The organism is Streptomyces sp. Isolate_45, assembly GCF_024721315.2.
GTDB lineage: Bacteria > Actinomycetota > Actinomycetes > Streptomycetales > Streptomycetaceae > Streptomyces.
Genome location: NZ_JANFAK020000001.1, coordinates 110,944 through 166,021, shown reverse-complemented (window position 1 = coordinate 166,021; position 55,078 = coordinate 110,944). Strand labels below are relative to the sequence as shown.

The window sequence follows — 55,078 nt, the reverse complement described above, 5'->3', positions numbered from 1 at the left end:
CGGGCCGAGCTGACCGTGGACCTGGAGTCGAAGCCGGGGCTGACCCCGCTCGGGGCGTTGCGGTCGGGTTTCCTGACGAACGTGCTGAACCCGAAGACGACGCTGTTCGTGGTGTCGACGTTCACGCAGGTCGTGAACCCGGGGACCTCGACGTGGCAGCAGGCCGGGTACGGACTGTTCATGGCGGCGGCGCACCTGGTGTGGTTCGGGGCGGTCGCGCTGTTCTTCTCCGACGTGCGGCTGCGCGAGCGGATGTTGAAGGCGCAGAAGGCCTTGAACCGGGTGATCGGTTCGGTGCTGGTGGGCTTGGGCGTCGGGCTCGGGTTCGCTCGCTGACCGGCCGCCGCGACGGGCTGGTGCCCCGGGTTACCTGTGGGTAGCGTGCGGTGGCATGGATGCTGCCGACGGGTTCTACGAGCGGGTCGACGCGGGACGGTTCCGGGCGGGCGAAGCCACGCGCGGGCCGTGGGACGTGGGGTCGCAGCACGCCGGTCCGCCGGCCGCGCTGCTCGGGCGGGCGGTCGAGGAGCGGCCGGGCGGGCGTACGGACATGCGGATCGCCAGGATCACGTACGAGATCCTGCGGCCGGTGCCGATCGGCGGGCTGGAGATCACCACGAGCGTGCTGCGGTCCGGCCGCGGTACGGAGGTGGTCGAGGCGGCGCTCGTACCGGAGGGCGCGGACGCGCCGGTGATGCTGGCGCGGGCGCTGCGGGTCAGGGTCGCCGCCGAGCCGGTGCCCGCGGTGGCCCCGGCCGCGCTGCTGCCGCCGCCGGGGGAGGTGGCGGTGACGCCGTTCTTCCCGGTGCCGTGGGAGACCGGCTATCACTCGGCGATGGAGACCCGGTTCACCGAGGGCGCCTTCACCGAGCTCGGGCCGGGGACCTGCTGGATGCGGATGAGGGTGCCGCTCGTGGCGGGGGAGGAGGTCCGGCCGCTGGACCGGGTGCTCGTCGCCGCGGATTCCGGGAACGGGATCGGTTCGGCGGTGGACTTCGGCCGGTACGTCTTCGTCAACGGTGACCTCAGCGTCCACCTGCACCGCCACCCGGTCGGCGAATGGGTCTGCGTGGAGGCCCGTACGAGCGTGGACGCGGCGGGCATCGGGCTCGCCGACTCCCGCCTGCACGACGAGAAGGGGCCCATCGGCCGCGGCGCGCAGAGCCTGTTCGTGGCACCGCGCCGCTGAGGGCCGGGCTCCGGGGTGCCGCTCGGTCCCGGACGGAGCGTCAACCCGGCGGTCACGCCCGGAAGTCGATGTGGCAATCTCGGACGGATGGAGGCGCTGAGAGACACCGACCCCACCCACATCGGGGCGCAGACCCTGCTGGCCCGGATCGGGGCCGGGGGCATGGGGCAGGTGTACCTGGGGCGGTCGCCGGGCGGTCGGCTGGTCGCCATCAAGGTGATCAAGGACGAGATCACCGGGCACCCGGAGGCGCTCGCGCGGTTCCGCCGGGAGGCCGAGACGGTCCGGGCGGTGCGTTCCGCGTACACGGCGAACCTGATCGACGCGTCGTTGGCGGCGCCGCCGTACTGGCTGGCGACCGAGTACGTCGCCGGGCCCACCCTCGCCGACGCCGTGCGCGACCGCGGGGCGCTGCCGGCCGATACCTGCCGCAAGTTGTTCGCCGCGCTGGCGGAGGGCCTCGCGAGCGTCCACGCGTACGGGGTGACGCACCGGGACCTCAAGCCGCAGAACGTCATCCTGGGGGTGCAGGGGCCGCAGCTCATCGACTTCGGCATCGCCAGGGCGGCGGCGCAGACGGCGCTGACGCAGTTCGGTACGGCCCCGGGCACGCCCGGGTACACGGCGCCCGAGGTGTTGCTGCGGGGTGAGGTGGCGGACGCGGCGGACGTCTTCGCGCTGGGGGCGACGATCGCGTACGCGGCGACGGGCCGGGCGCCCTTCGGTACCGGCGAGCCGACCGCGGTCAACTTCCGCGCGGTGCACGGCGAGATCGACGTGGAGGGTGTGGAGCCCGGCCTGGCCGGGCTGGTCCGGGCCTGCGTGGCGGCGGAGCCGGGTGCGCGCCCGGCGCTCGCGGAGGTCATCCGGCGGTGCGCCGTGGACGCGGCGCTGGTCGACGATCCGGTGTACGCGACGCTCCTGGCGGCGGGAGCCGAGCAGGAGCGGGGGCTGCCGAGCGGGGTGGCCGCCGGGCTGCCGGTCACCGTCGGTCCCGGGCTCTCCCGCGGTCCGGGCGGCTACGTGCCGACGTACGTGCCGCCGCGGCCGGTGGCCGCGCCAGTCGCCGGGGCGTCGGCCGGCCGGCGTCCGTCCCGCCCGGTGCTGGCGGCCGTGGCCGGCCTCGTCGTGGTCGGGCTGGTCGCGGGCGGGTACGTGCTGTCGCGGAACACCGAGGACAAGGCGGCCGCTCAGGGGCCGCGGGGCGGTGGTTCGCCGTCGGGCTCGGCTGCCGCACCGGAGGGCGGCGGGGCGGGCGGTGCGCTGCCCGACCACATCGAGAACAACTCGGTGTCCCGGGACCTGTGGGGAGGTACCGCTCCGGGTGACGGGGGCTGCAACCTGCCCGGGGAGGAGCGGGCGGAGTTCCTGGTGGGTTCGGTGGCCGACGCCGACGTCCCGGACGCGAAGACGGCCACGGGCAAGGTCAAGATCAGCATTTACCTGAAGCCGTACCACACGGAGAAGGCGCCCTACATCGTCTCCGTCGGGGTCAAGCCTCCGCACGACATCGAGCTGAGCACTTCGCGGCCCTACGAGCACGTCCGCGACTACAACAAGACCATCGGCTACACCAGCAAGCCCGTCGATCTCGCGGACAAGGCCTCCGGCGGCAGCGTGGAACTCACCTATCCCGACGACTTCGTCATGAAATTCGACGATTACCAGGGGTCCCCGAGGACCTTCCCGGCCATCCCGCTCGCCAACGACCCCGGTGACTGGACCGTGCTGGTCTACCGCGTCAGGGGCATCAGGGAGTACAGCAGCATCTACTGCACCGGCTTTCCGGTGAAATAATGCGAACACAGGCCGACTAATGCGCTGTCAGGCCTCGTGCCATGAGGCAGTGTTGACGGGTGCGCAAGTTCTGGATGGCAAGCGGGATCGGCATCGGCGTGTGCCTGAGCTTCGTCGCGCTGCTCGTCGTGGGCACCTACTCGGCGGCGGCGGGGATCGTGAACGGCGGTAGGCAGGGCGCCGTCGGGCTGGTCAAGGGGGCGGTCCCGGCGATCTACCAGCCGCTGGTGGAGAAGTGGGGAAACCTTTGCCCCGCGCTGAATCCGGCCATGTTGGCCGCGCAGTTGTACACCGAGAGCGGCTGGAAGCCCGATGTGGTGAGCCACGCCGACGCGCGGGGCATCGCCCAGTTCATCCCGGGCACGTGGGCCATGTACGGGGTCGACGGCGACGGTGACGGCGACAAGGACATCTGGGACCCGAAGGACGCGATCCCGGCGGCGGCGACGTACGACTGTCAACTCGCCAAGGACGTCGCGAAGGTGCCGGGCAACCTGTCGGACAATATGCTCGCCGCCTACAACGCCGGCCCCTACCGCGTGATCAAGGCGGGCGGCGTGCCCCCGATCAGCGAGACGCAGGGGTACGTGAAGGCCATTCGGTCCCTGGAGAAGAGCTTCGCGCGGCCCCTCGGCCGGGTCGCGCCCTCCCAGCAGGCCGCCGGCGCCATCTACTTCGCGCAGAAGCAACTCGGCACCCCCTACCTGTGGGGCGGCAACGGCACTCCCGATCAAGGCGGGCGCTTCGACTGCTCCGGGCTCACCAAGGCGGCGTACGAGACGGTGGGGATCGAGCTGCCGCGCGTCGCGAACGACCAGTACAACGCCGGATCGCACCCTTCGCGCGCGGAGTTGCTCCCCGGTGATCTCGTCTTCTTCTCCGACGATCTGACGAATTCCCGGGAGATCCGGCACGTCGGCATGTACGTGGGCGGCGGCTACATGATCAACGCCCCGTTCACCGGGGCGGTCATCCGCTTCGACAAGATCGACACTCCGGACTACTTCGGTGCGACGCGGGTCACCAAGGACGGCGCCGAAGCGCTTCCGGAGCGGACGCCCGCCGCCCCCGCCCCCAGCAACTCTCCGTGAACCAAAGGCCTTGAGCTGCGACGATGAGTCACTCTTCGATAACGTTGGAGTGATCATTCGGTGGAGAGTGGAACGGACCTGCCAGAACGGGCGTTCCATGGACACGAGAGTTGATCGACGGGGGTTGAAAGGGGTGCGCAGCGCAGCGCGCCCGCAGGGGACCTAGGCAAGGGGCCGCGTCGCATGGCTGGACTCACAAGTGGTGGGCCGAATGTGGATGTCGGCTTGCTGTACGAGGTGAACGGCCTTGCCCGGCGTGCTCCCGACGGCGTCGACCGGGCCGTCGGCCTCCTCGCGGAGTACGGACTTCCGCTCGCCCTGGTCCTGTTGGTGCTGTGGTGCTGGCGCGGCGCCCGGAGGCAGGACGAGGCCACCGCCGTCGAATCGTTCGCCGCGCTCGTATGGGCCCCGCTCGCCGCGGGTCTCGCACTGCTCGTGAACGTGCCGCTGCGCGAGTTCGTCGCCCGACCGCGCCCGTTCGTCCAGCACGAGGGCCTCGACGTGTTCGCCGTCGGCCAGGGACAGGGCGGGGGCTTCTCCTTCGTCAGCGGCCACGCCACCCTGACGATGGCCCTCGCGGTCGGCGTGTTCCTCGTGAACCGCAGGCTCGGGCTGATCGGCCTCGGACTGGCCCTCGCCGAGGGCCTGTGCCGCGTCTACATGGGCGTCCACTACCCGACCGACGTGATCGGCGGCTTCGCCCTGGGCACGGCCGTCGTCCTGCTCCTCGCGCCGCTCGCCATGGCCCTGCTGACCCCGGTGGTCCGTACGCTGGCCCGCACGCCCGGCCTCGGACGGCTCGTCCGCGCCCGGGACCGGGTGGTGGCCACGCCGGTGGAGCTGGCGCAGCGGTCGGCGGAGAGCGACCTCGCCGCCTGAGGTCCCGCAGCCCGAGCCCGAGCCCGAGCCGCCGGTCGGCGCGGCCACGCCGTCAGCCGGCGTACGAGTTCCACACCGCGAGCAGCCCCGCCACCAGCAGGCAGAGCCCCGCCGCGCCGAAGCAGAGCCGCACCGCCGCCGGGCGGGGGCGTGGGGTCACCGGTCGCCGCCGGGGCCCGGACCGTCGTCCCGGGTCGGCTCCTCGCGGCGGTAGCGGGAACGCAGCCACAGCCCGGTGGCCACGGCCGCGGCGGTGGTGACCCCGACGGCCAGCGCCACGTCGGCCGGCCCGTCCGCGGAGCCCACGGGGCGGGCCCAGGCCGCGGCCGGGGTGAGCGCGATGAGCAGGGCCCAGAGGAGGGCCGCGTAGCGGGGTGCGGTTCCTGGCATGAGACCAGGGCATCCGCTCGCGCCCGGCCATGCCACCCGGGCCGTCCGAACGGGCGACACGCGCGGGTGCGGGGGCCGGTGGCGGCGCCGGGGCGGCTACCCGGAGGTGTGCCGGGTGGCGTCCCGTCTCGCCAGGTCACGGGAGCGACGGGCGGGGCCCGTCCAACCGCAGCTGCAGACGGCCAGACAGAACGAGCCGCGTTCCGCGGTGCTCGTGGTGTGGCCGAGAGGTGGCTGTGCGGGCTCCGCGGGGTGACGCGGAAGCGGCACAGCGGTAAACGGAGGGGACAGGGTCGCCTTGGTGTGCGGATCCACGTCCCCACGGTACCCGGGGGCGCCCCCGTCCGGTACGGCCCCCGGCAGTCCACGGCCCGTGACGGGAAACCCCGGACCTCGTTAACCGGAGCGGGTGGGGGCCTCGGGCAAGCAGGTTTCATGCGTTGGGGGTTGGCAGGCGATGGTGGTGCACCAGCACAGGCGGCGGCGCGGACGTGCGGGTGAGGCGGTGGTCGCGGTCGGCATGGCGGTGACCGTGGCCGCGCTGGGCGCGTGCGGTGGCGGTGGATCCGGCGAGGCCTCCGCGAGCGACGACGCCCGGGCGCCCCGCGACACCGCCGCGGCGATCCGCGGGGCCGCCGACGGGCTGGCCGGCGCCGGCAGCGCGCGGGCCCGTACGGCCATGGAGATGGCCACGGGCGGCACCCGGGTCACCATCCGGGGCGAGGGCGGCGTCGACTTCCGCAAGCGCATGGGACAGCTCCTGGTGATGCTCCCGGCCGACGTGACGGGCAAGGCCGAGCACCGGCCCATCACCGAGCTCCTCGTCCCCGGCGCCCTGTACATGAAGAACCGCGGCGCGGGGGTCCCCGACGACAAGTGGGTCCGGGTCGACACGACCGCCCTCGCCGACGGCAACCTCGTCACCGGCGGGGCCACTGACCCGCTGACCGCCGTCGAGCTGCTGCGTGCCGCGCAGGGCGTCACGTACGTCGGCGAGGACGAGGTCGCGGGCACCCGGGTGTGGCACTACCAGGGGACGACGGACATCGGGCGGGCGGCGCGGACCGCCTCGCCGGGGGTGAAGGAGGCCCTGGAAGCGGCGGCGAAAGGGTTCAGCAAGGACAGCGTGCCCTTCGACGTCTACCTCGACGAGGAGGGGCTCCTGCGCAAGGTCCGGCACCGGTTCACGTACGTCAAGAATGGCGTGATCGATGTCTCCTCGACCACGATGCTCTACGGCTTCGGGACCCCGGTCACCGTGGCATTGCCCGCAAGCGGGGACATTTTCGCCGGGAAGATCGCCGACTGACCGGGCGGCCGGGCCGGGCCGGTGCGTCCGGGCCATGGCCCCACTATCCGGAAATGGTCCATCCGTGTCATGCGCGCAACGGGGTCCGATCCCTACGCTGAGAGGCCGGGCGTCGAAGGGCGATGACGGCAGAAAGAGGTGACACGCGTGACTCCCGCGGGCGGTACGACGGTGCAGGACCACGTGGCGCTCGCAGAGATCGAGCTGTGCGGTGAGTTGATCATCGCGGCGTCCGCCGCCGTGGAGGACCGACTGAGCCAGGACCGGATCGACGAGGTCCTGATGGGCATCGGGTTCTGATCGGCCCGACCGGGCCGCGGCCCGGTCACCGGCCTTGTGATCGGCCCTGCGGGCCCTGATCGGGCCCCGGGAGCCCCGCCCGCGCGAATCGGAGGCGGGGGCTCGGAGGCGGGGGTCGGCGGGCGGACGTGCGCGTGAGGGGCGCCTCAGGTGCGCAGGAGGCGGGCGATGGCCTTCGTGGCCTCCTCGACCTTGGCGTCGATCCCCTCCCCACCCTTGACGGCCGCGTCCGCGACGCAGTGCCGCAGGTGTTCCTCCAGCAGTTGGAGGGCGAAGGACTGCAGGGCCTTCGTGCTCGCGGAGACCTGGGTGAGTATGTCGATGCAGTAGACGTCCTCGTCGACGAGCCGCTGGAGGCCCCGGATCTGGCCCTCGATGCGCCGCAGCCGCTTGAGGTGCTCGTCCTTCTGGTGGTGGTACCCGTGCACGGCCTGGACAGGGGCGGTGCCGGCGTCGGCTCCGGAACCTTCCGCCTCGATGGTCGTCATGCGTCCTCCCGTGGTCCGGAACGAGGGGTACATACCCCTCATGGGTATAGGATACTTCGCCCCCGCCGGCGGGGCAGGGGTCCGTGCGGCCCACTGTGCCCGATGGAGGACACTGGGGAACGGCCGGTTAGCCGTGGCCGGGGGATGCGCCTAGCATCAGCCTGACCGAACCCAATGCACCCCGAGGACCTCACGTGCGATTTCGTCTGACCCCCAGGGAGACGAGCTTCTACGACATGTTCGCCGCCTCCGCGGACAACATCGTCACGGGCTCCAAGCTCCTGATGGAACTGCTCGGAGCGGATCCGTCCGCGCGGGCCGAGATCGCGGAACGGATGCGGGCGGCGGAACACGCGGGGGACGACGCGACGCACGCGATCTTCCACCAGCTGAACTCCTCCTTCATCACGCCGTTCGACCGCGAGGACATCTACAACCTCGCGTCGTGCCTCGACGACATCATGGACTTCATGGAAGAGGCGGTCGACCTGGTCGTCCTCTACAACGTGGAGGAGCTCCCCAAGGGCGTCGAGCAGCAGATCGAGGTCCTGGCGCGGGCCGCCGAGCTGACGGCCGAGGCCATGCCGCACCTGCGGACGATGGAGAACCTGACCGAGTACTGGATCGAGGTCAACCGCCTTGAGAACCAGGCCGACCAGATCCACCGCAAGTTGCTCGCCCAGCTCTTCAACGGCAAGTACGACGCCATCGAGGTGCTGAAGCTCAAGCAGATCGTCGACGTGCTCGAAGAGGCGGCCGACGCGTTCGAGCACGTTGCGAACACGGTGGAGACCATCGCGGTCAAGGAGTCCTGAACCACGTGGACACCTTTGCGCTGATCGTGACCATCGGTGTCGCGCTCGGCTTCACCTACACCAACGGCTTCCACGACTCCGCGAACGCCATCGCCACGTCCGTCTCGACGCGGGCCCTGACCCCGCGCGCGGCGCTCGCGATGGCGGCGGTGATGAACCTGGCGGGCGCCTTCCTCGGCAGCGGCGTGGCCAAGACGGTCAGTGAGGGTCTCATCGAGACGCCCCACGGCAACCGGGGCATGTGGATCCTCTTCGCGGCGCTGGTCGGCGCGATCGTCTGGAACCTGATCACCTGGTACTTCGGCCTGCCCTCGTCCTCCTCGCACGCGCTGTTCGGCGGCATGGTGGGCGCGGCGCTGGCGGGCGGCACCGAGGTGATCTGGTCCGGGGTGGTCGACAAGGTCGTCATCCCCATGTTCGTCTCGCCGGTCGTCGGTCTCGTGGTCGGTTACCTGGTGATGGTGGCCATCCTGTGGATGTTCCGCCGGGCCAACCCGCACAAGGCCAAGCGGGGCTTCCGCATCGCGCAGACGGTGTCCGCGGCCGGCATGGCCCTGGGCCACGGTCTCCAGGACGCCCAGAAGACGATGGGCATCGTGATGATGGCCCTGGTCATCGCCGACGTGCAGGGCGCGGGCGACGCGATCCCGATCTGGGTCAAGATCGCGTGCGCGGTGATGCTGTCGCTCGGTACGTACGCGGGCGGCTGGCGCATCATGCGCACCCTCGGCCGCAAGATCATCGAGCTGGACCCGCCGCAGGGCTTCGCGGCGGAGACCACCGGCGCCTCGATCATGTTCGGCTCGGCGTTCCTCTTCCACGCCCCGATCTCCACCACGCACGTGATCACCTCGGCGATCATGGGCGTGGGCGCGACCAAGCGGATCAACGCCGTCCGCTGGGGTGTCGCGAAGAACATCATCCTCGGCTGGTTCATCACCATGCCGGCCGCGGCCCTGGTGGCCGCGGTCAGCTTCTGGATCGTGAACCTCGCCTTCGTCGGCTAGCCGTCGGCGTCCCGGTACGAAAGCGGGCCGGCTCCCCCCACCCAGGGGGAGCCGGCCCTTTTTCTTTCGCCTTGCGGTGGCACCGCCATGCAGCACCGCAGGACGTTTCGTCCATCCCGTGTTTAGCCGAAGCGGCCCGAGATGTAGTCCTCGGTCGCCTGGACGGACGGGTTGGAGAAGATCCGGTCCGTGTCGTCGAGCTCGATGAGCTTGCCCGGCTGACCGACGGCGGAGAGGTTGAAGAAGGCCGTGCGGTCCGAGACGCGGGCCGCCTGCTGCATGTTGTGCGTCACGATGACGATCGTGAAGCGCTCCTTCAGCTCGCCGATCAGGTCCTCGATGGCGAGGGTGGAGATCGGGTCGAGCGCGGAGCAGGGCTCGTCCATCAGCAGGACCTGGGGCTCGACCGCGATGGCGCGGGCGATGCACAGGCGCTGCTGCTGGCCGCCGGAGAGACCGGAGCCGGGCTTGTTCAGGCGGTCCTTGACCTCGTTCCAGAGGTTGGCGCCCTGGAGGGACTTCTCGACGATGTCCGAGAGCTCGGACTTCTTGAACGAGCCGTTGAGGCGCAGGCCGGCCGCCACGTTGTCGAAGATCGACATGGTGGGGAAGGGGTTGGGGCGCTGGAAGACCATGCCGACGGTGCGGCGGACCGCGACCGGGTCGACGCCGGTGCCGTAGAGGTTCTCGTCGTCCAGGAGGACCTTGCCCTCGACGCGGCCGCCGGGGGTGACCTCGTGCATCCGGTTCAGGGTCCGCAGGAAGGTGGACTTGCCGCAGCCGGAGGGGCCGATGAAGGCAGTCACCGAGCGGGGCTCGACGGTCATCGAGATGTCGTCGATGGCCTTGTGGGTTCCGTAGAAGGCGGACAGTCCGCTGACGTCGATTCGCTTCGCCATGAGGGTCACTTCGCTTTCAGGTGGTCACAAGCGGCGGAGCCGCACAATGGGCTCGCTCTTAGCGACCGGTCTTCGGGGCCTTCCAGCGGGCTACGCCGCGGGCCACCAGATTGAGGATCATGACGAAGGCGATCAGGACGAGGGCCGCGGCCCACGCCCGGTCGTAGGAGGCTTCACTGCCGACCTTGTACTGCTCCCAGATGTAGAGGGGGAGCGAGGACTGGGCGCCTTCGAAGGGGTTGCCGTTGATCAGCTGGGAGCCGAAGACCAGCAGCATGATCGGGGCGGTCTCACCGGCGATGCGGGCCACCGCCAGCATGACACCGGTCGAGATGCCGCCGATGGCGGTGGGGAGCACGACCTTGAGGATCATGCGCCACTTCGGTACGCCGAGGGCCAGCGCGGCCTCGCGCAGCTCGTTCGGGACGAGCTTGAGCATCTCCTCGGTGGAGCGGACCACGACCGGCATCATCAGGATCGACAGCGCCATCGCGCCGGCGAAGCCGGAGGGGCCGAAGCCGAGCATCAGGTTCCAGGTCGTCAGGATGAACAGGCCCGCGACGATCGAGGGGATGCCGGTCATCACGTCGACGAAGAAGGTGACGGCTTTGGCGAGCGAGCCCCGGCCGTACTCGACCAGGTAGACGGCGGTCAGCAGACCGACGGGCGCGGCGATCAGGGTGGCCAGGGCGACCTGCTCGATGGTGCCGAGCAGAGCGTGGTAGACGCCGCCGCCCTCCTCGAAGCTGGTCACGCCGTTCATGGAGTGGCTGAGGAAGTCCCCGTCGAGGACGCCGATGCCGCGGCTGATCGTGGTCCACAGCAGCGAGAGCAGCGGGATGACGGCCAGGACGAAGCAGACCCAGACGACGGAGGTCGCGACGCGGTCCTTGGCCTGGCGGCGGTTCTCGACGATCGCGCTGGCCGTGTACGTGATGGCCACGAACAGGAGGGCCGCGAGGAGGCCCCACTGGATCTTGCTGTGGAGGTCGAGGACCAGGCCGATGCCGGAGCCGAGGGCCGCCGACAGGACGGCGATGCCGGCCGGCGCCCAGCGGGGCAGGCCGCCCCGGGTGAGGGAGGCGGGAGCGGCGGACTTGCGGTCCCGTACGGGCCGCGGGTCCTGCAGTGCGTGGCTCATCAGGCGTTCGCCCCCGAGAACTCCTTGCGGCGCGCGATGATGATGCGCGCGGCGCCGTTGACCAGCAGGGTGAGGAGGAAGAGGACCAGACCGGAGGCGATCAGCGCGTCCCGGCCGAACTCGTTGGCCTCGTCGAACTTCGCGGCGATGTTCTGCGCGAAGGTGCCGCCGCCCGGATTCAGGACGTGGAACGAGATCAGGAAGCTCGGGGAGAGGACGGTGGCCACGGCCATGGTCTCGCCCAGGGCGCGGCCGAGGCCGAGCATCGAGGCGGAGATGACGCCGGAGCGGCCGAAGGGCAGCACCGACATGCGGATGACCTCCCAGCGGGTCGCGCCGAGGGCCAGGGCGGCTTCCTCGTTCATGCGCGGGACCTGCAGGAAGACCTCGCGGCTGACGCTGGTCACGATCGGCAGGATCATGATCGCGAGCAGGATGCCGACGGTGAAGAGCGAGCGGGCGACGCCGACCTGGGTCTTCTCGAAGACGTAGGTCCAGCCGAGGTACTCGTCGAGCCAGAGGTTCAGCCCGCCCAGCTGCGGCACCAGGAACAGGGCGCCCCAGATGCCGTAGATGATCGAGGGTACGGCGGCCAGCAGGTCGACCACGTAGGCGAGGGGCGCGGCCAGCTTGCGCGGCGCGTAGTGCGAGATGAACAGGGCGATGCCGACGGCGATCGGAACCGCGATGACCATCGCGATGATCGAGCTGACGACGGTGCCGAAGAGCAGGACGGCGATGCCGAAGACGGGCGGGTTGGCGGACGCGTTCCAGTCGAAGGTGGTGAGGAAGTTGCCCTCGTTCTTCGACAGTGCGATGCCGGCGCGGTAGGTGAGGAAGATGGCGATCGACGCCATGATCACCAGGAGCAGGATGCCGGAGCCCTTGGAGAGCCCGGCGAAGATCTTGTCACCGGCGCGGCCGGTGGACCTTCCGCTCTTGGGGACAGGCGGAGCCGTGTCTATCTGGGTGGGTGTGGTGGAAGCCATGGTCTTTCCGGTCTGAGTGGGGGCAGGCCCCCTGGCGGCGGTGCACCGGATCCCCCCGGGTGGGAGGGGGAGGGTCCCCGGACGCCGGGCGGATCGGACGGGATCCACCCGGCATCGCGGGGGTCAGGGCTAGGCCAGCGACTTGATGACTTCGCGGACCTTGGTGTTGATCTCGGCCGGGATCGGCGCGTAGCCGTTCTCGGTGAGGACCTTCTGGCCCGCGTCCGAGGCGGTGTACTCCAGGAAGGACTTCACGGTGCCGAGCGTCTCGGGCTTGTTGCCCTTGTCGCAGACGACCTCGTACGTGACCAGGACGATCGGGTACGCGCCCTCGGCCTTGGTGGTGTAGTCGAGCTTCAGGGCCAGGTCGGAGCCGGTGCCGGCGATCTTGGCGGCGGCGATGGCCTTGGAGGCGTTCTCGCCGGTGGCCTTGACCGGGGTGCCGGCGCCGGTGTTCACGTCGACCGTCTTGATGCTCTGCGAGCTGGCGTAGGAGAGCTCGAAGTAGCCGATCGCGCCGTCGACGGCCTTGACCTGGGAGGCGACGCCGGCCGAGCCGGACGCGGCCTGGCCACCGGGGGCCGGCCACTTCTTCGAGGCCTCGTAGGACCAGGCGTCGGGGGCGGCGGCCTTGAGGTACTTGCCCAGGTTCTCGGTGGTGCCCGAGTCCTCGGAGCGGTGGAAGGCCTGGATGGCGGTGGAGGGAAGCGTGACGCCGGGGTTCAGCTTCTTGATCGCCTCGTCGTCCCACTTCTTGATCTTGTCGTTGAAGATGTTGGCGATCGTCGCGGCGTCCAGGTTCAGCTTGTCCACGCCGGCGACGTTGAAGCCGAGCGCGACCGGGCCGCCCACCATCGGCAGGTTGATGCCCTGGCCGCCGGTGCAGATCTTCTTCGACTCCTCGACCTGCTCGGGCTTGAGCGCCGAGTCCGAACCGGCGAAGCCGACGGTGCCCTGGTTGAAGGCGACGATGCCCTCGCCGGAGGAGGAGGACTTGTAGTTCACCTCGACGCCGGAACAGGCGGCCATGTAGTTCTTGACCCACAGGTCGACCGCGTTCTTCTGCGCGGAAGAGCCGGACGCCAGGAGCTTGCCCTTGGCACCCTCACACTTGACGTCGCCCGGCGCGGGCGCCGCGGCCTTCGAGGAGCCGTCGGTGCCGGTCTTCGTGTTGTCGTCCGAGCCGCACGCCGTGAGGACCAGGGCGCCGGACACGACAAGCGCGCCGAGGGCGGAGGCACGAAGCATGTTCTTGCGCTGAAGCTTCACTGTTTCGGGTGTTCCTTCCGGGGAGCCGCCGGCCGCTTTCTGTATCGGGGCGGCGTGCGAGGAGGACTACGGGTTCACGCGGTGCGGTTGCCGTGGTTTCCGGTCCGGCTCGCACCTTGCAGTACCGAAATTAGGCAGAACAGGTGAAGCGGTCGACGGCGCTCGGTGAACGGCGAGTGAACCGTGGCGGACGGGCCGGTGCGGATGGGGTGGTTTGTACCCGGACGTAACGGGACGTTATCCGCCCGTTATTCTGTCGTGACTTTCGTCGCGGCGCCAAGGGGACAGGGCTGCGGCGGGTGGCCGGAATGCGACGCTCGCGCTGCCGGCGCCACCGGAAACCCGCCGCCCGCAAGCCCGCCGGCCTCCGGAAACACCGCCGCCCGGCGGGTTTCCGCCGGGCGCGGGCAGGGGGCGGGGGCGCGGAGGCTCAGGCCGGGAGCGGGTGCCAGACGTCGTGGAAGGCGCGGCGTGCCGCCAGGGCCGCGTGCCGCTGGTCCGCGTGCAGCACCCCCAGGGCGTACGCCGTCGCCGGGGCGATCCTCGGGGTGCGGGCGGCCGTCGCCGAGGCGGTGGCCGCCTCGGAGGCGTCGCGGTGCACGTCCAGGGCCGCGCCCGCCGTCACCAGCCGGGTCACATCGTCGCCCAGGGCCTCCCGGGCGTACCGGTGGATCCTCAGCAGCCGGCGCACCTCGTGCCAGGCGCCGTCCTCGTGGGCCGAGTACGGGGTCTCCTGGCTGGCGGGCAGGGCGGTGACGGCCGCGCCGAGCCGGCCCTCCGTGACCGCCGCCAGCGGAACGAGTACCTCCGTCACCGGGCCGCGCGCCGCCACCGGGTCCAGCGGCACCTCCGAGGCGAGGACCGCCACGGCGTCGGCCACCGCGTGGAAGCGGGCCGAACCGAGGGCCTGGAGGGTGGTGGAGTGGGCGCGGGTGCGCGCCAGCGTGAGCTGGCGCTCCAGCAGCGCGCCCGCCCGCGCCGAACCCACCGTGAGCGCCCCGGACGTGGTGACGCCCCCGCGGGGCGCCGGGACCTCGGGCGCCGCCGACAGCCGTTGGAGGGCTTCCATCAGGCGGGACAGCCGGGCGGCGTACGCGTGCTCGTCGGCCAGGGTCGAGGACAGCCACACCAGTTCGGTGCGCAGCCCGTCCGCCCAGCCCGGCTCGGTCACCCCCCGGAACGTGTTCAGGGAGCCGGCGATGCGGCGCGCGGCCCCCCGAAGGCCACGCGCCGCTTGCCCGCTCTCGGCGGCGTCCGGGCCGCTCCCGGTGCTCTCGTCGTGCAGGCGCAGCGCGCGCAGGAACGCGGTGGCCTGGGAGCGCAGGTACGGGGCGAGTACGTCGCCCGCGGTCGGGTCATGGTTTGGCTGAGCCACGCCGGCGCCTCCGGGCGTCTATGAGCATCTCCTGAACGTGTTGCAGCGGCTGGCCCTCGGCGTCGGTGCTGTGCCGGGTCCACTCGCCGTCCGGACCCAGGTGCCAGGAGGAGGTGGCGTCGGACATGCCGGTCTCCAGCATCCGGTCCAGTGCCGCGCGGTGTGCGGGGTCGGTGACCCTCACCAGGGCCTCGATGCGGCGGTCGAGGTTGCGGTGCATCATGTCGGCGCTGCCGATCCACACCTCCGGTTCGCCGCCGTTGGAGAAGGCGAAGACGCGGGAGTGCTCCAGGAAGCGGCCGAGGATCGAGCGGACCCGGATGTTCTCCGACAGTCCCGGGACGCCGGGGCGCACGGCGCAGATGCCGCGGACCCAGATGTCGACGGGGACACCGGCCCGGGCGGCGCGGTAGAGGGAGTCGATGAGGGCCTCGTCGACGATCGAGTTCATCTTCAGCCGGACGTACGCGGGCCGGCCGGCGCGGTGGTGGTCGGCCTCCTTGTCGATGCGCGAGATGAGTCCGTCGCGCAGGGACTTCGGGGCGGTCAGCAGCCGGCGGTAGGTCTCGCGGCGCGAGTAGCCGGACAGCCGGTTGAAGAGGTCGGAGAGGTCGGCGCCGACCTGCGGGTCGGCGGTGAGCAGGCCGAGGTCCTCGTACAGCCGGGCGGTCTTCGGGTGGTAGTTGCCGGTGCCGACGTGGGAGTAGCGGCGCAGGTTGTCGCCCTCCTGCCGGACGACGAGGGAGAGCTTGCAGTGCGTCTTGAGCCCGACGAGGCCGTAGACGACGTGGCAGCCGGATTCCTCCAGCTTGCGCGCCCACTTGATGTTGGCCTGCTCGTCGAAGCGGGCCTTGATCTCGACGAGGACGAGGACCTGCTTGCCGGACTCCGCCGCGTCGATCAGGGCGTCGACGATCGGGGAGTCGCCGGAGGTCCGGTACAGCGTCTGCTTGATCGCGAGGACGTCCGGGTCGGCGGCGGCCTGTTCCAGGAAGGCCTGGACGGACGTGGAGAAGGAGTCGTACGGGTGGTGCAGCAGGACGTCCCGTTCGCGCAGCGCGGCGAAGATGTCCGGAGCGGACGCCGACTCGACCTCGGCCAGGTCGCGGTGCGTGCCCGCGACGAACTTCGGGTACTTCAGCTCCGGCCGGTCCAGGGAGGAGATCCCGAAGAGGGCGGTGAGGTCCAGCGGCCCGGGCAGCGGGTACACCTCGGCGGCGGACACCTTCAGTTCCTGCACGAGGAGGTCCAGGACTCCGGGGTCGATGGACTCCTCGACCTCCAGGCGCACGGGCGGCCCGAAGCGGCGCCGCATGAGCTCCTTCTCCAGGGCCTGGAGGAGGTTCTCGGCGTCGTCCTCCTCGACCTCCAGGTCCTCGTTGCGGGTCACCCGGAACATGTGGTGCGCGAGCACCTCCATGCCGGGGAACAGCTCCTCCAGGTGCGCGGCGATGACGTCCTCCAGCGGGACGTAGCGCTGCGGGGAGGCCTCCAGGAACCGGGAGAGGAGCGGCGGGACCTTGACCCGGGCGAAGTGGCGGTGGCCGCTGACCGGGTTCCGGACGACGACGGCCAGGTTCAGGGAGAGGCCGGAGATGTACGGGAAGGGGTGCGCGGGGTCCACGGCCAGCGGTGTCAGCACCGGGAAGATGTGGTTGCGGAACAGGGTGAAGAGGCGGGCCTGCTCCTTCTCGGTGAGGTCGGGCCACCGGATGAGGTGGATGCCCTCCTCGGCCAGCTGCGGGGCGATGTCCTGCTGGTAGCAGGCGGCGTGCCGGGCCATGAGCTCGCGCGAGCGGGTCCAGATCAGGTCCAGGACCTCGCGGGGCTGCAGGCCCGAGGCCGAACGGGTGGCGACACCCGTCGCGATGCGCCGCTTCAGGCCGGCGACGCGGACCATGAAGAACTCGTCGAGGTTGCTCGCGAAGATCGCCAGGAAGTTCGCGCGCTCCAGGAGCGGGGTGCTCGGGTCCTCCGCGAGCTCCAGGACCCGTTCGTTGAAGGCCAGCCAGCTGCGCTCCCGGTCGAGGAACCGGTTGGCGGGCAGTTCGCCCGTGCCGTCCTTGTCCTCGTACGCGTGGAGGTCGGCGTCCAGGTCGGGATCCAGGCCGCCCGGGCGGTGGGCCGCTATGGACCCCAGGCGCGCCTTCACCGCTGCGGCGCTGTTCGCGGACGGGTGGGACGGGTGCTGTGCGGGGACCTCGCTGGGGACCGCGCCGGGCTTCTGGCTCATGCCTCCATTCTTCCGCGCACGAGGCAGGACCGGCGCGTCGGACGCATCGGCTGTCAGTCGGAGTCGGGGCTGCATGACCGGAGACTGGCAAGCGCGTTTGAATGCCCGGTTAATGGCGTATGGCTTCCAGTCTCTTTCCGGAGCTCCTTGGGCCGTTCGGGGGGCTCACGGCCCGGCGCGCCCGGCCGGTGGCCCACCGGGCCCCCGCCCGGGGGGCCCGGTGGCCCGGTGGTCAGCTCTCGGTGCGGTACATCAGGTCGACCTCGTGGGTGGTGAAGCCGAGGCCCTCGTACACGGCCAGGGCGGCCGGATTGTCGGCGTCGACGTAGAGCATCGCGGTGGGCAGGCCCGATGCCGCCAGGTGGCGCAGGCCGATGGCGGTCAGGGCCTTGCCGAGGCCGCCGCCCTGGGCGCCCGGCCGGACCCCGACGACGTAGACCTCGCCGAGCCGCTCCGCCTCGTGGACCTTCGTCCAGTGGAAGCCGACCAGCTCGCCCCCGCGCTCCGCGAGGAAGAAGCCCTTCGGATCGAACCACGGCTGCGCGATCCGGTCGTTCAGGTCCCGCTGGGTCAGTGACCCCTGCTCGGGGTGGTGGGCGAAGGCCGCCGCGTTCGCGGCGAGCCAGGCGGCGTCGTCCGGGCCCGGTACGAAGGTGCGCACCGTCACGCCGGCCGGCAGGACCGGCTCGGGCAGCGGGTCGCCCGAGGTGAGGGGGCGGCGGAGTTGGCGCAGCTCGCGGAAGAGGGTCAGTCCGAGTACCTGGGCCAGGTGCCGGGCGGCGGACTTGCCGCCGTGGGCCCACACGCGGATCCGCTTGCCGGAGGCGTTCAACAGGGCCGAGCCGAGGGCCCGGCCGTGGCCGCGCCCGCGCAGTGCGGGGTGCACGACGAGCTCGGCGGCGGGGGCCTCCACCGGGTCGGTGTCCTCCAACTGCCCGTACGCGGCGAGCCGGGTGCCGTCGCTCAGGAGGAAGTGCCGGATGCCCTCGCGCGGTCCGCCGCGCAGCTGGAGCCGCCCTTGTTCGGACACCGCGGTGGTGCCGTCGGTGCGGGCCGCCTCCGCGATCAGCTCCAGTACGGATTCGGCCTGTTCCTCCGTCAGCTCGTCGAGGGTCTGAATCTGCCGTCCCGGCTCCAGGGCCGCTGCTGCGTCAGTCATGCGACGAGCCTACGACCGCGGCCCGCGGTTGCGTGTCCCGCAGGCCCGGCCCGAGGTCCCGCGGGCCCGTGACGTCGGCGCGTAACCAGCTCGCAACCCGTTACCCCCTGTCGTGCTACGCGCGTTGACAATAAGCTGCGGCGGACCTCCCAACTTGTCTCGCTGTCCACAAAGGGGACTAAATGTCAGCGACGCCACAACGGCCCCGCACGGCCCGCCGGTTGACCCTCACCGCACTCGCCCTCACGGCCGGTGCCGGAGCCATGGTCGCCGCCGCACTGCCGGCCGGGGCCGCGAGTGGTGGCGGTGCGGCCAAGAGCCGGACCGTCGACGTGCAGATGCTGTCGTTCAACGACTTCCACGGCACGCTGGAGCCCCCGCAGGGCTCCTCGGGCACGGTGAGTGAGCGGCAGGCGGACGGCACCACCAAGGCCATACCGGCAGGCGGCGTGGAGTACCTCGCGACCAGCCTGCGCGAGGCCCGCAAGGGCCACGAGTACTCCGTCACGGCCACGGCCGGTGACATGATCGGCGGCAGCCCGATGCTGTCGGGGCTCTTCCACGACGAGCCGAGCATCGAGGCGCTGAACAAGATCGGCCTGGACGTGTCCAGCGTCGGCAACCACGAGTTCGACGAGGGCCGCACCGAGCTGCGCCGCATGGCGTACGGCGGCTGCCACCCGGTCGAAGGCTGCTTCGAGTACGGCAAGACGTTCACCGGAGCGGAATTCCAGTACCTCGCGGCCAACGTGACGGACGACAAGACCAAGCGTCCGATGATGTCGCCCACCTTCGTCTGGAAGAAGGGGGACGTGAAGATCGGCTTCATCGGCGTCACCCTGGAGGGCACGCCGGACGTCGTCACCGCCGAGGGCGTCAAGGGCCTCACGTTCGGCGACGAGGTCGAGACGATCAACAAGTACGCCGCCGAGCTGAACAAGCAGGGCGTGAAGTCGATCGTCGCGCTGATCCACGAGGGCGGTCTGCCCGCGAACGGCGCGTACAACTACGACTGCGACGCGCCGGGCGCCGGCGCCGGCATCTCGGGTGCCATCGTCGACATCGCCAAGAACGTCGACGCGAAGGTCGACGCGCTGGTGACCGGCCACACGCACCAGGCCTACAGCTGCAACATCCCGGACCCGGCGGGCAACCCGCGTACGGTCACCTCGGCCGCCTCGCTCGGCCGCCTGTACACGGACACCACGCTCACCTACGACCGGCAGACCAAGGACATCGTCCGCACGCCGGCCGCGGCGCCCAAGCCGGTCAACAAGCTCGTCACCCGCGAGCAGCCCAAGGCCGGCGACATGACCGAGCTGATCCGGCGCTGGAACGAGCTGGCGGCCCCGGTCGCCAACCGTCCGCAGGGCTTCATCTCCGCGGACATCCCGGGCCGTGGTTCGCCGGAGTTCGAGAAGCCGCTCGGTGACCTGATCGCCGACGCGCAGCTGGAGGCGCTGGCCCCCGCCGACAAGGGCGGCGCGGAGCTGGCGATCATGAACCCGGGCGGCATTCGCGCCGACCTCGCCCACAAGGCCTCCGGGGCCGAGGGCGACGGCGTGGTGACGTACGGGGAGTCCTTCACGGTCCAGCCGTTCACCAACATGATGAACGTGGTCGACCTGACCGGCGCGCAGCTCGTCACCGCGCTCCAGCAGCAGGTGTCCGGTGCGGTCAACGGCCCGAGCCCGAAGATCCTCCAGGTCTCGAAGGGCTTCACCTACACCCTCGACATGACGAAGGCGGGCGCGGACCGCGTCGTCGTCGACTCGGTGCGGCTGAACGGCGCGCCCATCGACCCGGCCCGCACCTACCGCGTCGCGATGAACGAGTTCCTCGCGGGCGGCGGTGACGGCTTCACCGTCCTGAAGGAGCACAAGAACAAGCTGGTGGGCGCGTCCGACCTGGACTGCTTCAACGCCTACCTGGCGAACAACTCCTCCGAGGCGTCCCCGATCGCCCCGCCGGCGGCGAACCGGATCACCGTCATCAAGTAACTCCCGTACGCAGTGCGCCCGTGAGGGGCGGTGGGCCGGTGGCCCGCCGCCCCTCCGGCGTTACCGCGGGCCGCGCGGCTCAGCGCAGCCCGTCCAAGTAATCCGCGACGGCCCGGTGGAAGCCCTGCGGGTCGCTGAACGGGACGAAGTGGTCCCCGTCCAGCGGGGTGTACGAGGTCCCGGGCCGCCGGGCCACCATGGCGTCGGCCTGCTCCTGGGGCAGGGCCTGGCTCTGCTTGGCGTGGATGAGGAGCGCCGGGCAGCTGCTGCCGAGCCAGGCGTCCCAGTGGTCGCCGCGGCAGCCTTCGATCGAGTCGAGCGCGTCCTGGGGGTGGAACGGCATCCGCCAGCCGCTCCCGTCGGGCAGCTTGCGCAGGGCGGCGCCCACGATCCGGCCGCCCACCGGCCCGGCCGCGGCCAGGAGTTCCCCGGTGGTCGGCGCGGTGTAGGGGAGGCCGTCGAGGAAGGAGAACCACTCCGACTCGCCGGGTTGGACCTCGACGGCGGCGTCGACGTTGATGAGGGCGCCGACCCGGGCGGGGTGGCGGGCGGCCAGGTGGTAGGCGTTGAGCCCGCCGACGGAGTAGCCGAGGAGGGCCACGGGCTCGTCGAGCCCGAGGTGGTCGAGGAGGGCGACGGCGTCGGAGACGTACCCCTCGCGGTCGTAGGCGGGGGCCCGGTCGGAATCGCCGTGGCCGCGCTGGTCGGGGGCGATGACCCGCCACCGGTCGCCCAGTTCCTCGGCGAGGGCCTTGAAGGCGATTCCCTCGGACATGCCCCCGTGCAGGGCGAGCAGCGGACGGCCGGGACCGCCGAAGTCCCGGTAGGAGAGCGTGCGGTCGTCGATCTTCAGCTCGTGGCGCATGGTCCGGTGCCTTCCGTGGCCGGTGGATCTTTCGATGTCCCTCAGCCTGCCAGGAATTGGGCAACCGTGCAATACGCTCGTATAGGGCGCTTGCCCAAATCGGGGCGCGGCTACGATCCCGGCATGGGAAATCGCGAGGACCTGCTGGCCGGAGCCAGGCGCTGCCTGGAGGAGAAGGGGTACATGCGCACGACCGTGCGCGACATCGCCTCGGCGGCGCGGGTGAGCATGGCCGCGATCGGCTACCACTACGGATCCCGCGAGGCCCTCCTCAACCAGGCGCTCTTCGCCGCCATGGACGACTGGGCGGCCGGCTCGGGCCGGCTCGCCGGTGAGGGCGACACCACCGAGGAGCGGTACGCCGACACCTGGGACCGCAAGATCCGGGACTTCGGCGAGCTGCGCTGGCTCTGGATCGCCAACATCGAGGCCTTCGTCCACGCCCAGTCCTCGCCCGAACTGCTCGCGGCGCTCGCCGAGGGCCAGCGCCGCTCCCGGCGGATGGTGGCCGCGGCGCTGGCCGGGGTGACCGAGGAAGCCGTCACGGACGAGGACGTACGCGGCCTCGGCTCGGTGCACCTCGCGCTGCTCAGCGGGGTGATGGTGCAGGCCCTCACCGACCCGGAGCACGCGCCCGACGGGCACGCGCTCGCCCAAGGCCTGCGCAGAATGGCCGAGTTGCTCGACGAACCCGTTTCTACCGACGGGTAGCAAAGGCGCGCCCGGCACGTCATAATCCCGTCCCATCACTGGGTCGGCAAAGGGGCGGACATGGGCGTGGCACTGGACCGGCGGACGTTCCTGACGGGGGCGGGGGCACTGGCGGCAGTGGCCGCCGCGGGACTGGGGACGGCGGCGCCCGCCTCCGCCCGCGCCCTCGGCACCCCGGACTGGATGGCCGGCCTCGCCGACTCCACTCCGCTCCAGCGGATGACCATCCCCGGCACGCACGACTCCGGCGCCCGCAAGGGCGGCCTCTACGTCGCCTGCCAGAACACCTCGATCGCCCAGCAGCTCGACGCCGGCATCCGCTTCCTCGACGTCCGCTGTCGGGTCACGGGCGGGTCGTTCGCCATCCACCACGGATCGTTCTTCCAGGACCTGATGTTCGGTGACGTGCTCGTCGCCTGCTGGAACTTCCTCGCCGCACACCCCTCCGAGACCGTTCTGATGCGGGTCAAGCAGGAGTACTCCGGCGACAGTGACGCCACCTTCCGCGCGATCTTCGACGACTACCTCGACAACCGCGGCTGGCGGCCCCTGTTCCGGATCGCCGACGCGCTGCCCTCCTCGCTCGGCGCCGCCCGCGGCAAGGTGGTCCTCCTCGCCGACAACGGCGGACTGCCCGGCCTGCGGTACGCCGACGGCAACGTCTTCGACGTCCAGGACGACTGGAACGCCGAGCCCTTCGCCAAGCGCGGCAGGATCGAGAACCACTTCCGACGGGCCGTGCAGCAGCCCGGCAAGCTGTTCGTGAACTACGTCAGCACCTCGGCCTACATGCCGCCGCGATGGAACTCCGACCGGCTGAACCCGCAGGTCCACGGCTTCGTCGACGGCGGTGAACTGGCCGGCCGGACCGGCCTGGGCATCGTCCCGATGGACTTCCCCAACACCCGCTCCGGCCTGGTCGAATCACTGATCCGGCACAACTGACGCCTCGGGCGGCGGCACCGGCGCCCCCGGGAGGCGGAGCACCGCCTCCGTACCGGGTCCGCCGTCGGCCGCCGCCCGCAGCTCGGCCGTGCCGCCCGCGCGGTGGACCGTACGCGCCACGATCGACAGGCCCAGGCCGCTGCCGGGCAGGGCACGGGCCGACGGGGAGCGCCAGAACCGTTCGAAGACGTGGGGCAGGTCCTCGGCCGGGATGCCCGGCCCGTGGTCCCGCACCGTCAGCGCGCCCGCGCGCAGCGACACCTCGACCGCGCCGCCCGGCGGGCTGAACTTCACCGCGTTGTCGAGGACGTTGACCACCGCCCGCTCCAGCGCCGCCGCCTCACCCCGGACGTACCAGGGCTCCAGCTCGGAGCCGAACCGCAGCTCCGGACCGCGCAGCCGGGCCCGGGACAGCGCGGTACCGACGATCTCGTGCAGGGCCACCACGCCGAGCGGGGCGTGCGGGGCCGCGTCCGGGCGGGACAGCTCCTGGAGGTCCCCGATCAGCGAGGCGAGCTCCGTCATCTGCGCCTTCACCGAGGCCAGCAGCTCCCGCCGGTCCTCGGGCGGGATGGCCCGGCCGGTGTTCTCGCTGCGGGCCAGCAGCTCGATGTTCGTCCGCAGCGAGGTGAGCGGCGTACGCAGCTCGTGCCCGGCGTCGGCGATCAGCTGGGCCTGTCGCTCCTGGGAGGAGGCCAGCGCCGCCGTCATCGAGTTGAAGGACCGCGACAGCCGGGCGATCTCGTCGTCGCCCTCGTCGGGGATCCGCACCGTGAGGTCTTCGGTCCGGGCGACGTGCTCGACGGCCGCGGTCAGCTCGTCGACCGGCCGCAGCCCCGTACGGGCCACCCACAGGCCAGCCGCGCCCGCACCCACGATGCCGATGCCCGACACCACGAGCAGGATCCAGGCCAGCGTCGACAGCGGATCGTCCACGTCCGCGGCCGGCTTGGCGATGGAGATCCCGAAGTACTGCCCGGCGGGCGTCTGCCTCTTCAGCGTCAGGACGCGCATCTCGACGCCGTCGGTGGTCGTCACGTCGTGCAGGGTCTCCTCCCGCACGCCCGCCGCGATCTCCTTGTCGATGGCGGTGACCGGCAGGCCGGCGCGCCCGCTCACCCAGCAGCGCGTTCCGTCGGCCAGGACGAGCTGCACGGTCGCGCCCAGGTTCTCGGCGACCTGCTGCTCCGGCTGCCGCACCCGGGTCACGCAGCCGTCGCGCAGGGTCCGGCCCACCTCGGCGCTGACGTCCGTCGCCATCAGCGAACGGTCGAGCTGCTCGCTGAGCTGGGACCTCACCATCACCCAGGACACGCCCGCGACGGCCGCGACGGCGACCGCCACCGCGACCGTCACCAGCAGCGCGATCCGCGAGCGCAGCGGCAGGGCTCGAAACCGGGCGGCCGGCGTCACTCGGGACCGCCGTCGCCCTGGCGCAGCACGTAGCCCACCCCGCGCACGGTGTGCACGAGGCGGGGCTCGCCGGCCGCCTCGGTCTTGCGGCGCAGGTACATCACGTACACGTCCAGGGAGTTGGAGCTGGGCTCGAAGTCGAAGCCCCAGACCGTCTTGAGGATCTGCTCGCGGGTCAGGACCTGGCGCGGGTGCGCGAGGAACATCTCCAGCAGGGTGAATTCCGTACGGGTCAGCTCCACCGGGCGCCCGCCCCGGACGACCTCGCGGGTCGCGAGGTCCATGCGCAGGTCGCCGAAGGCCAGTGTGTCCTCGTGGCCGCCGTCCCCGCCCGTCCGCGGCGCGGCGTACGCGCTTCGGCGCAGCAGGGCGCGGACGCGGGCGAAGAGCTCGTCCAGCTCGAACGGCTTGACGAGGTAGTCGTCGGCGCCCGCGTCCAGGCCGGTGACGCGGTCGCCGACGGTGTCGCGGGCGGTGAGCATCAGGATCGGTGTGACCGCGCCGGCGGCGCGCAGCCTGCGGGCCGCCGTCAGCCCGTCCATGCGGGGCATCTGGATGTCGAGGACGATCAGGTCCGGGGCGTAGGAGTCGACCCGCTCCAGCGCGTCGAGGCCGTCCACCGCGGTCCGGACGTCGTACCCCTCGAAGGCGAGGCTGCGGCGCAGGGCCTCCCGTACGGCCGGCTCGTCGTCGACGACGAGGATGCGCTGCTGGTCGCCTTCGGCGGCGTTCATCTCGGGTCCCCCAGGGGTGGTGGTCGGCCATGGAATGCGGTGCGTGACGGCGCTTCCCAGCGTCGCACGGGCCGGCCGGTGGAGGTCTCAGGAGACCGGTGGACGTCTCAGAAGGAGGTGCCGAAGCCGTCGTTGCCGGAACCGGAGTCGGAGCCGGAGCCGGAGCTGTTGCCGGTGCTGTTGTCGCCCGAGCCGGTGCCGCTCCCGCCGCCGCGCAGCGAGTCGAGGTCGGCCTTGATGGTGTTCACCGGGATCGCGAAGCCCAGGCCGACGCTGCCGGCGCTCGAACTGTCGGAGGAGGGGGAGTAGATCGCGGAGGGCATGCCGACGATCTCGCCGTTCATGTTGACCAGGGCGCCGCCGGAGTTGCCCGGGTTCAGCGAGGCGTCCGTCTGGATGGCCTTGTACGAGGTGGTGTTCGAGCCGGTGTCCCCGTTGAACTGCTGACCGTCGTACGAGAACGGCCAGCCGCCCTGCCCGCGCTGGGGGGACTGCTGCCGCTCGGACTTCGGGACGTTCACCTCGCGGCCCAGCGCGGAAACGATCCCGCTGGTGACGGTGCCGGTCAGGCGGTCGGGGGAACCGATGGCGACGACCTCGTCGCCGACCTTCAGCCGGTCGGAGTTGCCGAGCGACGCCGGCTTGAGGCCGCTCGCGCCCTGGAGTTTGATCAGGGCGAGGTCCTTGTCGGGATCCGTGCCGACGGTCCGGGCGGTGTACTTCTTCCCGTCGCTCATCGTCACCTGGATCTCGGAGGCGCCGTCGATGACGTGGTTGTTCGTGACGATCTCGCCGTCCGCGGTGATCACGATGCCGGAACCGGTGCCCTGACCCGACCCGGTGCGGGTGTCGATCCGTACGACGGACGGGCTGACCTGCTCGGCGACCCCGGTGACGGTGCCGGTGTTCGACTGCGACACGTTGGAGGCGATTACCCCGCCGGGGCCGACGCCGCCGCCGACCAGGAACTGCTGCACGACCGTGGCCGTCCCGCCGCCGATCACGGCCGCCGCCAGGGCGACGGCGACCAGCAGCGCGACCGGCCGCTTGGCGCGGGCCGCGTGCGCGGGACCGCTCTCCGGGGCGGCCTCCGGGGCGGCCTCCCGGAGGGCCCAGCCGGCGGTGGGCGGCACCGTCTCGCCCTGGATGACCGGCGGCTGGTGCGCCTCGTGCCAACCGGGCGCGCCGGGCGGCGGGTAGGCGGGCGGCGGCGGGTAGCCGCCCGCCCCGGCGTCCTGCGCCAGACGGTCGCGACCCCGCCGCCAGTCCTCGCCGAACGGCGGGTACTGGCCCGGGCTGTTCTCCTGCGGGTACTCGCCTTCGCGGCGGAAGCTGTCGGTCATGTCTCCGACTGTCCCCGGGGATCATGAGAGCTTCCTGAGTCCCGGCTGAGAAGCCCGACAGAACCGCGTATGCCCGATATGAAGCCCGGCCGCGCCGGAGCGCCGGTCGGTGTTCTTCGGCCGTGCGGCCGCTCAGCGGCAGCCGCAGGAGCGGCGGACCACCAGTGCCGAGGGGAATTGCTTCAGCCGCTCGCGGCGCGAGCCGGTGACCCGCAGCGCGTCGTCCAGGACGAGGTCCACCGCCGCGCGGGCCATCGCCGGACGGTCCGAGGCGATCGTGGTCAGCGGCGGGTCCGTCAGCGCCGCCTCCTTCACGTCGTCGAAGCCGGCGACCGCCAGCTCCCCGGGCACGTCGATGCGCAGCTCGCGGGCGGCCCGCAGGACGCCGATGGCCTGGTCGTCGGTGGCGCAGAAGATCGCCGGCGGGCGTTGCGGCCCCGACAGGACCTCCAGGGCGACCCGGTACGCGTCGTAGCGGTTGTACGGGGCCTGGAACAGCCGGCCCTCCACGGAGCGGCCGGATTCGAGCATGGCCCGGCGCCAGCCCTCGACGTGGTCGGCCACCGGGTCACCGACCTCGGGGGTGTTCTCCACCCCGCCCAGGCAGGCGACGTACGGGTGCCCGTGCTCCAGCAGGTGACGGGTGGCGAGCTGCGCGCCGCCGATGTCGTCGGTGACGACGGCGACGTCGTCGATGGCCTCGGGGCGCTCGTGCAGCAGCACGATCCGCGCGTCCCACGCCTCGATCTCGGAGGCCGCGCGCTCGCTCATGCCCTGGCTGACCAGGATCAGTCCGGAGACCCGCATCCCGAGGAAGGCCCGCAGGTAGTGGACCTCGCGCTCGTCGCGGTAGTCGGAGTTCCCGACCAGCACCATCTTCCCGCGCTCGGCGGCGGCCTGCTCGACCGCGTGCGCCATCTCCGCGAAGAACGGCTGCCGCGCGTCCGGGACGATCATGCCTATGAGGTCGGTGCGCCGGGACGCCATCGCCTGCGCGACCCGGTCCGGGCGGTAGCCCAGGTCCTTGATCGCGGCGAGTACACGCTCGCGCGTGGCCGGGGCAACCGGCCGGGGTCCGTTGTTGATGACGTAGCTCACGACGGCGGTAGAGGTACCCGCAAGTCGCGCCACGTCATCCCGCGTCACCTTGGCCACGCGCGGCAGTCTACGCGGGGTGACCTACCTCTGGGCAGGGCGTCCTGCCGAGTGGATGCTCACAGGCGGTTCCTCCGTCCGGGGGAGGTCCGGCCGCTCGGCGGGCTCCGCCGCGCCGCCCGGCCCGGCGGCGGCGGCCTTCGCGGCCTCCGCCGCCGCCCGCTCGACCTTCTCCGGGGTGACGAAGCGGTAGCCGACGTTGCGGACCGTCCCGATCAGCGACTCGTGCTCGGGCCCGAGCTTGGCGCGCAGCCGCCGTACGTGGACGTCCACGGTGCGGGTGCCGCCGAAGTAGTCGTAGCCCCACACCTCCTGGAGGAGCTGCGCGCGGGTGAAGACCCGGCCCGGATGCTGGGCGAGGTACTTCAACAGCTCGAACTCCTTGAAGGTCAGGTCCAGGACCCGCCCCTTCAGCTTCGCGCTGTACGTCGCCTCGTCGACCGACAGGTCGCCGTTGCGGATCTCCATCGGGGAGTCGTCGGAGCCCAGCTGCCGGCGGCCCGTGGCCAGCCGCAACCGCGCCTCGACCTCGGCCGGACCGGCGGTGTCGAGGAGGACGTCGTCGATGCCCCAGTCGGCGGTGACGGCCGCGAGGCCGCCCTCCGTGACGACGAGGATCAGCGGACAGCCCGGTCCCGTGGAGCGGAGCAGCTGGCACAGGGACCGCACCTGGGGGAGGTCACGGCGGCCGTCGACGAGGATCACGTCCGCCCCGGGGGTGTCCACCAGGGCGGGGCCCTCGGCCGGTGCGACCCGGACGTTGTGCAGCAGCAGGCCGAGTGCGGGCAGCACCTCGGTCGACGGCTGCAGGGCGTTGGTCAGCAGCAGGAGGGAACTCATGCCCGATCACCTGCCCAGCTCCGGTGGCCGTGCACGTGCACGGTTCGCTGGTCCATCACGTCGGTTCCTCCTCGGTCCCGTCCCGGGGGTACCTCCCAGCGGTGGCTGGGGGAGTGAGCGGTACTGCTTCGTACGTCTGCCAGGCATCCGTCCGGCCCCCGCGCCCTGGGGTCCGGATGGATACCACTGTTCTCGGTCCGTTCAACGTGCTGAAAGCACAAAAGGACCCGGGGGCTACGTTGCCCGGATCCTCTACCCCGCCAGAGTAGCCCACCGGTCCTTTCGGGGCCGAGGCCTCCCGCACACCGCATTCTGTGGTTCCCACCACGCCTTCCTCCGGCGTATGCCCCGGTTTCACCGGATCGGTGGACCCCCGCACGGGAACCGGGGCGCACACGGGGCGCGTCGGGGTACGCCGGGGGTCGTGGCCGGAGGGGTCATCATGGAAGCCGACGGTAGAGAGCCGACGACGGCGACGATAGGAGCTGCAGTGGCAACCGGAACCATCCGCTACTGGGCGGCGGCCAAGGCCGCGGCCGGGACGGCGGAGGAGCCGTACTCGGCACGCACATTGGCCGAGGCGCTCGACGCCGTGCGGGAACGCCACCCGGGAGAGCTGACACGGGTCCTGCTGCGCTGCTCCTTCCTCGTGAACGAGGAGCCCGTGGGCAAGCGTCCGCACGACGCCGTCCTGCTGACCGAGGGGGGCACCGTAGAGGTGCTCCCGCCCTTCGCGGGCGGGTGAACGGGAACCGATGAGCACTCCGGAAGAACAGCAGCGCGGACAGCGGGACGCCGCCGAGCAGGACCCGTGGACCCAGACCTGGCAGGGCGAGACCTGGGACACCAGCTACCAGCCGGTGCAGCCGCCGCTGGGCTCGGTGCCCGGGCAGCCGGTCGCGCCGGAGGGGTGGTTCCGCGAGGAGGCCGCCCCGCAGCAGGCGCAGCAGCACCAGGAGCCGCACCAGCGGTATCAGGAGCAGCAGCCGCAGCAGCCGCAGCAGCAGTACCAGCAGCCGCAGCAGGACTGGGGCGTGCCGCAGCCCGCTCCCACGCCGTGGCCGTCGGAGCCCGTCGCCGAGCAGACGGCGTACCTGCCGCCCTACCCGGGGCCGGCCGACCCGCAGCCGCAGCAGCCGGTGGCGCCGGAGGGGTGGTTCCGCGAGGAGGCCGCCGACCCGCAGCCGCAGCCGCAGCAGCAGGACTGGGGTGCGCCGCAGGCCGCCCAGTGGCCCGCCGACCCGCGCACGTCCGGCGGGACCGGCTTCGGAGCCGGCCCGGGGGTCGGTTCCGGCGGTGCCGGTGCCGGTGCCGCCGCCGAGCGCACGGCGTACCTTCCGCCGTATCCGGGCCCCGGCGCCGCGCAGGAATCCCCGCAGCAGCCGCAGCCGGTCGCCCCCGACGGGTGGTTCCGCGAGGAGGCCCCGCAACAGCAGCCCCCGCAGCAGGAGCCCCGGCACGCACAGCCCCGGCACGCGCAGCCGCAGCCCTGGGAGGCGGAGTCCGCCGGGTACCCGCCGCCCCGGTCGCCCGCGCCCGACGCCGCCGCCGAGCAGACGGCGTATCTTCCGCCGGTGCGTGAGGGTGCGGCCGAGCAGACGGCGTATCTTCCGCCGGTGCGTGAGGGTGCGGCCGAGCAGACGGCGTATCTTCCGCCGGTGCGTGAGGGTGCGGCCGAGCAGACGGCGTATCTTCCGCCGGTGCGTGAGGGTGCCGCCGAGCAGACGGCGTACCTTCCGCCGGTGCGTGAGGGTGCCGCCGAGCAGACGGCGTACCTTCCGCCCTACCCGGGCCCCGGCGCCCCCGAGGCGGCTCCCGCGGCTCCCGCGGCCGGTGGGCCCGGCGCGCCCGGTCCCGTGCCGGCGGCGGGGGGACCCGCCGCCGAATACTCCCCGCCGACCCTGGGCGGCAACACCATCCGCGCCGTCGACCCCGCCCAGGCCCGCGCCGAGGGCCGTTCGCCGATCATCGACCCCGGTCCGCAGCCGGCCATACTGACCGCCGCCCTCGGGCTGCTGCTGGCCGTGGCCGCCGCGTTCGGCGACTTCGCCCTGCTGGTCCCGCTGATCGCCCTCCAGGCCCTCACCGCGGCCGGCTGGTTCCGCCTGAACGGCATGTGGCCCGCCCGTCAGGGCATCGCCCTGGCCTTCCTCGGAGCCCTCGTCGCGGACGCGGCGGTGCTCGCCGTGGACAGTACGTACGGTCCCGGCGCGATCATCGGCACCCTCGGCGCCTGGGTGCTGCTCACGCTGGTCCTCCAGCTGCGCAGCCACGCGGACCCCGACGAGCGGATGTACGGGCTGATGGCCTCGGTGGCCTCCGCGGCCCTGGCCATCGCCTGCGCGGGCTTCCTCGCGGCCGACGGCAAGGCCGTGAGCGTGGGCGCGGCGGCCGTCGCCGTGGCCGTGTTCACGCGGGCGCTGCCGCTGCCCACCCTGCCCTCCGTCGCCGTGTCGCTCGGCGCGGCGGCCGGTGCGGGCATCGCGGTCGGCACCGTCACCGGAACGGGCGTGGGCGGGGCGCTGATCGGCCTGGCGGCCGGGGTCTGCGCGCTGATCGGCCTGCGGGTGGCGGCGTACGACTACCCGTCGAAGTTCGTCCACATGACGGCCGGTGTCGCGCTGCCGCTGGCCGTCGCGGCGCCCGCCGTGTACCTGATCGGCCGGGTGGTGGGCTGACGGGCGGGCGCCGACGCGGGCCCGGCGGCGGCCTCACGCCGCCCCCGCGGCCGGTCATGGTCCACTAGAACGCACGTACCGACTAGTTGGGGGAGGGCACGTGCGTTTCCTGCGCGTCGTCTTGATCATCGGAGTGGTCCTGGGGGCCTTGCTCGTGGGCGCCGACCGTTGGGCGGTCGGCTACGCGGAGGAGCGGCTCGCCGAGCGCATCCAGGCGCGGCAGGGGGCCGGCGGCAAGGCGGAGGTCGAGATAGAGGGCTTCCCGTTCCTCACCCAGGCCCTCAGCCACGACCTGGACCGGGTCAACCTGAAGCTGACCGGCGTCGAGGCCACCGCCGACGGCCGCAAGACGCGCCTCTCGCAGATCGACGCGAGCTTCCGCGAGGTGAAGCTCAACGGCGACTACACCGGCGGCACCGCCCGGCGGGCCGAGGGCACGGCGCTGATCTCCTACGAGGACCTCACCAAGGCCTCCCAGAACGGCGTGGTCCTGACCTACGGCGGGTCGCCCGGCAAGGTCAAGGTCACCGCGACGCTGGACTTCCTCGGCCAGTCCCTGACCCGGCACGTGGTGTCGACCGTCACCCTCGTCGACGCGAAGGACGGCAAGGGCAAGATCGTCCGGGTGCGCGCGGACGAGGTCCCGGGCGGGGGCATCCCGGGGATCGAGCGCGAGGTCCGCAAGCGGACCGACTTCGACCGCAGCGTCGACGGCGGCCTGCCGGCCGGGCTCGGCCTGTCCGCGCTGACGGCGGACGAATCCGGTGTGCACCTGACCCTGACGGGTACGGACGTGGTGCTGGCCGGATCGTGAGACGACACGGTCCGATCCGCAGATGGACGGGCCGTAGGAAGAGCCCCGGGGGCCGCGCGGCGGCCCGCCGGGGCTTTCTCGTCCCACCATTCGGACGATCCTGTCTCGACATATGACACAACGGTGACAGGGCGGCCGATTCGTCCCTACGATCCATGCCTATGAAGCATCAGCAGGCGGACCTCACGAAGCGGCGGGCAGTAGACCTGTGTCGCGTCGCCGCCATGCTCTGTCGCTCCATCTAGCGGTGTGAGCCTTCCGCTCCACCGGCCGGACGACGGCCCTCAGCCGCGTGACCGCACCCGCCTCCCGCTCCCTGACGCCTCCCCGCGCAGGGTCCGCGTGTGACATCCGGAACGGCGCGCACCCGCACTGCCAGCCCCGCAGCAGCACCAGCACCACCCCGCCGCACACTGCCCCGGAGGAGAACATCATGAGCCGCAGCGACGTCCTCGTAGACGCCGACTGGGTCGAGGCCCACCTGAACGACGCCGACGTCGTCATCGTCGAGGTGGACGAGGACACGTCCGCCTACGACAAGAACCACATCACCAACGCCGTCCGGATCGACTGGAAGAGCGACCTCCAGGACCCGGTGCGCCGCGACTTCGTGGACCAGGAGGGCTTCGAGAAGCTCCTCTCCGCCAAGGGCATCTCCAACGACGACACCGTCGTCCTCTACGGCGGCAACAACAACTGGTTCGCGTCCTACGCCTACTGGTACTTCAAGCTCTACGGCCACCAGGACGTCCGCCTCCTCGACGGCGGCCGCAAGAAGTGGGAGCTCGACTCCCGCGACCTGGTCGACGGCAAGGACGTCCCGAACCGCCCGGCCACCACGTACAAGGCCAAGGCCCAGGACACCTCGATCCGCGCCTTCCGTGACGACGCCGTCGCCGCGATCGGCACGAAGAACCTGGTCGACGTCCGCTCGCCCGACGAGTTCTCCGGCAAGCTGCTCGCGCCGGCGCACCTCCCGCAGGAGCAGTCGCAGCGCCCGGGTCACATCCCGAGCGCCCGCAACATCCCGTGGTCGAAGAACGCCAACGACGACGGCACCTTCAAGTCGGACGACGAGCTGACGGCCCTCTACGAGGCCGAGCAGGTCGATCTGGCGAAGGACACCATCGCCTACTGCCGCATCGGTGAGCGCTCCGCGCTCACGTGGTTCGTGCTGCACGAGCTCCTGGGCCAGGAGAACGTCAAGAACTACGACGGCTCGTGGACCGAGTACGGCTCGCTGGTCGGCGTGCCGATCGAGCTCGGCCCCAACAAGTAACCCTGCCGGGCGCGCAGGACACCCCGTAGCCAGTAGCAGTACCTCTCCAGGACAGGACAGAGAACATGTGTGGAGCACAGATCGGCGGGCCCGACCTCGCGACGCTGAAGCCCGGTGAGACCGCCATCCAGGGCCAGATCACCAAGGGTGGCGAGCCGGTGTCCGGCTACGTCCGCCTGCTGGACTCGACCGGTGAGTTCACCGCCGAGGTCCCGACCTCGGCCACCGGTCAGTTCCGCTTCTACGCGGCCACCGGCTCCTGGACCCTGCGCGCGCTCGTACCGGGCGGCACTGCCGACCGCAACGTCGTGGTCGCCGAGGCCGGCGGCGTGACGGACGTGGCCATCGCGGTCTGAGCACCGCACAGCAGGACGATTGACCGGCCGAAGGGCCGCACCCCCGGGGGTTGGACGCCACTGGAACGGGGTGCGGCCCTTCGCGCCGTCCGGGGCCGTCCCGCCCCGGCCGTCCGCGTCGTCGCGGGCCTACCCTGGAGGCATGTACGCCCGGCGCCGACGCGCCTACTTCCTGCTCATGGGCGGATGCCTGTTCCTGTTCGTCTCCGCCTGGTCCTTCGTGCGCCTGTGGTCGGTGGAGGCCGCGGTGGCCCTCTGCGTGGTCGCCATGGTGATCCCGCCGGTCGCCGCGATGGTCGCGAACAGGCGCGGCCCCGACGACCGTTGGTGGGACGACCCCTCCGGCGATCAGAAATCGGACGAATGGTGGGACGAACTGGACGGAAAGCGGCGTCGGGACGAATGAAACCCAGCTATATAAAAACGTAATAAGGGTTCGGTACAACTACTTCCGGTCGAGGTCCGTCTTGGCTGTGCGCGGGTAATCGCCCGGCGCCTCCAGTCCTGTGGGGGGACCTCCCTTGGAAAAAGAACAGACCGTGCCCGAGCCGCCCATACCGGAGGGGAAGGCGCCGGAATCTGGCACTCCGGAATCTGGCACTCCGGAATTTCCGGCCGTGGATGTGGATTCGGGTGATGAGACGGCCGGAACCGCCCCGAGCCGCCGCCGGCGCGGGCGCGCGACGCTCCTGATCGCCGCAGCCCTCGTACTCGGCACCCTGGCCGGCGCGGTCACCGGTTACGCGATCCAGTACCACCGCGAACCGACCCCCCTGCCCCCGCTGGCGCAGCGGAAGCTGGACGCGCCGAAGCCGCTGGCCGCGGACGGCGCGACGACGCTCAAGTCGATCAACGCCAACCGCTGGCACAAGAGCGACGACGACCTGACGAAGCTGCTGCTGGAGCCGCCGGCGGGGGCGAAGGTCCTCGAATCACCGGCGTACGAGTCGCTCGACTTCTTCGCGGCCGACTACGAGAACCCGGAAGGGGCCCTGCGGGACTTCGTCACCGCCGGTCTGCGCAGGGTCGCTCTGACCTCGTGGTCGACGGACGACCGGTACTACGTGGACGTCCGACTCATCCAGTTCAGGGAGCTCGCGGGGGCGGACGAGCACCAGAAGAATCACGACACTTACATGTCCGGACCGAAGTACGCGGGCAACCCCGGTGTGTCCATTCCCGGCGTGCCCGACGACCTCGGCCACGTCTGGGTGGACTCGAAGGCCCAGCAGAAGCCCGGCTACGAGCCGCACCGCGGCTCCCGCGCCGTCGTGCGGCGCGGTGACGTGGTCCTGGAGATCTTCTACAGCGACAACCGGGGCGGAAAGATCGCCGAATCGGACGTCATCGACCTGGCCAAGCGACAGCTGGAGCGACTGTGACCGAGCCGACGAACGACACGCAGACGGCCCCCACCACGACGGAGCCTGGACCGGCTCGGGTCGCGGTGGCCTCCGCCGACGCCGCGACCGGCAGCCGCGTCAAGGCCGGCCCGCTGGTGGTCGGCGTGCTCAGCCTGGCCGTCCTGGTGGGATCCGGGGTCTGGGCGTCCGCGACCGTCGAGGACGCCGACCGCAGCGCGCCCACCGCCTACTGGGCCGCCGCCGGCGCGGAGCCGCAGAAGGCGCCCGAGCCGCCGAGCGTGCCCGACAACGCGGTGTCCGCCAAGCTGCTTCCGGTACCCGCGAGCTACGAGCTCGGACCGGATCTCGGCGTCGAGGGCAACGACTTCGTCGTCTCGGGGGACAAGGCCGTCGAGGGCTTCGAGGAGATCCGCAAGGGCCTGTCCACCTCCGAGCGCAAGAAGCGCGACGAGATGCTGGCCGAACTCGACCTCAAGGGCCAGGCGGGACGCACCTACACGAAGTGGGCCGGGAACCTGGTCGTGGAGGTCAGGATCATGCAGGCCGACCCGAAGGCCGTGAACTCCTTCGCCGGGGCCTCGAAGACGTTCCTGGAGATCGTCGGCGACAAGCGCGAGGCGCCGAAGGTGGAGGGGTACCCGGACGCCAAGTGCGCGCTGCTGGCCGTCGGCGAGGAGAAGAACGAGAAGATCGAGTCCATGTACTGCGTCGCGGTCGAAGGCGACGTGATGGTCGACTTCCGTGCCTACGGCCCCAAGTCCGGCTTCTACACCACCGACGCGGTCGACTTCCTCAAGCGGCAGCTGAACCACCTGAAGTCCCCCGGGGAGTCCGCGTGACCGATCAGCACACCACACCGGCGGAAACGATCCCGCAGGACGCCCCGACGCCGGCCCCCGCCGAGCCGCCGTCCCCCGAGGCCGCCGCCCCGGGCGCCCCGGCCCCCACCCCCGCCCCCGCGCCCCCCAAGGACCGCCGCAAGCTGTTCGCGTTCCTGCGGTGGAGCGCCGCCGTCCTCGTCTTCGGCGCCGCCGGCGCGGGCGCCGCGTACGGCGTCGTCCAGCCCGACCGCACCGACCTCCCCGGGCTCGCCACGCTCGACGACGGCCGCTGGGAGTACCCGGCCCTGGTCAAGCCCGCCCTGCCGCCGGGCGCCCCGCTGCCCTTCGCCAAGGACAACGAGGACGGCATCCACTACGCCGGCCTGACCCAGCTGCTGCTCCCCGCGCCCAAGGGCTCCGTGCCGGACCCCGGGCTGAAGCTGGAGAAGGACTCCGTCGTCACCGTGGACACCCTCATGGAGGAGTACGAGGGCACCGCGCGCGAGAAGCTGAAGGAGGGGCTGGCCAACGAGGGCCTGCGCCAGATCGTGGGCCGCGGCTGGACCACCCCCGACGGCACCCGCACCCGCGTCTACCTGCTGCGATTCCACTCGTCCGGCTTCGCGGACGCCTTCGAGGGCTGCGGCGCCGACATGAACCTGAGCGGGGTCAACCGCATCGAGACGGACACCGTCTGGGGCAAGGCCAAGGTGGACCAGAAGGCCCCCGACACCACCGGCGTGACCGTCATGGAGGAATCCGCCCCGGTCGGCGACGAACAGGTCAGGGCCGCGTGCGTGCAGTCCGGTGACGTCCAGGCCGTGATCCTGCAGACCCGCAAGGGCGAGGTGCCCGCCGTCCCGCTCCACCAGACGGTGATCCTCCAGCACCAGCTGCTGGGCTGACCCGCCGGACGGCGTACGGCCACCTCGCAGAGTGCGCCGGTCCACGGGCCAGTAGGCTTGGGGACCGGCCCGTACCCCGCCATCGAATCCTCCCGAGGAGCACCCCGTGCTTGAGGCAGTCTTCACCTCCCTGCTGGTCCTGGTCTGCGTCGGCGTCATGGCCTTCACGGTCCTGGCCGTCAAGAAGCTGTACCAGGGTCAGCGCTGAGCGTCCGCGCAGCCGACCACCCCGGAACCCCTCGAACAGATCGCCTGAGCAGCCAACCATGATCCAGATCCCCTCCGACCTGAACCCGGGCCTCGTCCCCCTCGCCTTCCTCCTCGGAAACTGGGAGGGCGCGGGCGTCTTCGACTTCCCCGGCGAGGAGAAGTGCAACTTCGGCCAGGAAGTCGTGTTCAGCCACGACGGCCGGGACTTCCTGGAGTACACCTCCCACACGTGGGTCCTCGACGCCGAGGGCAACAAGGTGCGCCCGCTGGAGTCCGAGTCGGGCTACTGGCGCATCGACGCGGACCGCAAGGTCGAGATCGTCATGGTCCGTGACCAGGGCGTCGTCGAGGTCTGGTACGGCGACCTCGCCCACCAGAAGCCGCAGATCGACGTCGTCACCGACGCGGTCGCCCGCACGGCCGCTTCCGGCCCGTACAGCGGCGGCAAGCGCCTCTACGGGTACGTGAAGAGCGACCTCATGTGGGTCGGCGAGAAGGCCACGCCCGACGTCGAGCTGCGCCCGTACATGTCGGCGCAGCTGAAGAAGGTCGTCACCCCGGAGGAGATCGCCGACATGGCGCGCAACCTGCCGGAGCTCCCGGAGGACGGCATCGCCTTCTTCCGCTGAGCCGACGGCCGGGCGGACAGTCGTACGAAATGAAGGGGACCGCGGACTCGCCCGCGGTCCCCTTCGCGCGCTTACACTGGCCGGGTGGTGAGCACCGACTGGAAGAGCGACCTGCGGCAGCGCGGATACCGGCTGACACCGCAGCGACAGCTTGTGCTGGAGGCGGTCGACGCCCTGGAGCACGCCACCCCCGACGAGATCCTCGTCGAGGTGCGCAGGACGGCTTCCGGGGTGAACATCTCGACCGTCTACCGGACCCTGGAGCTCCTGGAGGAGCTGGGCCTGGTCTCGCACGCCCACCTCGGGCACGGCGCCCCCACCTACCACCTCGCCGACCGGCACCACCACATCCACCTGGTGTGCCGGGACTGCACCGAGGTCATCGAGGCCGACCTGGACGTCGCCGCCGAGTTCACGGCCAAGCTGCGGGCCGACTTCGGCTTCCGGACGGACATGAAGCACTTCGCGATCTTCGGGTTGTGCAAGGAGTGCGCCGCCCGCAGCGCGGCGGACGCCCGCCCCGAGCTGCCCTGACCCCGGGGGAGCGCCCCGGGCGCCGCGCCGCCGGGGTCGTACGCTTGGTGGCATGACCAGCAGCCCCTTGCTCCATCTCCCCGGCGCCGTACAGGCCGAAGGCCGTGACGAGGGCGTCGCCGCCCACTACGGAGAGCTCTACGGCGAACAGCGCTCCCTCGCCGACGGCCGAGGTTTCGTCGACCTCTCCCACCGCGGTGTCGTCACCGTCACCGGGGCGGACCGCCTCAGCTGGCTGCACCTGCTGATCACCCAGCACGTCACCGACCTCCCCGCCGGACAGGCCACCGAGGCGCTGATCCTCTCCGCGAACGGCCACATCGAACACGCCCTCTACCTCGTCGACGACGGGGAGACGACCTGGGCGCACGTCGAGCCCGGCACCCAGGAGGCCCTCATCGGCTACCTGGAGGCCATGAAGTTCTTCTACCGCGTCGAAGTCGCCGACCGCACGGCCGACTTCGCCGTCGTCCACCTCCCGGCCGGCTCGATCGCCGAGGTCGCCAAGGACCTCGCCGTACGCGAGACCCCGCACGGGCGCGACGTCTTCCTCCCCCGCGACGGGCTGGAGGCCTTCGCCGCCGCGCACGGCCCCGCCGCCGGGCTCCTCGCCTACGAGGCCCTGCGCGTCGAGGCGCACCGCCCGCGCGTCGGGCTGGAGACCGACCACCGCACCATCCCGCACGAGCTGGGCTGGATCGGCACCGCCGTCCACCTTCAGAAGGGCTGCTACCGCGGCCAGGAGACCGTCGCCCGCGTCCACAACCTGGGGAAGCCGCCGCGCCGGCTGGTCTTCCTGCACCTGGACGGCTCCGAGGTGCTGCTCCCCGCGCACGGCACGCCCGTACGGCTCGCCGCGGACGGCGAGGAGGGCCGCCAGCTCGGCTTCGTGACCACCGCCGTGCGCCACCACGAGCTGGGCCCGATCGCCCTCGCCCTGGTCAAGCGGAACGTCCCCGTGGACGCCCCGCTGCTCGTCGGGACCACCGCCGCCGCGCAGGAGGTCGTCGTGGCGCCGTAGCGCCCCGACGCCGATCCGTACGAGTCGGCCTAGACGTCGATGACGATGGTGAACGGGCCGTGGTTGGTCAGCGAGACCCGCATGTCCGCGCCGAACCGGCCCGTCTCCACCGTCGCGCCCAGCGCCCGCAGTCGCGCCACGACCTCGTCGACCAACGGCTCGGCGACCGGGCCGGGCGCGGCCGCGTTCCAGGTGGGACGGCGGCCCTTGCGGGCGTCCCCGTAGAGCGTGAACTGGGAGATCACCAGCAGCGGGGCATCGATGTCGCTGCACGACTTCTCCGCCTCCAGGATCCGCACGGACCACAGCTTGCGCGCCAGCAGCGCGGCCTTCTCCGGAGTGTCGTCGTGGGTCACCCCCACCAGGACGCACAGCCCCTCGCCGACGATCTCGCCGACCGTCTCCCCGGCCACGACCACGCTCGCGCCGTCCACCCTCTGCACCACTGCTCGCATACCACCTGTGTACCAGGCGTGCACCCGTCCGGGGCCGATCGGGTGCTCTGGGACTGCGTCGGGACCACGGAGAGTGGCACGATGCACGCAGGCGGTGCCCCCAGCACCGGTCGAGGGGACGGATACGAACGATGAACACCTCTGGTACCTCCGCACCTGCACCCGCGTCACCCGCGTCGCCCGCCCCCGGGCGGCCCCCCGCACAGCGCACCGGCGAAGGTCAGGGCACGACCACCCCGACCACCGCCACCACCGCCACCGCGCTCGGCCTGCCGGAGCTGCGCGCGCTGCGCCGCGACGCGCAGCGCGACGAGGCCGACCTGAGCTACGTACGCAGACTCCTGCAGGGCCGCATCGACATCCTGCGCGCCGAACTCGCCCGCCGGACGGACCCCGAGGCGCCGGTGGTGGACCGGCTGTCCGAGATCCTCGCCGACGCGCCGTCCAGCCGCAGGCCGTCCGCCCGCCACGTCACGCTCGGAACCCCGCACAACGAGGAGTTCCGGCTGCTGGCGGCCGAGATGCTCTCCGAGGTGGAGCTGTCCGACCTGGACGCCCGCACCGATGCCGAACTGCACGACGCGATGGGCCGGCTGGTCCGCTACGAACAGCAGGTCTCGCGGCGCCGGCAGCAGCTCCAGCGGATGGCGGACGACTGCAGCGCGGAGATCACCCGCCGCTACCGGGAGGGCGAGGCGCAGGTGGACGACCTGCTGGCCTAGGGCCCGTCGTCCCGGGAGGCCTCCCGAACGGGCGGCGCGGCCCCGACGGCCCGGTCCGCTCCGGGGCGGGGCGGGCAGCGTGAAAATCGGGCGACCCCGGCCGTCCGGGCGATTAGCGTGAGCCGTTATGAGTGCTGACGTCCGCCCGATCACCGCGTCCGAGATCCCCGACTGGATGCAAGCCCTGAACACCGGCTTCCTCACCGCGACCCGGGTGACGGAATCCGATGTGGCCCAACGGGCCGAGCACAGCGACCTCGCCCGCCTCCAGGGCGGCTTCGACCGCGGGACGGGCCGCTGCGTCGCGAGTTTCCGGTCCTTCGCCCAGGAACTGACCGTCCCGGGCGGGGCCGTCGTCCCGTGCAGCGCGATCTCCTCCGTCGCCGTGCTGCCCACCCACCGCCGCCAGGGCCTGCTGACCCGGATGATGGCCGCCGAGCTTGCGGCCGCCGGGGAGCGCGGCGACGTCCTGGCCACCCTGATCGCCGCCGAGTACCCGATCTACGGGCGCTACGGCTTCGGCCCCGCGACCTCCCTCGCCGAGTGGGAGATCGACGTACCGCGCACCGGACTCGACCGCCGGCTGTCCGTCCCCGCCGACGGCGGCCGGATCGACCTGGTGGACGCCGCCGAGGTGCGGCGGGTCGGTCCCGCCCTGCACGAACGGCTGCGGGCCACCGCGCACGGCGTGGTCGACCGGGACGCGCGCTGGTGGGACGTGGCGACGGGCGTGCAGGCGATGTCGCACTCCCCGTACAAGGACAAGTTCCACGCCGTGTACCGGACGGCCGGGGGCGAGGTCGCCGGTCTCGTCACCTACGGCGCCGACGAGCACTGGACCGCCGCCAAGACCCCGCAGAACACGCTGCGCGTCCGCGACCTGATCGCGCTGACCCCCGACGCGGAGCGGGCGCTGTGGCACTTCCTGTGCTCCGTCGACTGGGTGACCCGGGTCCGCACCGGCTACCGGGCCCCCGACGACCTCCTCCCGCAACTGCTGCCGGACCCGCGCGCGGCCGCGCTGGTGACCGCCGCCGACTTCCTGTGGGTGCGGGTGCTGGACGTCGTACGGGCACTGGCCGCGCGGACGTACGAGGTTCCCGGCGTGCTCGTCCTGGAGGTCGCCGACCCCGGCGGCCCGGCGGAGGGCCGCTACCGCCTCGACGCGGGCGCCGGCACCTGTTCCCGTACGGAGGAGCCCGCCGACCTGCGGCTCGACGCGGCCGCGCTCGGCGCCCTGTACCTCGGTGACGCCTCGGCCGTACGGCTGGCGGCGCTGGGCGAGGTGACCGAGGCCCGGCCCGGGGCCCTCGCCCTCGCGGACGCGGTGTTCCGCACCGCGCGCCGGCCGTGGTGCCCGGACGTCTTCTGACCGGCGGCGCGAGCGCCGCCCGTGACGCGTACGCCCGTGACGCGCACCTCCCGACGACCGAAGAGGACCGAATCACCGTGGCATCGATCGTGGAACGCCTGCGCGCCGCCGGCTGCGTTTTCGCGGAGGAGGAGGCGGACCTGCTGGTCGGGGCCGCCACCGATGACGGACACCTGGCCGGGATGGTCGCCCGCCGGGTCGCCGGGGAACCGCTGGAGCACGTCGTGGGCTGGGCGGAGTTCGGCGGGCTGCGCGTGCAGGTCGGCGCGGGAGCGTTCGTACCGCGCCGGCGCACCGAGTTCCTGGTGCAGGAGGCCGTCGTGCTGACCCGGCCCGGAGGGGTCGTACTGGACCTGTGCTGCGGGGTCGGTGCCCTGGGCGCGGCGGTGGCCTCCCAGGTCCCCGGCGGGGTCGAGCTGCACGCCGCCGACATCGACCCGGCGGCGCTGACGTACGCGCGGCGGAACGTGGCCCCGTACGGGGGCTCGGTCTGGGAGGGCGACCTGTACGCGGCGCTCCCGACGGAGCTGCGGGGGCGGGTGGACGTGCTGGTGGTCAACGCCCCGTACGTGCCGACGGAGGAGATCGGCTTCATGCCGCCGGAGGCCCGGGACCACGAACCGCTCGTCTCCCTCGACGGGGGCGCGGACGGCCTGGACGTACACCGGCGGGTCGCCGCGGAGGCCGTGCGCTGGCTGGCCCCGGGCGGGCACCTGCTGATCGAGACCAGCGCCCGACAGTCGCCGGTGACGGCCTCCGCCCTGACGGCGGGCGGGCTCGCGGTCAGGGCCGTCACCTCGGAGGAGCTGTACGCGACGGTGGTGATCGGTCGGGCGCCGGTGGTCTAGGGCCTGTCGTCGAACTCCCGTCCGCCTCGCGGGGCGCGCGTGCGGGTGGCGGCGGAGCCCTTCCCTCCGCCTGCTCCGACCCGGCAAGTTGATCTTCGTGGGGAAGTGTTCGGCACGGGGGAAGGGATGTCAGGTGGACGAGAGTTCTTCACCGACGGAGCGATTCGAGGAACACCGGGCGCACCTGAGGGCGGTGGCCTACCGGATGCTCGGCTCGCTCAGCGAGACCGACGACGCCCTTCAGGAGACCTGGCTGCGGCTGAGCCGCACCGACACGGGCGGGATCGAGAACCTCGGCGGCTGGCTGACGACCGTCACCGCGCGGGTGTGCCTGAACATGCTGCGCTCGCGCGGGCAGCGCCGCGAGGAACCCATGGAGCCGGTCGAGGGCGCGGACATCCGGATGCCCGACCCGGTCATCAGCCCCGAGCGGGGCGTCGACCCCGAGCAGGAGGTGCTGCTCGCCGACTCGGTGGGGCTGGCGCTGATGGTGGTGATGGAGTCGCTGGCGCCGGCCGAGCGGCTGGCCTTCGTCCTGCACGACATGTTCGCCGTGCCGTTCGACGAGATCGCCCCGCTGATCGAGAAGACGGCCGCCGCGACCAGGCAGCTCGCCAGTCGCGCCCGCCGCAAGGTGCAGGGGCAGGCGCCGGCTCCCGACCCCGACCCGGCCCGCCAGCGCGCGGCCGTCGACGCGTTCTTCGCGGCCGCGCGGGACGGGGAGTTCGAGGCGCTCGTCGCGGTCCTCGACCCGAACGTGGTGCTCCGCTCCGACGGCGGCGTCGGAGGCCGCCACACCGTCGTGCTCACCGGGGCCCGGACCGTGGCGAGCCAGGCGGTCACCTTCGGCCCGCTCACGCCGTTCACCCGCCCGGTGCTGATCAACGGAGCCGCGGGCGTGGTCGTGGTCCCGCAGGCCCGCGCGGTCTCCGTGATGGCGTTCACCGTCGTCGGGGGGAGGATCGTCGCGATCGACGTACTGTCCGACCCGCAGCGCCTCAAGGAGCTGGACCTGACGTCCCTGGAGCGCTGAGCCGGGGCCGGGCGGCCCCGGGCCGGGCCTCGGCGACCGCGTCAACGGCCGTCTCAGCGGCGGCCGAGGACCTCGGCGATCCGGACGAAGCCGTCCGCCCCGTGGCCGAGCCCGACGGCGCGGCGGGCCATGCCCTCGGCGGCGCGCATCACGCCCGCGTCGATGCCGTGCGCCTCCGAGGCGTGGACGATGTGGGCCATGGACGACACCGCCGAGGTGAGGGGGTTGCCCTCGCCGGAGAAGGTGCCGTCGTCCACCTCCGGGGCCGTCTCCTCGAAGAGGGGCGGCAGGATCGCACCGATGCCCGCGGCGAACGGGGCCAGTTCCCGCGCCGTGATGCCCTCGGCCCGGGCCACCGCCAGGGCGTGCGCCCAGCCGGCCATGGCCGTCCAGAAGATGTCGAGCAGCGCGATGTCGTACGCCGCCGCGCGGGCGGTGTCCGCCCCGAGGTGGGTGTGGGTGCCGCCCAACGCGTCGAGCACGGGGCGGAGTTCCTCGTACAGGTCCTGCGGGCCGCTGTGGAGGAACACCGCGTGGTCCGTGCCGATGGTGGTGGTCGGCGTCATGATCGCGCCGTCCAGGTAGCGGATGCCGTGCCGGTCCGCCCACCGCGCGGTGTCCCGGGCCCGGTCCGGGGTGTCGGCGGTCAGGTTCACGAGGGCGCGGCCCTTCAGCGCCGAGGCGACCGCCCCGGGACGCAGCACGGAGTCCACCGCGTCGTAGTTCACCACGCACACCACGGTCAACGGGCTCGCGGCGACGGCCTCCTCGGCCGACGGGGCGACGACCGCCCCGCGCTCGACGAGCTCCCCCTCCCGCCCGGGGGTGCGGTTCCAGACGGTGGTGCGCAGACCGGCGTCGAGGAAGGCGCCGGCCAGGGACCGGCCCATGGGTCCCAGACCGAGCACGGTGACGGCAGACTGTTCGAAGGATGCGGGGGTGGACGTGGACATGGTTCAACTCCCGGTAAGAGAAGGACGCGACGACTACGGATCGGGAACGGGGCGGGGATGACGCGCGGTCGGGCGCAGGACACGGAGGTCTGCGGAGTGACGGCGGCGATCGCGGTGATCGACGGCAAGTGGAAGACCGCGCTGCTGTGGCTGCTGGAATCGGGCCCGCACCGCCCGGGCGAGCTGCGCCGGCAGTTGCCGGGCCTGAGCGAGAAGGTGCTGACTCAGGCGCTGCGCGAGATGCGGGCGGACGGCCTCGTGCACCGGCAGGTGCACGACGTGCTGCCGCTGAAGACCGAGTACTCCCTGACGGACTTCGGCCGCGAGCTCTCCGAGGCCCTGGGCCCGGTCTCCGACTGGGGCCACCGCCGCCTGGAGCGGCTCACCGGCGTCGGCGAGGAACGCCCGCCCTCCTGACGTACGCCCTCCTGACGTACGCCCACCTGCCCACCCCCGCCCTTCTCGGCCCGTTTCCCGGCGGCCCCTCGGCCGCCCGGAACAAGCCTGGCCCGGGAGCGGGGGCCTGCCAAGTACCCACTAAAAGGTGGGTACGGGTGCCCCGGGTCCCGGCTCCCGGGTCGCGGAACCGGCGGCCGGCCCCTGGGAAGGGCCGGCCGCCGGTGGGGCCGGGGTCGGTGGGGCCGTCGTCGGCTACCGCTCGCGGGGCTGGTTGAACCGGAGCATGTTGCCCGCCGGGTCCCGGAAGGCGCAGTCGCGGACGCCGTACGGCTGGTCGACCGGTTCCTGGAGGACCTCGCCGCCGGCGGCCCGGACCCGCTCGAAGGTGGCGTCGACGTCGTCGGTGGCGAAGATGACGCCGCGCAGCATGCCCTTGGCCAGCAGTTCCGCCATGGCCTGCTTGTCGGCCGCGGAGGCGTTCGGGTCGGCCAGCGGCGGTTCGAGGACGATCTCCACGTCCGGCTGTGCGGGGGACCCGACGGTCACCCAACGCATCCCCTCGAACCCGACGTCGTTGCGGACCTCCATGCCGAGGACGTCGCGGTAGAAGGCGAGCGCCTTGTCGTGGTCGTCGACGGCGATGAAGCACTGCGAGAGCTTGATGGTCATGCCCTCGACGTTACGAGCCGCCGGCCCTTCCCGCTTCTCCGTTCCTGACCGGTTCGCGGTTTCCGCCCGCGGCGCCGTTCCCGGCCGGTTCGCCGGTCCTGGGCGGGCGCGTGGCCACCTTGGCCACGCAGGCCGGGATCGCGGCGCCCGCCTCGTGGGAGCGCGCCCGGTACGCGCTCGGCGTCTCGCCGACCAGCTCGGTGAAGCGCGAGCTGAACGAGCCGAGCGAGGTGCAGCCGACCTCGAAGCAGACCTCGGTCACGCTCAGGTCCCCCCGCCGCAGCAGTGCCTTCGCCCGCTCGATGCGGCGGGTCATCAGGTACCCGTACGGCGTCTCGCCGTAGGCGGCCCGGAAGCTGCGGGAGAAGTGCCCGGGGGACATGAGGGCGACGCGGGCCAGCGCCAGCACGTCGAGCGGCTGCGCGTAGTCCCGGTCCATGGCGTCCCGAGCCCGCCGCAGCCGTACGAGGTCCTCCAGATTCACGCTCCCAGCATCCCACGCGGACCCTGCCCCGACCGAGGTGCGCGCTTTTGCAAGCAGGCGCTTGCAATAGTTAGCAGGGTGCGGCAGGATCGGGGCATGGCATCGCTCAACGTCGGAAACCTCGGCGAATACCTCCGTGACCAGCGGCGGCAGGCCCAGCTCTCGCTGCGGCAGCTGGCCGACGCGGCGGGGGTGTCGAATCCGTACCTGAGCCAGATCGAGCGCGGGCTGCGCAAGCCGAGCGCGGACATCCTCCAGCAGCTGGCCAAGGCGCTGAGGATCTCCGCGGAGACGCTGTACGTGCAGGCCGGAATCCTGGACGAACGGGACCGCGACGAGGTGGAGACGCGAGCCGTCATCCTCTCCGACCCGTCGATCAACGAGCGGCAGAAGCAGGTGCTGCTCCAGATCTACGACTCGTTCCGCAAGGAGAACGCGCTGGACACCGAGGCGGCCGCCGACGCCGCCCCCGGCCCGGCCGCGGACTCCGGTGCCATTGCCGACGACGGGGACCTGCCCCCTACGAACCGACTGTGATCCGGGAGGACCAGCACATGGCCATCGCCGATGACCTGAAGAAGACCCTCACCGACCCCACCCCCCTCTACTTCGCCGCGGGCACCGCCGACCTCGCCGTCCAGCAGGCGAAGAAGGTGCCCGGCCTCATCGAGCAGCTGCGCGCCGAGGCCCCCGCGCGGTTCGACGCCGTCGTGAACACCGACCCGAAGGTCGTCCAGGGGAAGGCCAAGGAGGCGCAGGAGGCGGTCACCGCCAAGGTCGCCGAGGTCTTCGGGGCGATCGACCCGAAGAAGCTGGGCGAGACCGCCCAGGACCTGGCGCTGCGCGGCGTCGGCGTGGCCGCCGAGTACGCGGTGCGTGCCAAGGAGACCTATGACAAGGTCGCCGAGCACGGCGAGCAGGCCGTCCGGGCGTGGCGCGGTGAGATCTCCGACGACATCGTGGACCTGGCCGACGTCGTGGAGCCCGACCCGAAGCCGGAGCCCGCGCAGGAGTCCCCGACCGAGGGCGAGGCCAAGGCCTCCGACGCCGAGGACGCCTCCGCCGAGGAGAAGCCCGCCGCGCGCAAGACCACGGCCCGCAAGAGCACGGCCAAGAAGGCCGCCGCCACGGCCGGCGGCGAGGCCTGATAGACGGGATCGGACCGGGCACCTGAGGGGTGCCCGGTTCGTTGTCGTTTGGGAAGGCGGCTCCGGCGGTAGCGTGGAGTCAGGCGTGCCGGACGGGAAAAGGCGGTTGGGACGATGCTGATGCAGGGGTTCGACAACGGGGTGCTCCCGCTGTTCGGCTACGCCATGCTGGCGCTCGCCGTCGTGGCGTTCGCCATGGCCGCGGTGCCGAGCGGGCAGGCCTACACGGCGGCCGACAAGCAGACCAAGACCTTCTGGCTGGTCATCCTGGGTGTCACCGTCGTGGTGGACTTCTTCCTGGCGATGCTCTTCCTACAGATCGCGGGTCTGGTGGCCACCATCGTCTTCTTCGTCGACGTCCGCCCCGCGCTCAAGCAGGTCACGGGCGGCGGCGGCAAGCGCCGCGGCAGCAGCAGCGACGGCCCGTACGGGCCGTACAACGGCGGCCGGTAGCGGTAGCGGGTAGCCGGAACGCGGGTCGGCCGGCCGGCCGGTCCGCTGATCCGTCGTTCGCCCGTCCGCAGTTCTCCGGTCCGGCTCAGCTCTCGTTGCGGGAGAGCAGGACGACGGCGACGTCGTCGGTGAGTTCGCCGCCGTTGAGGCGGCGGGCCTCGGTGACGGAGGCCTCCAGCAGCCCCTCACCGGTCAGACCCCGGTCCAGGTGACGGTTGATCATCTCGACCATCCCGTCCTGCCCGAGGCGCTCCTTGCCCTCGCCGATGTGGCCCTCGATCAGGCCGTCGGTGTAGAGCATCAGGCTCCAGGTGCCGCCCAGTTCGACCTGGCGGCGGGGCCAGCGGGCCCGGGGCAGCAGGCCGAGCGCCGGGCCGCTGTTCTCGTACGGCAGGAGCCGCGCCGGTCGACCCGGCCGGGATATCAGCGGGGCCGGGTGCCCGGCCAGGCACAGGCCGGCCCGGCGGCCGTCCGGGGCGATGTCCACCGTGCACAGCGTCGCGAAGATCTCCTCGCAGGGGCGCTCCACTTCGAGCACTTCCTGGAGCGTGGAGAGCAGGTCGTCCCCGCACAGGCCGGCCAGGGTCAGGGCGCGCCAGGCGATGCGCAGCTCGACGCCGAGGGCGGCCTCGTCCGGGCCGTGGCCGCAGACGTCGCCGATCATCGCGTGGACGGTGCCGTCGGGGGTGCGGACGGTGTCGTAGAAGTCGCCGCCGAGCAGGGCCCGACTGCGGCCGGGCCGGTAGCGGGCGGCGAAGCGGAGGTCGGAGCCCTCCAGGAGGGGCGTGGGCAGCAGACCTCGTTCCAGGCGGGCGTTCTCCTGGGCCCGCAGTTTCGATTCTGCAAGTTTGTACTGGGCGATGTCCGCCCGCTTTCTCTCGACGGCGTAGCGGATGGCGCGGCTGAGCAGCCGGCCGTCCAGCTCGTCGCGGAAGAGGAAGTCCTGGGCGCCGACGCGGACGGCTTCGGCGGCGCGCTCGGCGTCGGCCCCGTCGGTCAGTACGAGGACGGCGTGGCGCGGGGCCAGACGCAGCACCTGGCGCAGGGTCGCGAGACCGTCCTCGGCGTCCGCGCCGGGGAGCGACAGGTCGAGCAGCACGCAGTGCACGTCGGGAGTGAGCAGCCGCGCGGCCTCGGTGAGGTTGCGGGCGCTGCGCAGCCGGATGCGGTGGCCGTCGGCGTCGAGGATCTCGGGGACGGTGAGTCCGCCCGCGGGGTCGTCCTCGATCACCAGCAGGGTCAGTGACGCCTGGGGTGCGGGGGCCGGTGTGGGGGCCGGCACGGGGACAGGGCCCGGGCCGGGCGTCGCGGGGGTGACGGAAAGAACCGCCGGACCGCTTTCCACGGGCGGGGTGTTCCGCTGCCGCGGTACGGGTACGGGTACGGACATCGTCTCCGGTTCCTTCCCTCCCCCCGAGGGTGCGCTCATGCGCCGACCCTAGCGGGCGGGTGGCGGCGAACGGAATGGCGGTTCGGGGGAGGGCCTCCGTCATATGCCGTTATCGCGGGGGATAAGCGGGCCGATGGATGAGCAACGTCACGGAACCCCCACAACCCCGCCCCGCTCACCGAGACCCGCGCCCCACGGCCGAAACCCCTGTCGGGCCGCCGTACGTGACGTCGCACACCCCCGGACCCGTGCACCTCCCACCGCCCTTGCGCGTGATGCTGCACACTCCCGACCGTCGGGGGCCCGGAAGACCCCCTGCGCGTGACGCCGAACACCCTCACGAAGCCGGACCCTTGCACACCCGCGGACCAACGCCCCGCCGCCCGGAGCCGTCCGCGCGGGTTCCGCCGGGCCGACCCGTCGTCCGCCCGCGGGCTCACCGGGTCCGGCGCCGGCACCTGCCCTCGGACTCCATCGGGCCCGGCGGACGACGACCCCGCCGCGCTCACGGGCTCCGTCGGGCCGACCCGTCGTCCGCACCCACCCGCCCGGCCAGGGCCTACGCGTCGGGGCGGACCACGGCCTTGATCGGCATCGAGCCGACGCCCGCCATCGTCACGTTCCGCCCGGGACGCGGCGCGTGGACCATCGCGCCGTCCCCGACGTACATGGCGACGTGGCTCGCGTCGTCCCAGTAGATGATCAGGTCACCGGGGCGTATGTCCTTCATCGCGACCTTCGGCAGCAGCCGCAGCTGCTCCTGCGAGGTGCGCGGGATGCCCTTGCCGGCAGCCAGCCAGGCCTGCGAGGTCAGACCGGAGCAGTCGTACGAGCCCGGCCCGGTGGCGCCCCACACGTACGGCTTTCCTATCTGCGCCGTCGCGAACTGCACCGCCCGCTTCCCGGCGTCCGTCGCCGAGCCCTTCGCGTCCTTCAGCGCGCCCGTCGACAGCCACTGCGTCTGGGCCTTGTACTGGGCTTCCTGCTCCAGCTGGAGCAGCCGGGCCTTCTCCTCGGCCTCCAGCTTGTTCTCCAGCTCCTCCGCCGCCTTGATCTTCTCCTCGATCTCCTTCTTGGCGGCTTCCTGCTTGGCCCGGTTCTCCTCCATCTTCTGCCAGAGCGCGCCCGCGTCCTTGGCGTACCGCTCCAAGTCGCCCTGTGTCCGGTTCAGTTCGGACAGCAGGTCCGTGGTGGCCTTCTCGCCCTGTCGCAACCGGTTCGCCCCGTCGAGGAACTGGCTCGGGCTGTCGCTCAACGCCAGTTGCGCGCCCGGCGGCAGGCCGCCCGAGCGGTACTGGGCGCGCGCCGCGGCGCCCGCGCGGGACTTCAGGCCGGAGATCCGGTCCTGGCCGGCGACGACCAGCTTCGCGATCTCCACGATCCGCTCGGACTGGGCCTTGGTCTCGCTCTCCGCGAGGTTGTACGCGTCCGTGGCGCTGCCGGCCTGCCGGTACAACCCCTCTATGTCCTTGCGGATCTGCTCCAGCGACTTGGCGCCGGGCGCCGGCACGACGGGTGCCGGGGGCGGGGTGGCCGGCGCCGAGGGCGCGGGGGGCGGGACGGGGGCGGTCGGAGCCGCGTACGCGGTGCCCCCCGCGATGGCGGGGGCCGTCAGTATCGCCATCGCGCACAGCAGTGTCAGGGTCGATGCCCCGTGCCGACGCGACGCTCGCTTCACGGTCCCCATGGCTCCCCCAGGCGCCCCGAGTCCGACCGGACGACAGGTGCCTCACCCGACATCAGATCTGACTATTCATCAGTAACTTGTCACTGTCTCCGGGATGGTGCCACGACTCGGTGAATTCCAACACCCTCCCGGGTCACGGTCCGATCATGACCGGCCACGCCCCGCCCACCCCTGCCGACTCAACGGGTCGCCCGGGGCTCCGGTTCCCCGTGGCGCGAGGTTCACCCCACCGGGCGCAACGCCTCCCACCGCACCGTCAGTTCCCCCTGCCTCCAGCGCACCGGGCCGTCCGCCAGGGGCCAGTCCGCGGCCAGCGCGCGCGCCGTCCGGATCCACCGCTGCCGCGCCCCGTACGAGGCGTACGGGGCCGAGGCCGCCCACGCCCGGTCGAAGTCCCGCAGGAAGGCGTGGACCGGCTCGCCCGGCACGTTCCGGTGGATCAGCGCCTTCGGCAGCCGCTCCGCCAGGTCCGACGGACGTTCCAGGGAGGCCAGCCGCGCCGCGAAGGTCACCGTGCGCGCCCCCTCCGGTCCCAGCGCCACCCACACGTGCCGCCGGCCGATCTCGTCGCACGTCCCCTCCACGAGCAGCCCGCCCGGGGCCAGCCGCGCGCAGAGCCGCTCCCACACCTGGGCGACCTGTTCCTCGTCGTACTGGCGCAGCACGTTCGCCGCGCGGATCAGGGCCGGGCGCTCGCCCCCGTCCAACGGCACCTCGAAGCCGCCGTGCCGGAAGCTCAGCCCGTCCCGCTCGTACGGCTTGGCCCCCGCCACCCGCGCCGGCTCGATCTCGATGCCGACCACCCGTACCGCCGGCGCCGCCTCCCGCAGCCGCGCCAGCAGCTCCACAGCCGTCCAGGGAGCCGCCCCGTACCCGAGGTCCACCGCCACCGGCGCGTCCGCCCGCCGCAGCGCGGCTCCGTGCGCCGCCGCGATCCAGCGGTCCATGCGGCGCAGCCGGTTCGGGTTGGTCGTCCCCCGCGTCACGGTGCCCACGGGGCGCTTCGGGGGCGGTGGAGTGCTGCGGGAGGCCATGCGCCGAGCCTAAGCGGAGGGTGCTCGTCGGATAAAAAACCGGCAAACAGCGAAGGAAAGTCCACCCGCCCCGGAATGCGGGCGACGCCCGTCCGGGTTGCACTCCTTGCAGGGGCGCCCACAGCGCCCCCGCAGCCATGCCGCCCTGCGGGGCGGTCCGCCACCACCGTCCGTGCGCGTCGTCCCAGCGCGTCGTCCGAGCGAGAGGAACTGCTCCCTTGAGCCAGTACGTGTCCCGTCTCGGCGGCAGCATCAGCGGACGCATCGCCGCCGCCCGCAGCACCCGCCACGACACGCCCCGGCTGCGCCTGCCGGCCGTCGGCCACCACCGCAAGCCGCGCCGCGTCGCCATGCTCAGCGTGCACACCTCACCGCTGCACCAGCCCGGCACCGGTGACGCCGGCGGCATGAACGTCTACATCGTCGAGCTCGCCAAGCGGCTCGCCGCGATCAACATCGAGGTCGAGATCTTCACCCGGGCCACCACCGGCGGCCTGCCGCCCGTGGTCGACCTGGCCCCGGGCGTCCTCGTCCGGCACGTCGACGCGGGCCCGTACGAGGGCCTCGCCAAGGAGGAGCTGCCCGCCCAGCTCTGCGCCTTCACTCACGGCGTCATGCAGGCCTGGGCCGGTCACCGCCCCGGCTACTACGACCTCGTCCACTCCCACTACTGGCTCTCCGGCCACGTCGGCTGGCTCGCCGCCGAACGCTGGGGCGTCCCCCTCGTCCACGCAATGCACACCATGGCCAAGGTCAAGAACGCGGCGCTCGCCGTCGGCGACACCCCCGAGCCGGCCGCCCGCGTCATCGGCGAGACCCAGATCGTCTCCGCCGCGGACCGCCTCATCGCGAACACCGCCGAGGAGGCCGACGAGCTCGTGCGCCACTACGAGGCCGACCCCGGCAAGGTCGCCGTCGTCCACCCCGGCGTCAACCTCGACCGGTTCACCGTCGCCGACGGCCGGGCCGCCGCCCGCGCCCGCCTCGGCCTCCCGCAGGACGCCGTGATCCCCCTCTTCGCCGGCCGCATCCAGCCGCTGAAGGCCCCCGACATCCTCCTGCGGGCCGTCGCCGAGATGGTCGGCCAGGACCCCTCACTGCGCCGCCGCCTCTTCGTCCCCGTCGTCGGCGGGCCCAGCGGCAGCGGCCTCGCCAAGCCGGAGGGGTTGCAGAAGCTCGCCGCGAAGCTGGGCATCGCCGACCTCGTGCACTTCCACCCGCCCGTGGACCAGGACCGGCTCGCCGACTGGTTCCGCGCCGCGTCCGTGCTGGTCATGCCGTCGTACAACGAGTCCTTCGGGCTCGTCGCCATCGAGGCCCAGGCCGCCGGTACGCCGGTCCTCGCCGCCGCGGTCGGCGGCCTGCCCGTCGCCGTCAACGACGGGGTCACGGGCATCCTCGTACCCGGCCACGACCCGGTGGACTACGCCCGTGAGCTGCGCCGCTTCGTCGACGAACCGGGGCTGGCCGACAGCATGGGCGGGCAGGCCGCGCGGCACGCGCAGTTCTTCGGCTGGGACACCGCCGCCGGCGGAACCGCCGACGTCTACACCGCGGCCATGCATGATCATCGCCGTCGCGTACGCTCCCACCATGGCTGACACCGCCGCGATCATCGAGAGCGTCCTGACCGGCGCGGAGCTGGGCTGGGAGAGCCCCGAACCGGGCTCGTACGTCGTCCAGCTCCCCGGTACGCGCAAGCTGAGCACCACCTGCTCCCTGCGCGTCGGCAAGCACTCCCTCTCCGTCAACGCCTTCGTTATCCGTCACCCGGACGAGAACGAGGCCGGCGTCCACCGCTGGCTGCTGGAGCGCAACCTCAAGCTGTACGGGATGGCCTACGCCGTCGATTCGCTCGGCGACGTCTACCTGACGGCCCGCCTCCCGCTGTCCGTCATCACCCCGGACGACCTCGACCGGCTGCTGGGCACCGTCCTGGAGGCCGCCGACGGCGCCTTCAACACCCTGCTGGAGCTCGGCTTCGCGGGCGCGATCCGGCGCGAGTACGAGTGGCGCGTCTCCCGCGGCGAGTCGACCCGCAACCTGGACGCCTTCAAGCACCTGACCCGGCCGTCCCGCACGGGCGAAGAGGCGACTGACGACGCGACGCCGCCGGACGCCTGACGCCGCCGGACGTCTGACGCCGCCGGACGTCTGACGCCTGACGCCGGAAGTCCGACGCCGCCGGAAGCCCGCCGCCGGCGCGAGCCGGCTCCCGTGGGGAGCCGGGGCTATGCCGCCGGCGCCGCCGCGACCGACCTCGCGTCACCCGCGCCCACGACGGCGACCGCCTCGACCGCGACCGCCTGCTCGCCCTTCCCGCCGACAGCCCGCTCGGCCCGCTCGGCCCGCTCGCCCTTCCCGCCGGACCCGGCGTCCTCCGGCAGGTTCCGCATCAGCAGCCAGTACCCCAGCGCCGCGACCGTACCCAGCACCCCGGTGGTCGCCCACAGCCAGTCCGCGCCCAGCCGGTCCAGGACGATCCCGGCCATGAGCGGGGCCACCAGCGAGGCCACCGCCCAGGACATCGTGTACATCCCCTGGTAGCGCCCCCGCCCGTGCACCGGCGACAGCCGGACGACGAGCCCCATCTGGGTCGGCGAGTTCACGATCTCCGCCAGCGTCCACACGCACACCGTCAGCGCGTACGCCCACAGCGGCCCCGCGAAGGCCGTCATCGCGAACCCGTACCCGGCCAGCAGCGCCGAGGCCACCAACAGCTTGCGCGGGTCCCGGTGTTCGATGAACCGCGTCACCGGGATCTGGAGCACCACGATCAGTAGTCCGTTGGCCGCGATGACCAGGCCGTACTCGGCCGGCGAGAACCCGGCCGCACCCATCGCCGCGGGCAGCCCCACCGAGCCCTGGGTGAAGATCAGCGAAATGACGAAGGACAGCCCGACGACCCCCATGAACCGGCGGTCCCGCAGCACCGTCCCCATGCCGACCTCCGGCTCGGCGGCGAACCCCTGCCCGACGGCGCTCCGCTCCGGCCGCGACTCCGGCAGCTTCACGTAGACCAGCACCGCGCACACCAGCGTCAGGGCCGCCTCGCCCAGGAAACCCGCCAGGTAGCTGTACTCCGCCACCAGACCGGCCACCGCCGCGCTGATCCCGAAGCCGAGGTTGATCGCCCAGTAGTTCAGCGCGAAGGCCCGTACCCGGTCCTCGGGCCGGACGATGTCCGCCATCATCGCCGACACCGCCGGCCGCGAGGCGTTCGACGTCATCCCGACCAGCAGGGCCACCGCCGCGATCGCCGCCGGATGCTCCATGAACCCCAGCAGCGCCACCGAGAACGCCGTGGACGCCTGCGCCACCAGCAGCGTCGGACGCCGACCCAGCCGGTCGGTCATCACCCCCGCCACCAGCGACGAGACCACCCCGCCGAGCCCGTGCAAGGCGACCACGAGCCCCGCGAACGTGGCCGAGTAGCCCCTGTCCAAGGTCAGGTACAAGGTCATGAAAGTGGCGACGAAGGCCC

57 protein-coding genes (2 of these 57 running past the window's edge) are annotated in these 55,078 nt (G+C 72.1%); 34 read left to right on the top strand and 23 right to left on the bottom strand.

Annotation, left to right across the window (positions count from 1 at the left end; all coding sequences use genetic code 11):
* The 5 genes from NOD94_RS00840 to NOD94_RS00820 form a co-directional block, all read left to right on the top strand.
* Positions 1-336 carry the 3' portion of a LysE family transporter gene (locus tag NOD94_RS00840; protein WP_281203700.1) on the top strand. The gene continues 273 nt to the left of window position 1, outside the view, so the window shows 336 of its 609 coding nt (coding positions 274-609); the start codon falls outside the window, past its left edge; the stop codon is at positions 334-336.
* Positions 337-391: 55 nt separating this feature from the next.
* Positions 392-1,189, top strand: a complete 798-nt coding sequence (locus NOD94_RS00835) for a thioesterase family protein (RefSeq protein WP_281203699.1) — start codon at positions 392-394, stop codon at positions 1,187-1,189.
* An 87-nt stretch (positions 1,190-1,276) separates the two neighbouring features.
* Positions 1,277-2,986 carry a serine/threonine-protein kinase gene (locus NOD94_RS00830; RefSeq protein WP_281203698.1) on the top strand — a complete coding sequence of 570 codons (1,710 nt, stop codon included), beginning with the start codon at positions 1,277-1,279 and terminating at the stop codon, positions 2,984-2,986.
* Between the two features lie 59 nt (positions 2,987-3,045).
* A complete protein-coding gene (locus NOD94_RS00825) occupies positions 3,046-4,077 on the top strand; it encodes a bifunctional lytic transglycosylase/C40 family peptidase (RefSeq protein ID WP_281203697.1) in 1,032 nt (343 codons plus the stop codon).
* A gap of 183 nt (positions 4,078-4,260) precedes the next feature.
* Positions 4,261-4,956, top strand: a complete 696-nt coding sequence (locus tag NOD94_RS00820; protein ID WP_281203696.1) for a phosphatase PAP2 family protein — start codon at positions 4,261-4,263, stop codon at positions 4,954-4,956.
* Between the two features lie 156 nt (positions 4,957-5,112).
* Here the strand turns inward: NOD94_RS00820 and NOD94_RS00815 are convergent, their stop codons facing one another.
* The gene (locus NOD94_RS00815) at positions 5,113-5,346 is read right to left on the bottom strand and encodes a hypothetical protein (protein ID WP_281203695.1); all 234 of its coding nucleotides are present in this window, start codon (positions 5,344-5,346) and stop codon (positions 5,113-5,115) included.
* 457 nt (positions 5,347-5,803) lie between these two features.
* Between NOD94_RS00815 and NOD94_RS00810 the strand changes: the two genes are divergently transcribed.
* Together NOD94_RS00810 and NOD94_RS00805 are read left to right on the top strand one after the other, a co-directional pair.
* Positions 5,804-6,655 (top strand): hypothetical protein, encoded by an 852-nt coding sequence (locus NOD94_RS00810; RefSeq protein WP_281203694.1) that lies wholly within the window; start codon positions 5,804-5,806, stop codon positions 6,653-6,655.
* Between the two features lie 147 nt (positions 6,656-6,802).
* Positions 6,803-6,955, top strand: a complete 153-nt coding sequence (locus tag NOD94_RS00805) for a hypothetical protein (protein ID WP_281203719.1) — start codon at positions 6,803-6,805, stop codon at positions 6,953-6,955.
* Positions 6,956-7,101: 146 nt separating this feature from the next.
* On the opposite strand, the gene NOD94_RS00800 is transcribed toward NOD94_RS00805, so the two are convergent.
* The gene (locus tag NOD94_RS00800; protein ID WP_281203693.1) at positions 7,102-7,443 is read right to left on the bottom strand and encodes a metal-sensitive transcriptional regulator; all 342 of its coding nucleotides are present in this window, start codon (positions 7,441-7,443) and stop codon (positions 7,102-7,104) included.
* A 194-nt stretch (positions 7,444-7,637) separates the two neighbouring features.
* On the opposite strand from NOD94_RS00800, the gene NOD94_RS00795 reads away from it, so the two are divergent.
* Together NOD94_RS00795 and NOD94_RS00790 are read left to right on the top strand one after the other, a co-directional pair.
* Positions 7,638-8,258 (top strand): DUF47 family protein, encoded by a 621-nt coding sequence (locus NOD94_RS00795; RefSeq protein ID WP_267091204.1) that lies wholly within the window; start codon positions 7,638-7,640, stop codon positions 8,256-8,258.
* 5 nt (positions 8,259-8,263) lie between these two features.
* Entirely contained in the window at positions 8,264-9,265 is a 1,002-nt protein-coding gene (locus tag NOD94_RS00790; RefSeq protein ID WP_281203692.1) for an inorganic phosphate transporter, read from the top strand.
* 122 nt (positions 9,266-9,387) lie between these two features.
* Here the strand turns inward: NOD94_RS00790 and pstB are convergent, their stop codons facing one another.
* From pstB to mshD, 7 genes are all read right to left on the bottom strand, one after another.
* Complete coding sequence (gene pstB, locus NOD94_RS00785) at positions 9,388-10,164, bottom strand: phosphate ABC transporter ATP-binding protein PstB (protein WP_281203691.1); 777 nt, start codon at positions 10,162-10,164, stop codon at positions 9,388-9,390.
* 58 nt (positions 10,165-10,222) lie between these two features.
* Positions 10,223-11,305: a phosphate ABC transporter permease PstA gene (pstA, locus tag NOD94_RS00780; protein ID WP_281203690.1), complete on the bottom strand. Its 1,083-nt coding sequence runs from the start codon at positions 11,303-11,305 to the stop codon at positions 10,223-10,225.
* Positions 11,305-12,294: a phosphate ABC transporter permease subunit PstC gene (gene pstC, locus NOD94_RS00775; RefSeq protein ID WP_281203689.1), complete on the bottom strand. Its 990-nt coding sequence runs from the start codon at positions 12,292-12,294 to the stop codon at positions 11,305-11,307. Before pstC ends, pstA begins: the two co-directional genes overlap by 1 nt.
* A gap of 129 nt (positions 12,295-12,423) precedes the next feature.
* Positions 12,424-13,563 (bottom strand): phosphate ABC transporter substrate-binding protein PstS, encoded by a 1,140-nt coding sequence (pstS, locus tag NOD94_RS00770; protein WP_281203688.1) that lies wholly within the window; start codon positions 13,561-13,563, stop codon positions 12,424-12,426.
* A gap of 430 nt (positions 13,564-13,993) precedes the next feature.
* Entirely contained in the window at positions 13,994-14,938 is a 945-nt protein-coding gene (locus tag NOD94_RS00765; RefSeq protein WP_281203687.1) for a CHAD domain-containing protein, read from the bottom strand.
* Positions 14,919-17,171, bottom strand: a complete 2,253-nt coding sequence (locus tag NOD94_RS00760) for an RNA degradosome polyphosphate kinase (RefSeq protein ID WP_281203686.1) — start codon at positions 17,169-17,171, stop codon at positions 14,919-14,921. The genes NOD94_RS00765 and NOD94_RS00760 overlap by 20 nt, the downstream gene beginning before the upstream one ends.
* Before the next feature lie 232 nt (positions 17,172-17,403).
* Positions 17,404-18,330, bottom strand: coding sequence for a mycothiol synthase (mshD, locus tag NOD94_RS00755; RefSeq protein ID WP_281203685.1), 927 nt, complete (start codon positions 18,328-18,330; stop codon positions 17,404-17,406).
* 182 nt (positions 18,331-18,512) lie between these two features.
* Between mshD and NOD94_RS00750 the strand changes: the two genes are divergently transcribed.
* Complete coding sequence (locus NOD94_RS00750) at positions 18,513-20,330, top strand: bifunctional metallophosphatase/5'-nucleotidase (protein WP_281203684.1); 1,818 nt, start codon at positions 18,513-18,515, stop codon at positions 20,328-20,330.
* 79 nt (positions 20,331-20,409) lie between these two features.
* Here NOD94_RS00750 and NOD94_RS00745 read toward each other — a convergent pair whose 3' ends face one another.
* Positions 20,410-21,195 (bottom strand): alpha/beta hydrolase, encoded by a 786-nt coding sequence (locus tag NOD94_RS00745; protein WP_281203683.1) that lies wholly within the window; start codon positions 21,193-21,195, stop codon positions 20,410-20,412.
* Between the two features lie 123 nt (positions 21,196-21,318).
* On the opposite strand from NOD94_RS00745, the gene NOD94_RS00740 reads away from it, so the two are divergent.
* Both NOD94_RS00740 and NOD94_RS00735 read left to right on the top strand, forming a co-directional pair.
* Positions 21,319-21,906 (top strand): TetR/AcrR family transcriptional regulator, encoded by a 588-nt coding sequence (locus tag NOD94_RS00740; RefSeq protein ID WP_281203682.1) that lies wholly within the window; start codon positions 21,319-21,321, stop codon positions 21,904-21,906.
* 60 nt (positions 21,907-21,966) lie between these two features.
* Positions 21,967-22,851: a phosphatidylinositol-specific phospholipase C gene (locus tag NOD94_RS00735; RefSeq protein WP_281203681.1), complete on the top strand. Its 885-nt coding sequence runs from the start codon at positions 21,967-21,969 to the stop codon at positions 22,849-22,851.
* On the opposite strand, the gene NOD94_RS00730 is transcribed toward NOD94_RS00735, so the two are convergent.
* From NOD94_RS00730 to NOD94_RS00710, 5 genes are all read right to left on the bottom strand, one after another.
* Positions 22,831-24,264: a HAMP domain-containing sensor histidine kinase gene (locus tag NOD94_RS00730; RefSeq protein WP_281203680.1), complete on the bottom strand. Its 1,434-nt coding sequence runs from the start codon at positions 24,262-24,264 to the stop codon at positions 22,831-22,833. The two genes, NOD94_RS00735 and NOD94_RS00730, sit on opposite strands and share 21 nt — an antisense overlap.
* On the bottom strand, positions 24,261-24,998 hold the full coding sequence (locus NOD94_RS00725; RefSeq protein WP_281203679.1) for a response regulator transcription factor: 738 nt from the start codon (positions 24,996-24,998) through the stop codon (positions 24,261-24,263). Before NOD94_RS00725 ends, NOD94_RS00730 begins: the two co-directional genes overlap by 4 nt.
* A 107-nt stretch (positions 24,999-25,105) precedes the next feature.
* On the bottom strand, positions 25,106-26,341 hold the full coding sequence (locus NOD94_RS00720; RefSeq protein ID WP_281203678.1) for a trypsin-like peptidase domain-containing protein: 1,236 nt from the start codon (positions 26,339-26,341) through the stop codon (positions 25,106-25,108).
* Positions 26,342-26,473: 132 nt separating this feature from the next.
* Positions 26,474-27,496 (bottom strand): LacI family DNA-binding transcriptional regulator, encoded by a 1,023-nt coding sequence (locus tag NOD94_RS00715; RefSeq protein WP_281203677.1) that lies wholly within the window; start codon positions 27,494-27,496, stop codon positions 26,474-26,476.
* 24 nt (positions 27,497-27,520) lie between these two features.
* Positions 27,521-28,336, bottom strand: a complete 816-nt coding sequence (locus NOD94_RS00710; RefSeq protein ID WP_281203676.1) for a response regulator transcription factor — start codon at positions 28,334-28,336, stop codon at positions 27,521-27,523.
* Between the two features lie 490 nt (positions 28,337-28,826).
* Here NOD94_RS00710 and NOD94_RS00705 point away from each other — a divergent pair, with 490 nt between their 5' ends.
* From NOD94_RS00705 to NOD94_RS00650, 12 genes are all read left to right on the top strand, one after another.
* Positions 28,827-29,081 (top strand): MoaD/ThiS family protein, encoded by a 255-nt coding sequence (locus NOD94_RS00705; RefSeq protein WP_281203675.1) that lies wholly within the window; start codon positions 28,827-28,829, stop codon positions 29,079-29,081.
* 349 nt (positions 29,082-29,430) lie between these two features.
* A complete protein-coding gene (locus NOD94_RS00700) occupies positions 29,431-31,014 on the top strand; it encodes a hypothetical protein (protein WP_281203717.1) in 1,584 nt (527 codons plus the stop codon).
* A gap of 100 nt (positions 31,015-31,114) precedes the next feature.
* Complete coding sequence (locus NOD94_RS00695) at positions 31,115-31,828, top strand: DUF2993 domain-containing protein (RefSeq protein WP_281203674.1); 714 nt, start codon at positions 31,115-31,117, stop codon at positions 31,826-31,828.
* Positions 31,829-32,261: 433 nt separating this feature from the next.
* Positions 32,262-33,107 (top strand): sulfurtransferase, encoded by an 846-nt coding sequence (locus NOD94_RS00690; protein WP_281203673.1) that lies wholly within the window; start codon positions 32,262-32,264, stop codon positions 33,105-33,107.
* A 65-nt stretch (positions 33,108-33,172) separates the two neighbouring features.
* Positions 33,173-33,463, top strand: coding sequence for a DUF1416 domain-containing protein (locus tag NOD94_RS00685; protein ID WP_281203672.1), 291 nt, complete (start codon positions 33,173-33,175; stop codon positions 33,461-33,463).
* 142 nt (positions 33,464-33,605) lie between these two features.
* Positions 33,606-33,869, top strand: a complete 264-nt coding sequence (locus NOD94_RS00680; RefSeq protein WP_281203671.1) for a DUF3099 domain-containing protein — start codon at positions 33,606-33,608, stop codon at positions 33,867-33,869.
* Between the two features lie 211 nt (positions 33,870-34,080).
* Complete coding sequence (locus tag NOD94_RS00675; protein ID WP_281203670.1) at positions 34,081-34,845, top strand: hypothetical protein; 765 nt, start codon at positions 34,081-34,083, stop codon at positions 34,843-34,845.
* A complete protein-coding gene (locus NOD94_RS00670) occupies positions 34,842-35,666 on the top strand; it encodes a hypothetical protein (RefSeq protein WP_281203669.1) in 825 nt (274 codons plus the stop codon). Before NOD94_RS00675 ends, NOD94_RS00670 begins: the two co-directional genes overlap by 4 nt.
* Positions 35,663-36,553: a hypothetical protein gene (locus tag NOD94_RS00665; RefSeq protein WP_281203668.1), complete on the top strand. Its 891-nt coding sequence runs from the start codon at positions 35,663-35,665 to the stop codon at positions 36,551-36,553. The genes NOD94_RS00670 and NOD94_RS00665 overlap by 4 nt, the downstream gene beginning before the upstream one ends.
* 266 nt (positions 36,554-36,819) lie before the next feature.
* Positions 36,820-37,392: an FABP family protein gene (locus tag NOD94_RS00660; protein ID WP_281203667.1), complete on the top strand. Its 573-nt coding sequence runs from the start codon at positions 36,820-36,822 to the stop codon at positions 37,390-37,392.
* Positions 37,393-37,476: 84 nt separating this feature from the next.
* Positions 37,477-37,926, top strand: a complete 450-nt coding sequence (locus tag NOD94_RS00655; RefSeq protein ID WP_281203666.1) for a Fur family transcriptional regulator — start codon at positions 37,477-37,479, stop codon at positions 37,924-37,926.
* 52 nt (positions 37,927-37,978) lie between these two features.
* Positions 37,979-38,947, top strand: a complete 969-nt coding sequence (locus tag NOD94_RS00650) for a glycine cleavage T C-terminal barrel domain-containing protein (protein ID WP_281203665.1) — start codon at positions 37,979-37,981, stop codon at positions 38,945-38,947.
* A gap of 29 nt (positions 38,948-38,976) precedes the next feature.
* Here the strand turns inward: NOD94_RS00650 and dtd are convergent, their stop codons facing one another.
* Positions 38,977-39,402, bottom strand: a complete 426-nt coding sequence (gene dtd / locus NOD94_RS00645; RefSeq protein WP_281203664.1) for a D-aminoacyl-tRNA deacylase — start codon at positions 39,400-39,402, stop codon at positions 38,977-38,979.
* Between the two features lie 131 nt (positions 39,403-39,533).
* Here dtd and NOD94_RS00640 point away from each other — a divergent pair, with 131 nt between their 5' ends.
* From NOD94_RS00640 to NOD94_RS00625, 4 genes are all read left to right on the top strand, one after another.
* Positions 39,534-40,124, top strand: a complete 591-nt coding sequence (locus tag NOD94_RS00640; protein WP_281203663.1) for an AmfC protein — start codon at positions 39,534-39,536, stop codon at positions 40,122-40,124.
* Between the two features lie 127 nt (positions 40,125-40,251).
* A complete protein-coding gene (locus NOD94_RS00635; protein ID WP_281203662.1) occupies positions 40,252-41,496 on the top strand; it encodes a GNAT family N-acetyltransferase in 1,245 nt (414 codons plus the stop codon).
* A gap of 71 nt (positions 41,497-41,567) precedes the next feature.
* The gene (locus NOD94_RS00630) at positions 41,568-42,344 is read left to right on the top strand and encodes a putative protein N(5)-glutamine methyltransferase (protein WP_281203716.1); all 777 of its coding nucleotides are present in this window, start codon (positions 41,568-41,570) and stop codon (positions 42,342-42,344) included.
* 133 nt (positions 42,345-42,477) lie between these two features.
* On the top strand, positions 42,478-43,377 hold the full coding sequence (locus NOD94_RS00625) for a sigma-70 family RNA polymerase sigma factor (protein ID WP_281203661.1): 900 nt from the start codon (positions 42,478-42,480) through the stop codon (positions 43,375-43,377).
* Between the two features lie 53 nt (positions 43,378-43,430).
* Here the strand turns inward: NOD94_RS00625 and NOD94_RS00620 are convergent, their stop codons facing one another.
* On the bottom strand, positions 43,431-44,330 hold the full coding sequence (locus NOD94_RS00620; RefSeq protein WP_281203660.1) for an NAD(P)-binding domain-containing protein: 900 nt from the start codon (positions 44,328-44,330) through the stop codon (positions 43,431-43,433).
* Positions 44,331-44,387: 57 nt separating this feature from the next.
* Between NOD94_RS00620 and NOD94_RS00615 the strand changes: the two genes are divergently transcribed.
* The gene (locus NOD94_RS00615) at positions 44,388-44,747 is read left to right on the top strand and encodes a helix-turn-helix domain-containing protein (RefSeq protein ID WP_281203659.1); all 360 of its coding nucleotides are present in this window, start codon (positions 44,388-44,390) and stop codon (positions 44,745-44,747) included.
* A gap of 234 nt (positions 44,748-44,981) precedes the next feature.
* Here NOD94_RS00615 and NOD94_RS00610 read toward each other — a convergent pair whose 3' ends face one another.
* Entirely contained in the window at positions 44,982-45,398 is a 417-nt protein-coding gene (locus NOD94_RS00610; RefSeq protein WP_281203658.1) for a VOC family protein, read from the bottom strand.
* Positions 45,399-45,408: 10 nt separating this feature from the next.
* Positions 45,409-45,882: a helix-turn-helix transcriptional regulator gene (locus tag NOD94_RS00605; protein ID WP_281203657.1), complete on the bottom strand. Its 474-nt coding sequence runs from the start codon at positions 45,880-45,882 to the stop codon at positions 45,409-45,411.
* 96 nt (positions 45,883-45,978) lie between these two features.
* On the opposite strand from NOD94_RS00605, the gene NOD94_RS00600 reads away from it, so the two are divergent.
* The 3 genes from NOD94_RS00600 (at position 45,979) to NOD94_RS00590 (ending at position 47,483) form a co-directional block, all read left to right on the top strand.
* Positions 45,979-46,419 carry a helix-turn-helix transcriptional regulator gene (locus tag NOD94_RS00600; RefSeq protein ID WP_281203656.1) on the top strand — a complete coding sequence of 147 codons (441 nt, stop codon included), beginning with the start codon at positions 45,979-45,981 and terminating at the stop codon, positions 46,417-46,419.
* 17 nt (positions 46,420-46,436) lie between these two features.
* Positions 46,437-47,030 (top strand): hypothetical protein, encoded by a 594-nt coding sequence (locus NOD94_RS00595; RefSeq protein WP_281203655.1) that lies wholly within the window; start codon positions 46,437-46,439, stop codon positions 47,028-47,030.
* Between the two features lie 114 nt (positions 47,031-47,144).
* Complete coding sequence (locus NOD94_RS00590) at positions 47,145-47,483, top strand: DUF2516 family protein (protein ID WP_281203654.1); 339 nt, start codon at positions 47,145-47,147, stop codon at positions 47,481-47,483.
* 85 nt (positions 47,484-47,568) lie between these two features.
* On the opposite strand, the gene NOD94_RS00585 is transcribed toward NOD94_RS00590, so the two are convergent.
* From NOD94_RS00585 to NOD94_RS00575, 3 genes are all read right to left on the bottom strand, one after another.
* Positions 47,569-48,912 carry a fused response regulator/phosphatase gene (locus tag NOD94_RS00585; protein WP_281203653.1) on the bottom strand — a complete coding sequence of 448 codons (1,344 nt, stop codon included), beginning with the start codon at positions 48,910-48,912 and terminating at the stop codon, positions 47,569-47,571.
* A gap of 520 nt (positions 48,913-49,432) precedes the next feature.
* Positions 49,433-50,560: a C40 family peptidase gene (locus NOD94_RS00580; RefSeq protein ID WP_281203652.1), complete on the bottom strand. Its 1,128-nt coding sequence runs from the start codon at positions 50,558-50,560 to the stop codon at positions 49,433-49,435.
* 221 nt (positions 50,561-50,781) lie between these two features.
* Complete coding sequence (locus NOD94_RS00575) at positions 50,782-51,594, bottom strand: class I SAM-dependent methyltransferase (protein WP_281203651.1); 813 nt, start codon at positions 51,592-51,594, stop codon at positions 50,782-50,784.
* 251 nt (positions 51,595-51,845) lie between these two features.
* Here NOD94_RS00575 and mshA point away from each other — a divergent pair, with 251 nt between their 5' ends.
* The gene (gene mshA, locus NOD94_RS00570; protein ID WP_281203715.1) at positions 51,846-53,195 is read left to right on the top strand and encodes a D-inositol-3-phosphate glycosyltransferase; all 1,350 of its coding nucleotides are present in this window, start codon (positions 51,846-51,848) and stop codon (positions 53,193-53,195) included.
* Entirely contained in the window at positions 53,188-53,718 is a 531-nt protein-coding gene (locus NOD94_RS00565; protein ID WP_281203650.1) for a YbjN domain-containing protein, read from the top strand. The genes mshA and NOD94_RS00565 overlap by 8 nt, the downstream gene beginning before the upstream one ends.
* A 107-nt stretch (positions 53,719-53,825) precedes the next feature.
* On the opposite strand, the gene NOD94_RS00560 is transcribed toward NOD94_RS00565, so the two are convergent.
* On the bottom strand, positions 53,826-55,078 hold the 3' portion of the coding sequence (locus NOD94_RS00560) for an MFS transporter (protein ID WP_281203649.1). It continues 100 nt past the right edge of the window; the window shows 1,253 of its 1,353 coding nt (coding positions 101-1,353); its start codon lies beyond the right edge, outside the window — the gene reads right to left on this strand; its stop codon occupies positions 53,826-53,828.

What these genes read in the sequence shown, in the direction of transcription:
- NOD94_RS00680 (WP_281203671.1), top strand. Translation starts at nt 33,606, where the DNA reads ATGTACGCCCGGCGCCGACGCGCCTACTTCCTGCTCATGGGCGGATGC.
- NOD94_RS00760 (WP_281203686.1), bottom strand. Translation starts at nt 17,171, where the DNA reads ATGAGCCAGAAGCCCGGCGCGGTCCCCAGCGAGGTCCCCGCACAGCAC.
- NOD94_RS00740 (WP_281203682.1), top strand. Translation starts at nt 21,319, where the DNA reads ATGGGAAATCGCGAGGACCTGCTGGCCGGAGCCAGGCGCTGCCTGGAG.
- NOD94_RS00820 (WP_281203696.1), top strand. Translation starts at nt 4,261, where the DNA reads ATGGCTGGACTCACAAGTGGTGGGCCGAATGTGGATGTCGGCTTGCTG.
- NOD94_RS00690 (WP_281203673.1), top strand. Translation starts at nt 32,262, where the DNA reads ATGAGCCGCAGCGACGTCCTCGTAGACGCCGACTGGGTCGAGGCCCAC.
- NOD94_RS00650 (WP_281203665.1), top strand. Translation starts at nt 37,979, where the DNA reads ATGACCAGCAGCCCCTTGCTCCATCTCCCCGGCGCCGTACAGGCCGAA.
- NOD94_RS00720 (WP_281203678.1), bottom strand. Translation starts at nt 26,341, where the DNA reads ATGACCGACAGCTTCCGCCGCGAAGGCGAGTACCCGCAGGAGAACAGC.
- NOD94_RS00610 (WP_281203658.1), bottom strand. Translation starts at nt 45,398, where the DNA reads ATGACCATCAAGCTCTCGCAGTGCTTCATCGCCGTCGACGACCACGAC.
- NOD94_RS00620 (WP_281203660.1), bottom strand. Translation starts at nt 44,330, where the DNA reads ATGTCCACGTCCACCCCCGCATCCTTCGAACAGTCTGCCGTCACCGTG.
- NOD94_RS00635 (WP_281203662.1), top strand. Translation starts at nt 40,252, where the DNA reads ATGAGTGCTGACGTCCGCCCGATCACCGCGTCCGAGATCCCCGACTGG.
- pstC (WP_281203689.1), bottom strand. Translation starts at nt 12,294, where the DNA reads ATGGCTTCCACCACACCCACCCAGATAGACACGGCTCCGCCTGTCCCC.
- NOD94_RS00660 (WP_281203667.1), top strand. Translation starts at nt 36,820, where the DNA reads ATGATCCAGATCCCCTCCGACCTGAACCCGGGCCTCGTCCCCCTCGCC.
- NOD94_RS00725 (WP_281203679.1), bottom strand. Translation starts at nt 24,998, where the DNA reads ATGAACGCCGCCGAAGGCGACCAGCAGCGCATCCTCGTCGTCGACGAC.
- NOD94_RS00595 (WP_281203655.1), top strand. Translation starts at nt 46,437, where the DNA reads ATGGCCATCGCCGATGACCTGAAGAAGACCCTCACCGACCCCACCCCC.
- pstA (WP_281203690.1), bottom strand. Translation starts at nt 11,305, where the DNA reads ATGAGCCACGCACTGCAGGACCCGCGGCCCGTACGGGACCGCAAGTCC.
- NOD94_RS00800 (WP_281203693.1), bottom strand. Translation starts at nt 7,443, where the DNA reads ATGACGACCATCGAGGCGGAAGGTTCCGGAGCCGACGCCGGCACCGCC.
- dtd (WP_281203664.1), bottom strand. Translation starts at nt 39,402, where the DNA reads ATGCGAGCAGTGGTGCAGAGGGTGGACGGCGCGAGCGTGGTCGTGGCC.
- NOD94_RS00580 (WP_281203652.1), bottom strand. Translation starts at nt 50,560, where the DNA reads ATGGGGACCGTGAAGCGAGCGTCGCGTCGGCACGGGGCATCGACCCTG.
- NOD94_RS00835 (WP_281203699.1), top strand. Translation starts at nt 392, where the DNA reads ATGGATGCTGCCGACGGGTTCTACGAGCGGGTCGACGCGGGACGGTTC.
- NOD94_RS00710 (WP_281203676.1), bottom strand. Translation starts at nt 28,336, where the DNA reads ATGAGTTCCCTCCTGCTGCTGACCAACGCCCTGCAGCCGTCGACCGAG.
- NOD94_RS00830 (WP_281203698.1), top strand. Translation starts at nt 1,277, where the DNA reads ATGGAGGCGCTGAGAGACACCGACCCCACCCACATCGGGGCGCAGACC.
- NOD94_RS00750 (WP_281203684.1), top strand. Translation starts at nt 18,513, where the DNA reads ATGTCAGCGACGCCACAACGGCCCCGCACGGCCCGCCGGTTGACCCTC.
- pstB (WP_281203691.1), bottom strand. Translation starts at nt 10,164, where the DNA reads ATGGCGAAGCGAATCGACGTCAGCGGACTGTCCGCCTTCTACGGAACC.
- NOD94_RS00735 (WP_281203681.1), top strand. Translation starts at nt 21,967, where the DNA reads ATGGGCGTGGCACTGGACCGGCGGACGTTCCTGACGGGGGCGGGGGCA.
- NOD94_RS00640 (WP_281203663.1), top strand. Translation starts at nt 39,534, where the DNA reads ATGAACACCTCTGGTACCTCCGCACCTGCACCCGCGTCACCCGCGTCG.
- NOD94_RS00745 (WP_281203683.1), bottom strand. Translation starts at nt 21,195, where the DNA reads ATGCGCCACGAGCTGAAGATCGACGACCGCACGCTCTCCTACCGGGAC.
- NOD94_RS00600 (WP_281203656.1), top strand. Translation starts at nt 45,979, where the DNA reads ATGGCATCGCTCAACGTCGGAAACCTCGGCGAATACCTCCGTGACCAG.
- NOD94_RS00585 (WP_281203653.1), bottom strand. Translation starts at nt 48,912, where the DNA reads ATGAGCGCACCCTCGGGGGGAGGGAAGGAACCGGAGACGATGTCCGTA.
- NOD94_RS00685 (WP_281203672.1), top strand. Translation starts at nt 33,173, where the DNA reads ATGTGTGGAGCACAGATCGGCGGGCCCGACCTCGCGACGCTGAAGCCC.
- NOD94_RS00810 (WP_281203694.1), top strand. Translation starts at nt 5,804, where the DNA reads ATGGTGGTGCACCAGCACAGGCGGCGGCGCGGACGTGCGGGTGAGGCG.
- NOD94_RS00590 (WP_281203654.1), top strand. Translation starts at nt 47,145, where the DNA reads ATGCTGATGCAGGGGTTCGACAACGGGGTGCTCCCGCTGTTCGGCTAC.
- NOD94_RS00815 (WP_281203695.1), bottom strand. Translation starts at nt 5,346, where the DNA reads ATGCCAGGAACCGCACCCCGCTACGCGGCCCTCCTCTGGGCCCTGCTC.
- mshD (WP_281203685.1), bottom strand. Translation starts at nt 18,330, where the DNA reads ATGACTGACGCAGCAGCGGCCCTGGAGCCGGGACGGCAGATTCAGACC.
- NOD94_RS00575 (WP_281203651.1), bottom strand. Translation starts at nt 51,594, where the DNA reads ATGGCCTCCCGCAGCACTCCACCGCCCCCGAAGCGCCCCGTGGGCACC.
- NOD94_RS00615 (WP_281203659.1), top strand. Translation starts at nt 44,388, where the DNA reads ATGACGCGCGGTCGGGCGCAGGACACGGAGGTCTGCGGAGTGACGGCG.
- NOD94_RS00565 (WP_281203650.1), top strand. Translation starts at nt 53,188, where the DNA reads ATGGCTGACACCGCCGCGATCATCGAGAGCGTCCTGACCGGCGCGGAG.